Annotated in this window: 36 protein-coding genes and 2 tRNA genes (1 of these 38 only partly in view); 17 read left to right on the top strand and 21 right to left on the bottom strand. The window is 39.5% G+C overall.

The features are described from left to right. Window positions 1-154: 154 nt before the first annotated feature. Window positions 155-895: a hypothetical protein gene (locus IL356_RS08745; RefSeq protein WP_121849835.1), complete on the top strand. Its 741-nt coding sequence runs from the start codon at window positions 155-157 to the stop codon at window positions 893-895. 195 nt (window positions 896-1,090) lie between these two features. Here the strand turns inward: IL356_RS08745 and IL356_RS08740 are convergent, their stop codons facing one another. Genes IL356_RS08740 through IL356_RS08725 form a run of 4 tightly spaced genes read right to left on the bottom strand, consistent with a single transcriptional unit; the run spans window position 1,091 to window position 10,201 of the window. Then, on the bottom strand, window positions 1,091-3,031 hold the full coding sequence (locus tag IL356_RS08740) for an ATP-binding protein (RefSeq protein WP_121849837.1): 1,941 nt from the start codon (window positions 3,029-3,031) through the stop codon (window positions 1,091-1,093). After that, entirely contained in the window at window positions 3,028-6,663 is a 3,636-nt protein-coding gene (locus tag IL356_RS08735) for an Eco57I restriction-modification methylase domain-containing protein (RefSeq protein ID WP_121849838.1), read from the bottom strand. The genes IL356_RS08740 and IL356_RS08735 overlap by 4 nt, the downstream gene beginning before the upstream one ends. 2 nt (window positions 6,664-6,665) lie before the next feature. Beyond that, window positions 6,666-9,926 carry a helicase-related protein gene (locus IL356_RS08730; protein WP_121849839.1) on the bottom strand — a complete coding sequence of 1,087 codons (3,261 nt, stop codon included), beginning with the start codon at window positions 9,924-9,926 and terminating at the stop codon, window positions 6,666-6,668. Further along, window positions 9,923-10,201: a helix-turn-helix domain-containing protein gene (locus IL356_RS08725; protein WP_121849840.1), complete on the bottom strand. Its 279-nt coding sequence runs from the start codon at window positions 10,199-10,201 to the stop codon at window positions 9,923-9,925. Before IL356_RS08725 ends, IL356_RS08730 begins: the two co-directional genes overlap by 4 nt. Window positions 10,202-10,698: 497 nt before the next feature. On the opposite strand from IL356_RS08725, the gene IL356_RS08720 reads away from it, so the two are divergent. Then, window positions 10,699-13,848 (top strand): T9SS type B sorting domain-containing protein, encoded by a 3,150-nt coding sequence (locus IL356_RS08720; protein ID WP_121849841.1) that lies wholly within the window; start codon window positions 10,699-10,701, stop codon window positions 13,846-13,848. A 746-nt stretch (window positions 13,849-14,594) separates the two neighbouring features. Here IL356_RS08720 and IL356_RS08715 read toward each other — a convergent pair. Next, on the bottom strand, window positions 14,595-15,602 hold the full coding sequence (locus IL356_RS08715; RefSeq protein ID WP_225621419.1) for a carbohydrate-binding family 9-like protein: 1,008 nt from the start codon (window positions 15,600-15,602) through the stop codon (window positions 14,595-14,597). Between the two features lie 259 nt (window positions 15,603-15,861). Here IL356_RS08715 and IL356_RS08710 point away from each other — a divergent pair, with 259 nt between their 5' ends. Together IL356_RS08710 and IL356_RS08705 are read left to right on the top strand one after the other, a co-directional pair. Then, the gene (locus IL356_RS08710; RefSeq protein WP_121849843.1) at window positions 15,862-16,419 is read left to right on the top strand and encodes a YeeE/YedE family protein; all 558 of its coding nucleotides are present in this window, start codon (window positions 15,862-15,864) and stop codon (window positions 16,417-16,419) included. A gap of 1 nt (window position 16,420) precedes the next feature. Continuing rightward, a complete protein-coding gene (locus IL356_RS08705; RefSeq protein WP_121849844.1) occupies window positions 16,421-16,834 on the top strand; it encodes a DUF6691 family protein in 414 nt (137 codons plus the stop codon). Between the two features lie 27 nt (window positions 16,835-16,861). On the opposite strand, the gene IL356_RS08700 is transcribed toward IL356_RS08705, so the two are convergent. The 5 genes from IL356_RS08700 to IL356_RS08680 are packed head-to-tail and all read right to left on the bottom strand — an operon-like array spanning window position 16,862 to window position 20,507. Next, a complete protein-coding gene (locus IL356_RS08700; protein WP_121850770.1) occupies window positions 16,862-17,137 on the bottom strand; it encodes an ATP-dependent Clp protease adaptor ClpS in 276 nt (91 codons plus the stop codon). 30 nt (window positions 17,138-17,167) lie between these two features. Further along, a complete protein-coding gene (gene prmA, locus IL356_RS08695; RefSeq protein WP_121849845.1) occupies window positions 17,168-18,004 on the bottom strand; it encodes a 50S ribosomal protein L11 methyltransferase in 837 nt (278 codons plus the stop codon). 58 nt (window positions 18,005-18,062) lie between these two features. After that, window positions 18,063-18,812, bottom strand: a complete 750-nt coding sequence (tpiA, locus tag IL356_RS08690) for a triose-phosphate isomerase (RefSeq protein WP_121849846.1) — start codon at window positions 18,810-18,812, stop codon at window positions 18,063-18,065. 48 nt (window positions 18,813-18,860) lie between these two features. Next, window positions 18,861-19,958, bottom strand: a complete 1,098-nt coding sequence (locus IL356_RS08685) for a BT_3928 family protein (protein ID WP_121849847.1) — start codon at window positions 19,956-19,958, stop codon at window positions 18,861-18,863. 3 nt (window positions 19,959-19,961) lie between these two features. Further along, window positions 19,962-20,507 (bottom strand): DUF1599 domain-containing protein, encoded by a 546-nt coding sequence (locus IL356_RS08680; RefSeq protein WP_121849848.1) that lies wholly within the window; start codon window positions 20,505-20,507, stop codon window positions 19,962-19,964. Between the two features lie 106 nt (window positions 20,508-20,613). Here IL356_RS08680 and folP point away from each other — a divergent pair, with 106 nt between their 5' ends. Together folP and cdaA are read left to right on the top strand one after the other, a co-directional pair. Next, complete coding sequence (gene folP, locus IL356_RS08675) at window positions 20,614-21,450, top strand: dihydropteroate synthase (RefSeq protein WP_121849849.1); 837 nt, start codon at window positions 20,614-20,616, stop codon at window positions 21,448-21,450. 20 nt (window positions 21,451-21,470) lie between these two features. After that, the gene (gene cdaA, locus IL356_RS08670; protein ID WP_121849850.1) at window positions 21,471-22,259 is read left to right on the top strand and encodes a diadenylate cyclase CdaA; all 789 of its coding nucleotides are present in this window, start codon (window positions 21,471-21,473) and stop codon (window positions 22,257-22,259) included. Here the strand turns inward: cdaA and IL356_RS08665 are convergent. Both IL356_RS08665 and truA read right to left on the bottom strand, forming a co-directional pair. After that, the gene (locus IL356_RS08665; protein WP_121849851.1) at window positions 22,256-24,022 is read right to left on the bottom strand and encodes an ABC transporter ATP-binding protein; all 1,767 of its coding nucleotides are present in this window, start codon (window positions 24,020-24,022) and stop codon (window positions 22,256-22,258) included. The two genes, cdaA and IL356_RS08665, sit on opposite strands and share 4 nt — an antisense overlap. Continuing rightward, window positions 24,023-24,766, bottom strand: coding sequence for a tRNA pseudouridine(38-40) synthase TruA (gene truA / locus IL356_RS08660; RefSeq protein WP_121849852.1), 744 nt, complete (start codon window positions 24,764-24,766; stop codon window positions 24,023-24,025). A gap of 144 nt (window positions 24,767-24,910) precedes the next feature. On the opposite strand from truA, the gene IL356_RS08655 reads away from it, so the two are divergent. Beyond that, on the top strand, window positions 24,911-25,405 hold the full coding sequence (locus tag IL356_RS08655) for a metallophosphoesterase family protein (RefSeq protein WP_121849853.1): 495 nt from the start codon (window positions 24,911-24,913) through the stop codon (window positions 25,403-25,405). Between the two features lie 6 nt (window positions 25,406-25,411). Here the strand turns inward: IL356_RS08655 and IL356_RS20250 are convergent, their stop codons facing one another. The 3 genes from IL356_RS20250 to IL356_RS08645 form a co-directional block, all read right to left on the bottom strand. Further along, window positions 25,412-25,543: a hypothetical protein gene (locus IL356_RS20250; RefSeq protein ID WP_262688335.1), complete on the bottom strand. Its 132-nt coding sequence runs from the start codon at window positions 25,541-25,543 to the stop codon at window positions 25,412-25,414. 17 nt (window positions 25,544-25,560) lie between these two features. Next, the gene (locus IL356_RS08650; protein ID WP_121850771.1) at window positions 25,561-26,379 is read right to left on the bottom strand and encodes an SDR family oxidoreductase; all 819 of its coding nucleotides are present in this window, start codon (window positions 26,377-26,379) and stop codon (window positions 25,561-25,563) included. A 188-nt stretch (window positions 26,380-26,567) separates the two neighbouring features. Beyond that, window positions 26,568-26,978, bottom strand: a complete 411-nt coding sequence (locus IL356_RS08645; RefSeq protein ID WP_121849854.1) for a DUF4293 domain-containing protein — start codon at window positions 26,976-26,978, stop codon at window positions 26,568-26,570. Window positions 26,979-27,172: 194 nt separating this feature from the next. Between IL356_RS08645 and rho the strand changes: the two genes are divergently transcribed. From rho to IL356_RS08615, 6 genes are all read left to right on the top strand, one after another. Further along, window positions 27,173-28,789, top strand: a complete 1,617-nt coding sequence (gene rho / locus IL356_RS08640) for a transcription termination factor Rho (RefSeq protein WP_121849855.1) — start codon at window positions 27,173-27,175, stop codon at window positions 28,787-28,789. Window positions 28,790-29,019: 230 nt separating this feature from the next. Continuing rightward, window positions 29,020-29,769: a hypothetical protein gene (locus IL356_RS08635; protein ID WP_121849856.1), complete on the top strand. Its 750-nt coding sequence runs from the start codon at window positions 29,020-29,022 to the stop codon at window positions 29,767-29,769. A gap of 813 nt (window positions 29,770-30,582) precedes the next feature. After that, window positions 30,583-31,266, top strand: a complete 684-nt coding sequence (locus tag IL356_RS08630; RefSeq protein ID WP_121849858.1) for a hypothetical protein — start codon at window positions 30,583-30,585, stop codon at window positions 31,264-31,266. A 269-nt stretch (window positions 31,267-31,535) separates the two neighbouring features. Beyond that, entirely contained in the window at window positions 31,536-32,336 is an 801-nt protein-coding gene (gene proC, locus IL356_RS08625) for a pyrroline-5-carboxylate reductase (RefSeq protein WP_121849859.1), read from the top strand. A 5-nt stretch (window positions 32,337-32,341) separates the two neighbouring features. Then, window positions 32,342-33,112 carry a glutamate 5-kinase gene (gene proB, locus IL356_RS08620; protein ID WP_121849860.1) on the top strand — a complete coding sequence of 257 codons (771 nt, stop codon included), beginning with the start codon at window positions 32,342-32,344 and terminating at the stop codon, window positions 33,110-33,112. Between the two features lie 27 nt (window positions 33,113-33,139). Further along, window positions 33,140-34,339, top strand: a complete 1,200-nt coding sequence (locus IL356_RS08615; protein WP_121849861.1) for a glutamate-5-semialdehyde dehydrogenase — start codon at window positions 33,140-33,142, stop codon at window positions 34,337-34,339. 69 nt (window positions 34,340-34,408) lie between these two features. Here IL356_RS08615 and rpsT read toward each other — a convergent pair whose 3' ends face one another. The 4 genes from rpsT to proS form a co-directional block, all read right to left on the bottom strand. Next, the gene (gene rpsT / locus IL356_RS08610) at window positions 34,409-34,660 is read right to left on the bottom strand and encodes a 30S ribosomal protein S20 (RefSeq protein ID WP_121849862.1); all 252 of its coding nucleotides are present in this window, start codon (window positions 34,658-34,660) and stop codon (window positions 34,409-34,411) included. Between the two features lie 60 nt (window positions 34,661-34,720). Further along, window positions 34,721-34,792 (bottom strand) — tRNA-Glu (locus tag IL356_RS08605). Window positions 34,793-34,857: 65 nt separating this feature from the next. Further along, window positions 34,858-34,929 (bottom strand) — tRNA-Glu (locus IL356_RS08600). 70 nt (window positions 34,930-34,999) lie between these two features. Next, the gene (proS, locus tag IL356_RS08595) at window positions 35,000-36,475 is read right to left on the bottom strand and encodes a proline--tRNA ligase (RefSeq protein ID WP_121849863.1); all 1,476 of its coding nucleotides are present in this window, start codon (window positions 36,473-36,475) and stop codon (window positions 35,000-35,002) included. A 135-nt stretch (window positions 36,476-36,610) separates the two neighbouring features. Here proS and IL356_RS08590 point away from each other — a divergent pair, with 135 nt between their 5' ends. After that, entirely contained in the window at window positions 36,611-37,813 is a 1,203-nt protein-coding gene (locus tag IL356_RS08590; RefSeq protein WP_121849864.1) for a hypothetical protein, read from the top strand. 39 nt (window positions 37,814-37,852) lie between these two features. Continuing rightward, window positions 37,853-39,367 carry an OmpP1/FadL family transporter gene (locus IL356_RS08585; protein ID WP_121849865.1) on the top strand — a complete coding sequence of 505 codons (1,515 nt, stop codon included), beginning with the start codon at window positions 37,853-37,855 and terminating at the stop codon, window positions 39,365-39,367. Window positions 39,368-39,430: 63 nt separating this feature from the next. Here the strand turns inward: IL356_RS08585 and IL356_RS08580 are convergent, their stop codons facing one another. Together IL356_RS08580 and IL356_RS08575 are read right to left on the bottom strand one after the other, a co-directional pair. After that, window positions 39,431-40,852: a T9SS type B sorting domain-containing protein gene (locus IL356_RS08580; protein WP_121849866.1), complete on the bottom strand. Its 1,422-nt coding sequence runs from the start codon at window positions 40,850-40,852 to the stop codon at window positions 39,431-39,433. Between the two features lie 143 nt (window positions 40,853-40,995). Then, on the bottom strand, window positions 40,996-42,747 hold the full coding sequence (locus IL356_RS08575) for a T9SS type B sorting domain-containing protein (protein ID WP_225621418.1): 1,752 nt from the start codon (window positions 42,745-42,747) through the stop codon (window positions 40,996-40,998). A gap of 259 nt (window positions 42,748-43,006) precedes the next feature. Between IL356_RS08575 and folE the strand changes: the two genes are divergently transcribed. Then, window positions 43,007-43,687: a GTP cyclohydrolase I FolE gene (gene folE, locus IL356_RS08570; protein WP_121849868.1), complete on the top strand. Its 681-nt coding sequence runs from the start codon at window positions 43,007-43,009 to the stop codon at window positions 43,685-43,687. Window positions 43,688-43,703: 16 nt separating this feature from the next. Then, a protein-coding gene (cysS, locus tag IL356_RS08565; protein WP_121849869.1) for a cysteine--tRNA ligase crosses the window boundary here: on the top strand, window positions 43,704-43,728 show its start. Its footprint extends 1,460 nt past the window's final position; the window shows 25 of its 1,485 coding nt (coding positions 1-25); the start codon lies at window positions 43,704-43,706; its stop codon lies off the right edge, out of view.

The raw sequence follows: 43,728 nt of genomic DNA, 5'->3' as shown, positions 1-43,728 counted from the left end.
GAAACGATATCATTGGATGTATCTAGCCGAGACCTCTCTGTCCCTTCTATTCTAGCTCTTATTAATAATTGGGAAACTACTATATTTATCAATAATTGATTATTTGCCCCTAAACATACGAGCCGAGCCGTTGTAAAACATTTGAGAGCCACCTATGAATAAAGAAAATACATATGAATTAGGACAAACTTATATTAGGTTTGATTTTAAAGCTAATGAAGAATTCAAGATTGCTCTGGAAAGATATCTACTTCATAAAGGAAAAAAGTATGCAAACGAGTTTTATCATAAAGAATTAGTTTATGAAGAATTTTATTTCATAGTTGAAACTGAAGAAGGCTCATTAAAATCAAGACTTAAGATTTTTGGTAAAATTGCAGTTGGAGCATTAATAGCTTACGGAGGGATAAGAGCTGGAGCAGATTATTTAATTAGAGATAATCGGAGAATAACTAATCTTATTGTTGAAGACATTGCAAACGAACCAAATATAAATCCAAATTCTATAGGAAGAGTTGAAAGGCGATTAGGAGTTCCAGGAAAACTTAAAAGACTTTACGATGATATTCAACATTTGGAAAGTAATCGGGAAAATCTGACCGAACAAGAACAAAGAGACCTAATAAACAGAATTTCTAATAGGTATGACAATTTAATTAATGAGCTAGACCAACCAGTAGTTGAACAGATACAAGATGATTTAGAGCAGAAAGATATTTACCCTCAAATTCGACAATTAAGGGAACAAAATCGACTTCCCATTAATAACGATGATTACCAATTGCCGAGATTGAGAGCAATTCGGGAAGACGAAGATTATGAATTAAGAAATGAGGTTTTATTGATTGGAGAAGATGAAATTGATGGCGAACCAAACTTACCACGACCGAACTAAAAAACGTTTTACAACGGTCTGTATATGGTGTCGTGGCTGCCGTTAGGAAGCCATGCACTATATACCTTGTTGTGTTTTCGTGCTTTATTTTCTTTTTTGTTTTCAGCGTTTGGGCAGCCATACTCTTTGGCAAGTTTTGGGTTGTGGGGCTGCTTTAAGCGACTTGCCAATGTGTATGGATGCGAAGCGTTGGCTTCATAATCCAATTTCAGTTATCTTCTGATCAAAAGTCTTTCCGTCATAGTCAAATTCTCTGGAAATATCCTGCTGAGATGCAATTCCAAATCGGTTACTCATTTCATTATGCACTTCCCTCAGAGTATCAAAGTTCTCTTCTATGTTGGTGATTGTTCCATTGTTATCAATGCTTGACACTTTGCACTTGGAGAATACCGAAATCCTTGGTGGCTTTCCTTCCTCCTCAATTAAAACAACTGATTCCTTCGATTTCATTCTCACCGAAAAGTAACTTCCGTCCGGTTTAGTCAGATTGAAATTCATGTTCTTGTTTGACTTATGAAAAGGTCTGGCTCGATCTTTTTTTTCAAGTATAGCCATTGCTTTCATCAGCTTTTTCAGTTCATCTCTGAATAATGGCGTATCAAGGTCATTGTGGGCCAGAGGATTCAGTAAAGCATCTTTGAAGGTCTTTAAGTCAGCAAGTTCTGAGTAGTCAATACCGTCTTCAATACAAAAGCCTTCCAGATTAAGAAGCATATCATTGAGTTTAGCGTCTATCAAAACGTTTGCATCATCTCTACTCGGGACTTTCCTGTATTTAGGAGGAAGTAGGTTAGTAAGACAGCTTTCAATTTCCTTCCTTAGGTAAATGGCACAGGCCGGGTAATCGTGCTGCTTAAAATAATCTTCTGCGGTTTGTAGGCTTGTCTTGAGAGGCTTAAAATAGGGTTGAGCGCGCTTAGCTAATTCATCCTGATACATTTCTAACACGATCCAGTCTCTCTTTTTTCCTGATGTTTCAATTTTACGTTTTGCAAATTCATAAAATGATCGGTCATGAGTCATCATCAAAAGTTGATAATCTGCACTGTATCGATTAAGCAATAGATTTAAGACTACATCTCGGTTGCTCATGTCCAAACTCAATAACATGTCATCAATGGTCAGAAGTTTGAGTTCAGAGGTGTTTGGGCGATTTGTCCAATCTTCTAAAATGGCAAATCGAATGCTTAAACCAATGCTTGTCCACTTGGCCTCATTCAAAAATGAGTGTGCACGTTTCAAGACATTTCTCCGGCCTTCATATCGCGGTATTTTTAGAATTACTTTTGGGTCTGTCCAATTGAGGTTGTCGGCTGTAACTCCTGCTCTGGCAGGTTCATAATCTAGTTTGATTTCAAAGTTCTGACCGAAATCATTCTCAAGAATTTCATTTGCTCTAGTAACTCTGTCTCTGAGGTAGGATTTAAACTTTCTGTTGAATTTCTTGAGCTTTCGCTCATACGTTTGGTACTTCTTGTAGTCTTTCTTTACTGCTTCTTCTGGATGAAGGCGCATTGTTGGGTTAGGATAAACTTCTGTGTCAGGTTCGTCAAAGTCCTTTACCTTTTTCGGACCCTGTTTTATTTCTTTGTAAACATCTCCAAGACTGTTTACACGGCTGATGCGGTCAATAATGATGTACGGAAAAATTTCATCTTCAAACCAGCCGAACAGATTATTATCCTTGGAATGCTTGACATGGTGCAAGCGGAACAACACCCGATAATTGATGAAATCGCTGGCCATGCCGCTTTCACGGACATCAGAGTTTCCTTGAATAGCAGCTATGGTAGAATCATCACCATTGATTAGATATCCTTTTTGATTTCCAGCCCCGTCATCAAGAACAGCTTTGATATAGGGTTTTTGGGATTGTGCAGTGGTGGCATGAATGTTTACTAGACCTTTTTCATGGCCTTTGGTAAAGTATTCTTTGATTTTATTTTTTCCATCATTGCCTTGTTTAAAAGCACTCTCTAGCAACGTGTAGATTGCCCAATAGATGGTGGATTTACCGCTGCCGTTTTCTCCATAAATGAGCAGGTTCTTTCCTCCAATTTCTAAAAGCGGACTTTTAGGATCATGCTTAGGGAAGAACTTGAAGTTCTGGATATGGAGTTCGTGCAGTCTCATGAGCCGGTTACTTCATTGATTCTTCTGATAATTTCACTGCGGCTTTCCGAAACCAAAATGCGATTACGAATAGGATTATCTTTTTGCTGCAATTCGTAATACACCTTTTGGATGCTGGCTTTCTTCTCTTCAGGATTCATTTCGGAAATGTCTGGGAAAGTCTTTTCGTTGATGAACTGCAAAACATCCAACTTTTTGGATTTCATCTCTTCTTCAAAGTAAAGTTCATAAACCATCATATCGAGTACATTTTCAAGTAGTTCTGTGATGGATTCTTCACTTATATTTTCGAATACTTCACTTACTTCAGAACTGTTTATAAATGTCAAATATTCAGAAAGTGTCTCAACTTTGGTTTCCAATGAGAGATTATTTGGCAATGGGATTGGAAGCAACTCTATATACATTTTATTCCATTGATTAGTCCCTTGTCCTGTGGAAGAAGTTATCTTATCCATGTACCATTGAATTACTCTTGAGTTAAGACAACCTAAGAGATACTTTAAATGCTTACCACTCATAAAATATGATGGATTTGATACGTAGGTTGACTTATTATCATATGCAAAAGCTGGACGATCGGTTATCGCAAGCCAAACAAGTTTTTCATCTTCTAATTGCATTATATATGCGCAATTCCGAAGGTTTGTCCAATGATCACCTTGGTCTGTGCGATCAATTAGAGTTTGATATGTACCATCTGGTTTCTGTACGGCAAGTGGTGAGTCTTTGTCCTTATACTTGAGTAAATGATCGTATATAATGGGATAGTCTCTTTCGACATTTATCCTAGGAATAGCTTCTGTTCCTTTTTGCCTGTTCTCTCTAACTCCATTATGAGGGTAGATAGCATAATTGTCATTAAATTCATAACGCCAACGTCTTATTTCTCTACCTCTAATTAATCGCTTAATAATGTTTTCATTATTCGGATCTTGTTGAATTAACTCTTTCCTTTTCTGCCCATCGATGTAGAAAGCTTCATTAAAGCCAGTTAACATTCCTCTATAAAATTCTACATCCCAGTTTTTCAAAGTAACGCCTGCTTCTTTAATCCTATTTAATATTGAAAAATCCATTGGTTCTAGAATAATCCAACCTTCATCTGAAAGTGAATCCAGCATTATTCTATTCTCAGTGAAATAATCCTGTATGGATTGTTTTATGTTGAAATCACTTTTAACGGCAACAGCTTCCAATTCACCACTAAATTCTTTGTTCTTAGCAAGCAAAATGTTTGCTTCTACTGTCGCAGCAGGAAAGATTTGGGTGTCTTCAAAGTTCAGCAGCTTTACCGGATTAGAAACACTAGAAAAAATATTCCTAAGAGTAGCACCGAAGTTAGTTCTCATCCATGTATTTGAAGTTATGTAACATAGTGTTCCGTCATCTACTAATAGTTCAAACCCCTTTTCATAGAATAAACAATAGATATCACTTGTGCCACTGAAAGTCTTGAAATGAGATTGTGAAAGTCTATCTCTTTCAGTTTTATTCATTTTTTGTAACTGAATGTATGGCGGGTTTCCAATCATTACATCAAAACCACCTCGTTCAAATACATCCATAAAGTAGAGATGCCAAAGGAAGTACGGGCGTTCATCTGTTTCCTGAATCTTGAGCAAATTGGCTTTCGTTTCCTGAATTTTTTCCAAATCAGAAACAAAACCATCGAATTTTTTTCGAGCGTTTTTATTAAGGTTAGCAGGGTTTCCAGCTTCTGCAATAAATCTATTTAGCTGTTGCTCCCGCAGGTGGATATTAAACTGAATATGGTCTTCGACCAATGCATTTATTTGCTGACGGATTTCCTTTTTACGCTCGGCATCTTCAATGGTAAAAAACTCATTAATAAGCGCTTTGATTTTTTTTGAAGTATCACTTTTGGCAAAGGTGATCTTCATTTGGTCTTCTTTTATATTGCCGAACAGGTCACGCTCTGGCTCATAGATTTTTTCACCTTTTGGTAATGCAATTTGACTTAGATCTATTCCTTCGTATTGTTCCAGCAAGCTGTTTCCTTGCATAATCTTGTAGTCAAGGTTGGGAAGCGGATGTGGATTTACTTCTTCCACTACCAATGCGAGCCAAAAACGGAGTTGTGCAATGTCCACCGCACCCTTTTCAATATCCACCCCATAAATGGAATTTTGAATAATGCTCTTTTTGGTAGCGGCAGGGTCAAAAGGCTGGTTGGTTTTCAGATAAGGATAAATAAAACGCTTAGCATCAAAAATCTCTTGCAACATCCCAATCGGGAAGGCTCCAGAACCAATGGCCGGGTCGCAGACCTTAATATCATCCAATAGCTGATTGACTTGGGAAGCGTTGTCTCTTTCGGCCAGAAATGCTGAAACAGTATGTTGTCGAATGAAATCGTCAATGTCCTGTCGTTTGCCAAAATGGTTGTACAAATACTGGATCAGACTTTCCTGACACATGTACTGCACAATTTCCTTTGGTGTGTAGAAAGCCCCTTTCTCACGGTTTTCTTCCAGCAGGTTTTCGAAAATATGTCCGAGCATTTCCGGGTCGATTCCCACTTCATGATCGTCCGGACTATTCTCATCAATGGTGAAATTATATTGCTCAAAAAATTCCAGTAATTCTTCAAAGTAGCTTCTTGGAAAATCTACTTTAAGTGTTGCCTTGTTCTTTTCGGGTTCAAACAATCCACCATTCAGATAAGGTACGTGTGAGCCATTGAGCCTTCCTTCCAAACCATCAATATGAAATTCACCTTTGGGGCGTTTGGTATTGAGTGTTTCAAAGAAAAGTTTGGTCAGACATTGGCTGTGAAAATTTTCTTTGCCGGTGAACTCCTCAAAGAGCAACTGCATGAAGCGTTTCTCTCCGTCCATCCATTCGTTAGATTGAGAAGAGCAGCCCATCCAACCTTTCTTTTGCAAGAAATGTAGGAACACGATCCGACCGAGCAGTTTCTTTACAAAATCTCGAATTGGTTTTTCCTTCTTCTCAGGTTCTTCTTTTTCGGCATCAATCAGTTCATCCCGCCATGGTGATTCAGCAAGGTATTTCCAAAACTTCTCATAATGGATTTTATAGGATTTGAAGAACTCTCGGTTCAGGGCTTCCACCGAAAAGACCTGTTGAAGCTCTTTGATAGTAGCCTTTCCTGCTTCTTTTTTTGGGATAAGTGTTAGTAGTCGTTTAGCTGCTGTGGTACATGCTTCATTTGGCCCCAAGAGATAAGTATATCGCTTAGGTTTAGTCTCGCCTTTAATGAACTCACCCGTTTCCATGTCCAAGGCGGACCATTTGGCAATGAACGAGAAGCGATAATCCTTTTGATTTGGACTGTGGAAGAAGACAATAGCACCGTGGGTAATGTCCTGATCAATGTGTTTGATAGCAATGTCTCGCAATTCCTTTCGGTTACGGGCAATGACCACATTGTCGGTTATTTCTACTTCAAAAATGGCCAAAGACTTTTCATCATCTAAGGTGATTCGCCCGATCTGTTTTCCTTGAACCACTTTTTCGTGTTCTTCAAATAGAGCCTGAGCCTGAGAGAAGTATTGCACCTTTTTAAAAAACATGGGCAAAAGCTCTTTCCAGTAGTCAAAACTGTAGGGCTGTTGCAGTATCCGTTTTAAGTCCTTTTCTCTCATAATTATTTCACAAAGCTTTCTGAAATGATGATTTCAGGATTCAGTGACTTTTTCAATTTTGGTTTTGCTTCTCCATCTTCATCCTGTATGGTTTGCAATGGATAGCTTTTTAGTATTTCTAAAATCTTTTCAAGGATGATAGCCGGCTTCAAAGGAGACTTGTTAACTGCTCGTTTTAATTTGTTGATGTCCCGCTGCAATCGCTGAAAGCGGCCTTGTCTAATAGCTTCTTTTGCTTTTATGATTAAGCCTCTTTCTTCTTCATTGGTAAATGGTAAATCCAACATAGCATCCAAATAAGCAATCGCACGCTTTTCATTCGGTCCCTGTGTTACATCAACCTTCTTGTCTCTTGCTTTTTCTGCTTCAATCAAGTCTGTGAATAAAGAAATGCCCGTTTGAACCTGATCGTGGTGTTGTTCATGAAGTTTTATTCCTTTCTCAACAGGTTCTGCCTCAAATATTTTTACAGTCTCTAGAAAGGTCAATTCCTCCGTTTCACCTTTATCATTCACTTTTACAAATGCATCTCGCTTTTGATCTTTGATATAGCAGATCGTTGATTTATCCAATTCATCATCCTTTCTCCCAACACGTGCTCTGAGTGGCATATTCTTGATCTTTTTGAACAGGCCAGGTGTTTCTTCTTTGATGTCTCGAATCATCATGAGATAAGCTAACTTTTCGTCTTTCTCTTCCTCTACGGCTTGGTCAAATAATCCGAAGGTTTCCGTTTCTTCATCAGGTGAATAAATCTGGCTGTCCTCTCCCAAAGCCGCATGAAAAGCTTGAAGTTTCATTATGGCTCGCTTCTCCAACTCTATGTCATTGTTCACTTTGGCCGTTGGGTAGAAGTTGAAAACGTAAACCTGCTTAGCCGTTGAGCCAATTCTGTTTACTCGACCAATTCGCTGCATCAGTCGAGTGGAATTCCAAGGGGTATCGTAGTTCACAATCACATTGGAACGGTGAAGGTTAACGCCCTCTGCCAATACTTCGGTTGTTAGAATGATATCATATTTGTTCTCCTGTTCTGTTTTTGGAAGGTTGGCATCAAAGTTTTTCCGAACTGTGGGCATTCGGTCTTTTCTCGACTTGCTATCCACTGAGATGATTCGCTGTGGAGTGTGTTTCGGCAATTCATCCATCAGGTATTGCGTGGTTTCCTTGCTTTCTGAGAACACTACCAATTTAGATTCAGGATTTATCTTTTTCTCCAGCAAACGAGTTTTCAAATACTCAATGAAGACATCTAACTTAGGGTCTTCCGTCACTTTCTGCCATTCAGCATTCAGTTGTTTTAATAGGTCATAATCCTGCTTCAAACCTGGAAGGAAATCATATTCGAAATCATCCGGTTCGCAAATGTCAATGGTTGGGTCTTCAATAGATTTTTCAATGATAAGTTCAAGAAGTTCTTCTTCTTTACCTTCATTGATCATATCTGACACAGGCAGATTTGGAGCAATGTAAATCTTACCATTTTCAAACATGGTAATCATGGCTTCTGTTGCACGGAAGAAACGAAACAGTGATTGTTTGAAGGCATAGAAGCTGCTGTCTATCCTTTTCACAAGCATGGTCTTCATGATCTTGGCCAATTGCTCCGAAATCATGTCGGCTTGCTTGTATTTCTCTTTCTTATGTGGTTTTAAGAAACGGATGGCTTGATACCGGAAATACTTTAGTCCTTGTGTTTTATGACTTAAAACATAGATAGTATGGTCGTACAAATCCTCTAAATGTGGTTCAAGTTCATAAAGTATTTTCTCTGGCTGCCGAACTGCTGGGAAATTGATACCCTGCTTCTTCAAGTCTTCTGAATACAGTTCATGAGCCATTAAATCGGTTCTTGTTCTGCGAACTGTGAGTGGCTCAATGATCTTCGTCCGGATTCTCTCGTAGATACGCTTTACACCTGTCTTGACTTGCTCAACATCAGGTTCATCTTTCAGCTTTTTGTAAGCATCTATCTGATTCCTGAAAAAGTGTTGCAAGTTGCCAATTTCAAGTGTTGAATTCTTGCTGTCCTGAAACAGATAAACAAGGTTGGCGATATCCTCTGGTTTGTTATTGAGTGGGGTGGCGGAAATTAGAATTACTCTTTTTGGAACGCCTGATCCATCTGGCAAAACTCGCTTCGTGGTTGTTTTACAGATTTTTTGCAACTCATTATACATTGTTGCAGTATCCGAACGGAATTTGTGAGCTTCATCTACAATGATTAGATCATAGCGTTCTAGACTTGTCAGCTTATGCAGACTTCCATTGGTAATAATCTTAACATTGTCCAGATTGAACTTTTCAATGGTTTCTGACCAGTTTTCTTTCAAAGCAGGTGGAACAATAATCAATGTTCTGGAACGATGTTCAGGAAAGCCGTTTGAGTAGAAGTACTTTTTGGCAATCAGGGTAGCAACAATGGTTTTACCCAGTCCAACCACATCAGCTAAGAAAAAGCCATTATGCTTTACCATCTTGGCATAGCCATCATTTACAGCATCTACCTGATAGGAGAGACGTTTGAATCCTCTTGGTAAGTCCGAGATAGAATTCGGATCAAACTCAATGCTCTTACCGAAATACTCAATTAAGAATTTGAGATAGATTTCATAAGGAGTGTAGTCATCATTTAGATAAGTATCCTTTTGAAGCTTCTCAATATAGTCTGTGTCAATTGGAACTGATTCCTCCCATAATTTCTCGAACGTCTCAGTAGCAAAATCAATGTCTGAGTTGTCTCTCAATTCTACATTAAATTCAAAGTTCTTTCCAAGGCCGGCATCAGTGAGATTGCTTGATCCTGTAATGACAGAACCATAGCCGTGATCATGTTTAATCTTTTCCCTGAAAATGTAAATCTTGGCGTGAATATTCTGCTTTGGGTGAACTTTGATTTTGACTTTTCCAGAAACAATATCCTTAATGAGCTGAAGCATTCCTTCTTCAACCTTTTTGTCATATTCAGCTTCTTGGATGTTTTTCTTTACTTCTTTAAAAAACTCTTCTTGAGCCTTTTCTGCGTTTGGGTCAAAGAGTAGCCCTTGTTGATTGGCTTCAAAAACAAGATGGTCAATGTTGATACCGACAAGAATTCTGATTTCAGCTGCTTTTTCAACAAATTCTCTAATCTGAAAATATCCTGAAGCACGGAAATACCCTACAAGCGCATCAAAGAAGTGGATATTCTTATGCTTGAATACACCCTCTAGTTTGTTGAGAAGCGTGTTCTTTTCTTCGTTGGTGAAAAACTTTGTACTCATAGGCTTTTCAGTGTTTCATTCAGTCCATCTTTTATATGCTTTAATTCTGAGAATTGCGACATAATGGAATGAACTATGAATTTCACTTCAACTTCTTTCAAGTCTCTTTCGAGAACCTTTGAGAATATTGGTAACATATCCTTTGTTGCTTCCCTTTCGTTGCGCTCAATCTTGCTCAGAATTGAAGTGTCAATGTCCAGTTCGGCAGCAACTTTTCTAAGTGGTAATCCAATATTTTCTCGTTGTTCCCGCAGGTATTCTCCAAATGAATCCATCTTGAATAATTCGTTTAGACGATTTCGTCAAAAGTAGAGATTATTCCTGTATTTTCCTTTCAGCGGGGAGGGAAAATTTTAGCTCTTTTGTTCTTTCTGATTTATGACTATAATTTAATCAGAATCAAACTTAAGACGGCTATAGCCCATCGCCGGCCAAGGCTTGAGAAATTTTCTACATTAGGGTTTATTAATCAATTCTGGAGGGTCTGTGCTTTGAAGCGTCGGGCCATAGCCAAGGCCTTTGGTAACAAGCTCCAAAAGTTTTGAAAGCGATAGGAACTAAAAGTGTTTGTATAACGCTTTTTCTTGCCCCTAATCAAAAAAGTTTAGCTGGTTAGCAAACAATGAGTATTTTAAAATCGTTATATCCCTAAACAACCTACTGACCAGTGCTCAAGAACCTACTTCTAGTCTCATTTGTTTTGTTATGCAATGTGATTTCTGCGCAAATTACATTAACACACAATATTGGTAACACCCCAATAAAAACAGACATGACTTCGTGCCAATATGAAGAGGCATGGGCAAGGGCTTTTACACTTTCTGATTTTGGCATAACCACAGCAGATCAGTTTTTAATCAATTCGGCTCAGGTAGCCATTAGCAATTCATATGATGGCGCCAGACTGGTGTTTAATTTTTACAGTCTTACCTCCGAGGCGCCCACCCAAAACCCACAACGAATTAGTTATGGAAATCTGGTATTGGCACCTGAAATTGGGGATACACCTGAAATCGTTCAGGTAAATTTTGATTCCCCGGTAGTCATACCTGCAGGCGTTGAACGAATTTTGGTAGAGGTCACGCAAATGGACGACATTTATAACGATGACTACAAAGAGGTTTTAATTGCGGGCACTGAATTTGACAATGACACCTCTTGGTTTAAAGGATGCAGGGAACATTATACGCATATTAGCACCGAAGACTTAAATCCAGCCGTTCCTGATGCCAATTTTTTTATAAATGTCACTGGAGAAATCCAAAACATTGCCCAAAGCGGTGCATCAGTAACTCTATCCCATAATTTATGTGACGATATCATAGAAACTCGAATACACTCGTGCTCCTCCTCTTATATTTATTGGGCAAGAGACTTTTATTTGGATGATTTTGGAATCTCTGACGATGAAGAATTTGTAATTAACTCTGGGCAAGTTGGTATTAATAAAGTAGGATGGCTTCCCGAAATAAGCTTCAATATTTATGAGATTGATGACAATTTTCCAGATTCATTTTCTGAAGCAGATTTAATAGGCAGTAGTCAATATCAACAACTTTCACCGAATATAGATAGGAATTCTCGAATTATAAATGTAGCCTTTGATACTCCTATCGTCGTCCCGGCTGAAGTCAATCGTATTCTTGTTGAAGTACATAAAGGAATTGTATATGGGGATGGCTTGGCATTTATTGCAGGTTCTAGCCAAGATACAGGTGTTTCATGGCAAAGAGGATGTACTAGAACCTCATCCGAACACGATTTCGGCTTTGACGAATACGTAGACACCCAAGATTTTGGAAGGCCTGATGCCAATTTTTACATCAATGTCACAGGAGACGTACATCACGTCACCAATAATTTTTCAATGAACATATCCAATGTCTGTTCAGAATTTTTAAAGGAATTCAGCGTGGCACCGGCTGGAAATATTGCTTCGGTAGTATGGGATTTTGGAGACCCTGCATCGGGGGGTGACAATAGTTCCAATGATTTATCACCCTTTCATGATTTTTCTTCTGACGGCAATTACACAATTACAGCCACGGTAACGGGTAATGATGGTACTGTTGAAGTATTGACGGAAACCATAGAGGCCAAAGAACCTCCAAATGCGTATGGCATAGATAACCTTTATGCTTGTGAAGACATCTTCGGCACTGGAGTTTCATCTTCGTTCGATGTTTCGCAGACTGTCGCACAAGTCTTGGGCGGCCAAAACAATATGAAACTTACCTTTATTGATGGGAGTGGGAATGAATATGAAACCTTACCCAATCCATTTACCAATACGATAAGGGATAGGGAAACCATAGTGGTCAGGGTAGCTCACGGCAATAATCTATGTTGTTATTCCGAAACGACATTTGACCTGATTGTACATCCGATTCCCGACCTTTCTTCAGTTACCGACCTCTTTGTTTGCAGCAATGGAACGGACGGATTTTCAACCTTCGATTTGGAACAGGTACAAAATATTATCTTGGCCGATTATACTTCAGCTTCCGTCTCATTTTATCGCGCCGATGGCAGTCCTATCGGGAACCCTTTAAATGCTGTGGAGAACCTTGTTGCCAATGAAGAGGTTATTACGGTACAGGTGGTGGAAAGTGTCAACAACTGCAATAACGAAGCTTCATTTCGATTAATGGTCAATCCACTTCCAATGGCGTATGAACCCGAAGTTTTGATTGGTTGTGATGATAATGGTGATGGCATTTCAGAATATTTTGACACTTCCAATGTGGAAACTCAGGTTACTGGGGGACAAATTGGTCTATCAGTATCCTACTTTGATGGAGATGGCAATGTATTGCCCAGCCCTTTACCCAATCCGTATACCAATTCGATCACCAATGACGAAACCATTACCGTAAGGGTAACCAACGAGGAGACCTACTGCCATGAAGAGACCCAGCTATTGCTGCGCACGTCTTCGCAGCCCCAATTGAATAGTCCGCAACCCGTCTACGCCTGTGATTTGGGAAATGGTTTCGCCCGATTTGACCTATCCCATGTTGAAGCTGAAATCTTGGGAAGTCAGACAGGGTTGGTCACACATTTTTTTCAAGAGGATGGCGTGGCATTGCCAAACCCGCTGCCCAGTTATTACGAAAATACCATAGCATGGAACCAAACCTTATTGGTACGTGTAGAAAATGAACTGAACAATTCATGCTATTCGGAAACAAGCGTTGACCTGGTGGTTACTGAACTGCCATCAACAGCCTTGTTAGAGGAAACATATTTTATATGTGGTTTGGAACCCTCATTGCGCATTCAAATAGAAACTGATTTTGAATATTACCAATGGACCCAACCGGAAGGCACTGTAATCTCCAACGCTTTTGAAACGATACTTACGAGCGAAGGAATGTATACCCTTACGATTGGTCAAACTACCAACGGTCTGTACTGCGAAAACCACTATGAATTTGAACTCGTTCGGTCTGAACTACCGACCATTATTGAAATAAAACGGCGAGAATTGTCGACCGATAATTTTATTAAAATTATAGCCTCTGGTGATGGGGATTTTGAATATTCGATAGATGGCGTGGTATTTCAAGACAGTAATTATTTCCCCAACATCCTTGGGGGCAACTACACGGTTATGGTCCGCGACAAAAAGGGCTGTGGAGAAGATAGCCAGCAAGTTACCCTTATCGATTATCCAAAGTTTTTTACCCCAAACAATGATGGTTTCAACGAATATTGGCAAATATTTGGCATAGAAGCGTTTCCAGACGCTCAAGTCTATATTTTTGACAGGTATGGAAAACTATTGGCCCAATTACGACCTGAAGACAAAGGTTGGGATGGTTTTTTCAATGGTAGGGAAATGATTTCTAACGATTATTGGTTCCGGGCCAATCTAGGAGAAGGCACCATTTTTTCGGGCCACTTTACTTTAAAAAGATAAAAGCCAGTTCTCACTTCATAAAAAATTGAATATCATCCAAATATTGACGACCCAAATTTGGAACCAGTGTTTTTGATAGAAATCCTCGATGAAATTAATAGTGAAATGGACAAATATTTTCAATTTGAAAATTTATGTTCAAATGAAAGTTTTAGGGTAATGTAAGACTATATCCTTTCCTTGAATGACGACTATATTAAAATCCAATTATATTCGAAATATTTCAAGCCTAAACCCTTTAGAAATTTTATTGACCGCTCTCATCATAGAAAGGATTGGTTTGATTTTAAGGAAACGGTGTACTATGAAATTCTAAAAGGCCAGACGTAATTAAAAAAATAAGGCCTGTGCATAAAAAAGTTTCTCATTGATTAGGTCAGAAATTTAAATCGACTTTAAATTGGTTTTTTTTAGTGGTTTTAGAATTTTAATATTCTCCTTACTGTTCGATTGTTTCTTAAAATTCATTACATTACCATATTGAAAGTCAATTTGATTTATTGTATATTAAATAGACCGTCAACAAATCGGTCAACAGATTTTGACAATAAGGCTGCGTCTCACAATATTCGTTGATTGAGGAAACAGGTTTGAATCCTGCCGAGGTCACTTTAAAAAACCCTGCATTGTAATGCAGGGTTTTTTATTTTTTTTAAGGTGTTTTACGACAATGCTGCTCACTAAACACGAATCAATTCAACTATTGTTTGCTCATCCTACCGAGGGCATAAATTCTTTCTCAATAGCTATTCGGAGCTGATAAACTTTCCGTCTTCTTTGATCAAAAGCAACTTTTTGCTAAATGGGCTTACCAAAGAAAGGTTCCATCCCGATGGGTGCGTATCAAATTTCACCTCTATAGACTCACCTTCCAGTTTTATCTTTAAACCTTCCATTTTTTTCCAAGTCGTTTTCGGATTTTCTTTTGATTTTAAGATCTTGCGATAAATCGAATACAATTGCCATTTGATTCTTTCATCCAAGGGCATGTCAAAGACTTCTTTTGAACCTAAACCTCGTTTTGAAAAATACACATAACCCCAATGCTCAGGTTCATGCATATTTATCACCCATTGAGGTGACCAAACCCAATTATACTCTGGTAGAAACTTACCTTGTTCATCTCTCTTTCTCGAATACTTTTCATCATTTAGGTCATAATCCCAATTGACCCTAGAAAAATTAATTCGCCAAAAATCACCTTTTGGAACCTTTCCTCCACGCGATACTTCCGTAATCACCGCCCAAGGCATGGCTATCTCAACACTCCAGCTGTCATCTATATCAGAAGCATTGTTCAATGTTCCGTTAATCGATACAGCCGTTTTTATGCCTTGAATATCCCAACTATCAATTATTTTACCATGGTTACGATAGGGCTTTGTCAAGAATAAATCCCAAACGGTATTCAAGGCGTTCATCTCAAACTCATAATAATTATGAGTATCCCCATCGGGGTCTATAAATATTTCAAAATCATTGTTGTAGAAAATAACGGTATCTCGTTGTTTGAGAGTGGCCCAGATATGAGGTTCTTCCATTTCTGCATAGAAATATAGATACTCCTCATCATAAACCATTTTCATGCGCGTTTTGTATTTTGGTTTGATCATACCTTCTATATCGATAAAATCATCGCTCCACAAGGCTTTATCCCACGTGGTTTCATTCGCAAGGCCATCAACAACAATTTCATCGGCCCTTTCATAGGCTACATAAACCTTCGGCCCTTCTTGGGCTTCTAGTCTAATCAACAAAAAGAATATAGATATTAGAATTAGCCTTGACAATTTAGGCAATGAAAGTAAGTAATACTGGAGCATTCGATTGATAGTTTGGTAAGCGGCAAAAGTATGTATTAAAGAGAACTCATTTGAAACTGAAAATCCATTTTTATGAAATCGGCAAAAGTTTATGTAGTTTCAGTAAGCTTTACCAATATCTCGATTACATTGTAACAATTATTACCTAGCCGTATTTGCGTTACCATAACTTTGCACCAAATTAAAACCTATGGACTTCATCTTAGACCCTTGGCCTTGGTTCGTTACAGGCCCTTTGATTGCACTAGTCATGCTGTTACTCATCTTTTTTGGAAAAACCTTTGGGATGTCAAGCAACCTGAGGACATTCTGCAGTATTGGAGGCGCGGGAAAGTATTCAGACTTCTTTAGGTTCGATTGGAAAGCGCAACGCTGGAACCTAACTGTGGTATTGGGCGCCATTATAGGCGGCTTTCTAGCAACAAGCGTATTATCGAACAGCGCGGCTATTGATCTGAACCCCGAAACCGTTACAGATTTACAAGAATTGGGTTTCGAAAATGCAGGAAAAAGTCTTTTGCCACCGGAAATCTATGCTTGGGAATATGCCCTAAGCCTTAAAGGTCTCGCTATTCTAATAATTGCCGGGTTTTTAGTGGGTTTCGGCACCCGTTATGCAGGTGGCTGTACCTCTGGACACGCCATTACGGGCCTTAGCAATTTACAGTTACCCTCTCTCATTGCCGTAATCGGATTTTTTATTGGAGGATTGATTATGACCCACTTTTTGTTACCCTTAATTTTTTAAAATGAAATTTTTCAAATTTTTATTGGTCGGAATCTTTTTTGGAATTGTTCTCGTTAAATCGGAAGCCGTGTCGTGGTACCGAATTTTTGAAATGTTCAAATTTCAATCATTTCACATGTACGGAATCATTGGTTCTGCAGTCACCTTGGGTATTGTATTCGTCTTTTTGATCAAAAAACTCAAGGTCAAAAGTATTGAAGGAAAGGAAATTAATTTACCACCAAAAGAGAAGAGCGTCACCCGGTACTTATTTGGGGGCACCATTTTTGGACTTGGCTGGGCATTGGCAGGTGCCTGCCCTGGACCCATGTACATATTAGTCGGCACAGGGGTTTTTAGTATGCTCATCGTTATAGCTGCTGCTATTTTAGGAACCTTCGCATACGGTGTGCTACGCAACAAACTACCGCATTAAACGGTCAATCTATTAGCCGATTTTTTTTTAGACGATTTCGGCATTAAGGCCCGCCTGTAGCAATTTACTGCATCGGGGCTTTAAATCGTTGTACTCACCAGTTTTGACAGTACATTTTCCGTTATAATGAACAATAATAGAGCATTGCTCGGCCTGTTCCGGTGTGTGCTCGCACACATCGATCAAGGTTTCGATTACATGATCGAAAGTATTCACATCATCATTAAAAAGAATAATTTCGTTCTGCTTTACAACTGCCTCCTCTAAAAGTAATTCTTCAGAATATTTCTCTTTCAAACCCATACTCATCGATTTTAATTAATGAGACTCTTTCTAAAATACGTATTTTACTGCTACCCAATTATTTCTTGAAAGATTTTTTTCAAATTTTAATCCACAGCTAGTACATTTTTCAGATATCGCAAAAATATCGTCTTCATAGAACCCACTCACAAAAAGAGTGCCATTAGCCATTAAATTGGAAGCATACGTAGGTATGTCAGCCAAAAGAATATTTCTATTGATATTGGCCAGAATTACATCATACTTTTTTGACCCTAACAAACTAACATCTCCTTCAAAAACCTGCACCTGATCGACACCGTTACGCTCTACATTTTCGAGGGCATTGTGGTAACACCAATTGTCAATATCTATGGCATCTACGCTTCTGGCACCTTTCATGGCTGCCAAAATGGCCAGAACGCCAGTGCCGCTGCCCATATCTAGAACCGTCTTACCTTCAAAGTTATGGTCAAGTATAAATTGGAGCATCATATGGGTAGTTTCATGATGCCCCGTGCCAAAACTCATCTTAGGCTCAATGATTATATCAAAAGGCACATCGGGTTTTTCATGAAAAGGTGCTCGAACCATACATTGTTCGGCTACCTGTATAGGGGTAAAGTTCTTTTCCCAAGTGGCGTTCCAGTTTTCTTGTTCTATTTCCTTCTTTTCAAAAGAAATATCAAAATCGGCATTCTTAAGAATTTCTATGGAGTCCATTATTGCTTCTTCAAACTCTTCCTTTTGAATATAGGCCAGTACACCTGTTTCATTTTCCACAAAACTTTCAAAACCTGCTTCCCCCAATTCGGCAATTAGAATATCTGTCGCTGGTTGTAACGGTGAAACGCTAAAACTATATTCTATGTAAATGGTATTCTCCATAAAAATCAAAGAGGAGTGCAGAACACTCCCCTATTTAATTAATTCTTTCAACAAATTTTTAGATAGCCTCAATTATGGCCACAAAATCATCGGCTTTTAAAGAAGCTCCACCAATAAGTCCACCGTCAACATCGGGCTTACCAAATATCTCTTTTGCATTGGCCGGTTTTACGCTACCACCGTATAAAATAGATACATCGTTTGCCACTGAAGTGTCATAAGCCTCGGTAATGGTTTTTCGAATGAAAGCATGCATTTCTTGTGCTTGTTCAGGAGATGCGGTTTCGCCGGTACCAATGGCCCAGACCGGCTCATAGGCCAAAATAATCTTGCTCCAAGAAGAGGCGTCTAAAGAAAACAATGCGTTTTTTAATTGGCTTTCCACTACGTTGAAATGATTTTCAGACTTACGGTCTTCAAGCTCTTCCCCAAAACAGAACATTACCCTCATATTTTTATCAAGTGCGGCAGCGACTTTTTTAGCCAATATCTCATCGGTTTCATTAAAATAGGCTCTTCTCTCAGAATGACCTAAAATCACAGTATCAACACCAATATTTAAAAGCATATCGGCCGAAATTTCTCCGGTATACGCGCCGTTTTCCGCAAAGTGCATATTTTGAGCTATCACCTTAACAACTGATGATTCTAAACTACGTACCGCACCAGCCAAATTTACAAAGGTAGGTGCTACCATTACCTCAGCGTTCGTATCTGGCAGTTTGGCTGCCAACTCGCTCAATAACGCCTCGGTTTCTTCGGCATTCTTGTTCATTTTCCAGTTTCCGGCAACTATTTTACTTCTCATTTTCTTTATTCTTTGTTTAGGTAATTAGTTAATCTTTTAAATAATATGTCAGTCGAATTTCAAATCGTTCAAATCGTTGTAATGCACTTTTTGAACGATGGTTCCTTTGTGCAAAACCAAAACACCAGGGTTTGACCTGACGATGGTTTTTAAGGTTGTCTCATCAGTGAAATAAAATTCAAAAGCTAGTTTATACTGATCGATAAGGGCCTGGGTCTGCTCTTCATTGGATGCCGACATGCCGATTACCTTATAACCTGTATCTAAAGCCTTATCGGTTATTGATTTTACTTCAGGATAAATAGCTTCGTTTGTCTTTCTCAAGTCATAAGCTATAACCATCACAAGTTTCGGTTCTTGCAAAAGACCCGAAGAAAAGTCCTCACCCCCTTGTTCTATGGTAAAATCGTGTATCGGCGGCTCATAACCCTTCTGCACTTCGGTTGTCTCCACATCGACGAACTCACCATCTACCTGTGGATAATCACCTTGAGTAACTATAATCTTATCTTCACCATTCACTTTGAATCGCCAAGCGTAATCGTATATTGGTTTGGGCGCATCTTCTGGAACTGTCATACCCTCCTCTATGTTAGCACCTATTTTATACGGTCTAAAGTCGATGACAGGTAAATGGTTGAGAACATAGTTACAATAAACGATACAAACCAGAACCGAAAAAACAATTACAATTCTTCTTATCTTGATATCAAAGAGAGGCGTAATATATTTTTGTCCTATGAACAAAAGCACTATCAATACAAGTAGAATAATATCTTTTGTGAAAGATTCCCACGGGGTCAATTTGATGGCGTCTCCAAAACAACCGCAGTCGGTGACTTTATTGTAGTATGCCGAGTAGAAGGTCAAAAATGTGAAACCCACTATCATCAACAAAAGACTCCATACGGTAAATTTCACCCTAAAACCGACCAATAGCATAACGCCTAACAACACTTCAAAAATTACCACGAAAATTGAAATCGCCAAAGCGTAAGGTTCAAAAACAGGAAGGTCAAGAACACCTTGACTAAAGTATTCTTCGAGCTTAAATGAAAAACCTACCGGGTCGTTCAGCTTGATAAACCCACTTATGATAAAGAGTATCCCAACAAAAATTCGACTTATGGCTACCAGATATCTCATGAACTACTCCCCTTTTTCGTTTAAATGAATCATAGCGAAAACAGCATAATTGACCATGTCTTGATAATTGGCATCGATACCCTCGCTCACGATGGTCTTTCCTTTGTTATCCTCTATTTGCTTTACCCGAAGTAATTTTTGCAGAATAAGATCGGTCAAAGAACTAATGCGCATGTCACGCCAAGCCTCACCGTAGTCATGGTTCTTATTTTCCATGAGGGCCTTGGTAGCGGCCGAATGCTTATCATACAACTCTAAAGACTCCTTCAATTGCATATCAGGCTGGGCAGCTACCCCCTTTTCAAGTTGTACAAGGGCCATCAATGAATAGTTGATGATGCCGATAAACTCTGAGCGTTCTCCTTCGTTTACCTTTCGCACCTCATTTTCTTGCAACCCTCTTATGCGCTGAGCCTTGATAAATATCTGGTCCGTTAAGGAAGGTAGCCTTAAAATCCTCCACGCACTACCGTAATCCTTCATTTTCTTTTCAAATAGATTACGACAAGTTTTTATCACCTCATCGTACTGCTGGGAAGTTTCAGGCATGGATATCGTTTCTAATTTGCGTAAATTTCACACAAAATTTTGAATTGCTCAAAGTTCGTGTTTTAAACTTGGTTATTCAAATGTTACCGCTTGAACTTTACGTAAAATGACCATCAATTGCAAAGGCCAACTCATTGACCTCAAATCGCCCAAAGTAATGGGCATTCTGAATATTACACCCGATTCTTTCTATGGCGGAAGCCGGTTTTCAGATTCTAAATCAGTATTGAAACGAACCGAGGCAATGCTTGCTGAAGGAGCCACCTTTATCGATATTGGCGCATATAGTTCACGCCCCGGGGCCGCCCATGTAAGCGAAGTAGAAGAACTTGGCCGCATTGTACCGATTATCGAACTATTGATAAAAGAGTTTCCCTTAATTCAAATTTCTATTGATACTTTCAGAAGCAAGGTGGCTGCCGAGTGCATTCAGAACGGCGCCTCGTTGATCAACGATATCTCGGCAGGTCTACTTGATGAACAGATGCTCTCCACCGTGGCAAAACTAAAAGTACCTTACATCATGATGCACATGAAAGGAGACCCGAAAAACATGCAATCAAAAACCGAATATCAAAATCTCATTAACGACATACGCAAGTACTTTTCTGAGCGCCTAAGACTAGCAAAAGACCTCGGCATTGTTGATATCGTCATAGACCCAGGGTTCGGTTTTGCCAAAACCTTAGAGCAGAACTATGAACTACTTTCAAACCTCGAGCTGTTCAGGAATATCGAGCACCCGCTATTGGTCGGCGTTAGCCGAAAGTCGATGATTTACAAATTGCTTGACAAACAACCAGAAGAAGCTCTTAATGGCACTACAGCGCTCAACATGGCCGCGCTTCTTAAAGGCGCTAATATTTTAAGGGTTCACGACGTTAAAGAAGCAGTTGGATGTGTTAAACTTGCAGAACAGTTAAAGAGCGAATTTATTTCCTAATTTTACAAAAACCATCCGACTTGGATTTTCTTAATTTCCTGGAATTCAATATCACCGACCTACTAGACATTTTTTTGGTAGCGGTATTGCTTTACTATGTTTATAAACTGGTAAGGGGATCGGCGGCCATCAATATTTTCATCGGTATTGTTATTGTATGGGGATTTTGGAAGCTAACCGAACTATTGGGCATGGAAATGATCAGCAGTTTGGTCGGCGCCTTTATGCAAGTGGGACTGATTGCCCTCATTATAGTTTTTCAGCAGGAAATTCGAAAGTTTCTTTTGATGATAGGGTCGACCAATTTCTCAAATAGAAAAAAGTTTCTAAAGCATTTTAAATTCTTGAGGGAAGATGCCATCAATTCGACTACCGATGTTGATGCCATTGTTGCCGCTTGTAGAAAAATGAAGACCACGAAGACCGGAGCGCTTATTATACTTGAAAGAAATACGTCTTTAGATTTCATCAAAGGCTCTGGAGATAAAATGCACGCCGAAATCAACAAACCCATTATCGAGAGTATTTTCTACAAGAATAGTCCGTTACACGATGGCGCCGCTGTGATTGAAGATAATTACATTGTTGCCACCAGAGTTATCTTACCGGTATCGAACAAAAGAAACATTCCCCTACGTTTTGGTCTTCGCCACCGCGCAGCCGTAGGCATTACTGAAAAAACGGATGCTTTGGCCTTGGTCGTCAGTGAAGAGACCGGTAATATATCTTATATCAAAAATGGTGAGTTTACCGACTATGCAGACCTTGATGAGCTGGCCACGATGATTAAGGAAGATTTGCGCGATTAGGCCACTTCTTCTTCCATGAATTGCGCTTCGTAAAGTTTACTGTAATAGCCCTTTCTTTTCAACAATTGCTTGTGGGTACCGGTCTCAACGATTTGACCTGCATCCATCACAATAATCTTATCGGCCTTTTTAATAGTCGCCAAACGGTGGGCTATTATTATAGAGGTTCGCCCTTCAGTTATTCTTTCTGTTGCACGCTGAATAAGCTGTTCTGAATAGGTATCTACGGATGAGGTAGCCTCATCTAATACCAGAATACTTGGGTTGCTTACATAGGCCCTCAAAAAGGCAATCAATTGTCGCTGGCCACTTGAAAGCATCGTACCTCTCTCCTTTACATTGTATTGATACCCGCCCGGAAGACTTGAAATAAATTCATCGACCCCAATTTCATCGGCCGCCGCCTTGATAGTATCAAGAGTTATTGAAGAGTTTTTTAATGAAATATTGTTCTCTATCGTGTCGGCAAATAAAAATACATCTTGCAAAACGACCGCTATCTGAGCCCTAAGTGAACTTAGCTTAAAATCTTTGATATCGATATCATCTACCAAAATACTACCTGAATTGATTTCATAAAATCGATTGAGGAGATTAATTATTGTTGATTTTCCTGCTCCGGTTGCCCCAACAATAGCAATCGTTTCACCAGCCTGCACCTCAAAGGTAACACCGTGTAAAACCTCTTCATTTTCAACATAACCGAAACGCACATCTGAAAATTTGAGGTTGCCCCGAACATCTCCCTTTTCAATAGTACCAACATCTTGAATGTTACTTTGGGTATCTAAAATCTTGAATACCCTATTCGCCGCTACCATACCCATCTGTAAGGTGTTGAATTTATCGGCGATTTGCCTTAATGGCCTAAAAAGAATTTCTATATACAGTATAAAAGCAAAAAGGGTACCTGCGATATCTACACTAATATTGGCCACATTTTGAAGCCCACCGTACCAGACCACCAAACCTATGGCTACCGATGATACGATTTCAGCAATCGGAAAGAATATAGAGTTATACCAAACCGTTTTCAACCATGCATTTTGATGCTTCTCGTTGATACCTCTAAAGTTTTCGCTCTCTATGCGTTCTCGGGTAAATAATTGCACGATTTTCATTCCTGTAATACGCTCTTGCACGAATGAATTTAAGTTTGAAACCTCTGCCCTTACATCGATAAAAGCGACCTTCATCGCCTTCTGAAACAAACGAGTGGCATAAAGAATAACCGGCATGATTACAAAAACGATCAAGGCCAATTTCCAGTTCAAATATAACATCATGGCAGCTGCAGCCAACATTTTCAACAAATCGGCAACTATCATAAAAAAACCCTGACTAAAAATTTCACCGATGCGCTGCATATCTTGAACGGCCCTTGTAACCAAAACACCTAAAGATGAGCTATCGAAATATTTCATTCGAAAACCTAGCATATGTTTAAATAGGTCGATGCGCACATCTTTAATGACCATCTCACCCAGCCAGTTTGCATAATAGTTGAAGAGAAGCTGACTGATAACCTGAGCCAGCAGAACCCCTAACATAATGACGCTGAGATTGAGAAGCATCTCTGCGTTAGGTACCATAATGGCATTATCAATAATCTTTTGTACCAAATAGGGAATGATTACCGAAAAAACGGATAAGAGAATAGCAGCCAGCGCTACGCCATAAAATGTCAACCTATAAGGGCGCGTATGGGCCATTAAGCGTCTGAAAAGTCGAAGATCAAATGCTTTTCCAGAATCTTTATCCATTTACTTGTAAATCTTATCGGGATATAAAACAGAGGTCAAATATAACCCTTTTGCCGGTACAGACGGTCCGGCCTTACTTCTGTCTTTACTATTTATGACCGATTTAACATCGGCTTTCGTCCATTTACCTTTACCAACCTCCAGAAGTGTGCCCACCACAGCTCTCACCATATTTCTTAAAAAACGATCGGCTGTAATGGTAAAAACAAGTTGATCATCTTTGCGTTCCCACACCGCCTTCTCAAGATGGCAGATGTAAGTCTTAACATCGGTATTCGATTTTGAGAAACATTCAAAATCTTGATAATCCAACAACATAGCTGCCGCTTCGTTCATAGCTTCGACATCCGGTTGATTTTTTAAATAGTAGGCCGCATCAATATAAAAAGGGTTTTTGTTTTCTACCACCCAATATTCATAGGTTCTAGAAACCGCATCGAATCTGGCGTGGGCTTCATCATTCACCTGAAGAATATGATGTACCGCTATATCGTCAGGTAAAAATGAATTCAATCTATGAAGTGCATTGGGTATATCCTCGATAGGTTCCCCATCAAAATGGGCAAACATTTGCTTGGCATGCACACCTGCATCGGTTCGACCCGCCCCTACAAGATCAATCGATTTTCTAAAAAAGGTAGAAAAGGTGTCTTCTAAAACTTGTTGTACGCTTATAGCGTTCGGTTGCTTTTGCCAACCGTGGTAATTCTTTCCGAAGTATGAAAACTCAACAAAATATCTCAACCTTAAACCTTAGTTTTGTGCAGCACCAAAGATACTTTTCTTTTCAAAAAGCGCACAAATTTTGAAGAGGCGTGTCACTCATCTTATAAATTCAATCAACCCTGACTGAAGGTTTGCCATTAAAGGTCATTACCATTTTTTATCATGAAGAAAATTCTGCTTCTTTCGGACACCCACTCACATATCGATGAAACCATAATAAAATATGTCCGTCAAGCGGATGAAGTATGGCATGCCGGCGACATAGGCACTCTTGAGGTCACAGATAGCATCAAAAAGTTAAAACCTTTAAGAGCGGTATATGGAAATATCGATGACCATGTCATTCAAAAAGAGTTTCCCTTAAACCAGCGTTTCCATTGTGAAAAGGTCGATGTATTTATGACGCATATTGGTGGATATCCTCCAAAATACAACGTGAGAACAAGAGACATTATTAAAGAAAACCCTCCAAAACTATTTATTTGTGGGCATTCTCACATTCTTAAGGTAATGACGGACCAAAAGCTCAACGTTCTTCATATGAACCCCGGTGCTTGCGGCAAACATGGTTTTCATCAGGTACGAACGGTGTTAAGATTCAAAATCGACAATGAAGACATTAAAGATTTAGAAGTAATCGAACTTGGCAAAAGGTAATAACCTTTAATTGATAACGTAGCCCAAAAGCCAGTAAAGCAGTATAAAAACCACAATGAATCCAATGCATCCGCATTTTCCACCTCCCAGTTTTTTTGCGCCCCAGCCGGCCAATATCGCTCGTAATATATTCTTCATAATTATTTGGTTTTTGTTTATCCGTTAACTGTAAATCCTGGGTAGCAAGTCATTCCCCCATCAACAAAAATGGTCGTTCCGTTGATATATTCCGATTCATCGGAAGCCAGCCAGGAGGCAACGCTACCGATGTCTTCAGGCACTCCGATTCTTTTATAGGGTATAAGGCCTAACATACCTTCCCTACCCTCTTTGGTGCTCCAAACATCTTTATTGATTTCCGTCTTTATTGCCCCGGGAGCGATGTTGTTGCAGCGAATTTTTTTCGGTCCGTACTCTTGACAAATACTTTGCATCAGCATGATGAGAGCGCCCTTACTCGCCGCATAATTGGAATGCCCTGCCCAAGGTATAATTTCATGTACAGAACTCATATGTATGATTTTACCCAATGATTTTGAGACCTCTTTTCGCATGCCCCTTTTCAAGAATTCGCGAATTGATTCACGTGCGCACAAAAATTGACCTGTAAGATTGACATCGATCACTTTTTGCCAAGCCTCTAAGGGCATTTCGTGAAGTGCATGGTCTATTTGAATACCTGCATTGGCCACGCAAACATCGACTGTGCCGAAATGAGAAATAGTCTTGGCGAACATATCTTGAACCTCATTTTCTTTGCTCACGTCGCATTTAAAAGTGATGGCCTTGCCACAAGTACTGTTCTTTTCGATCCAATCGGCGACTTCTTCAGCCTCTTCTTTACCACTATGGTAATTGACAACAATATTTGCACCTTCGGTGCCCAAAGCCTTGGCAACCGCCTCACCAATACCGGAACTTGCCCCGGTAACTATACAGGTTTGGTTTTCAAGCCTCTTATTCGGTTTTTGCATAGCATTACTATTTACTATAAATGTAATACAAATGGCACATCTACCGAACCCTCTATTTCTTAGAATCAACATTGAAAGCAATCGAATCAAAAAATGGCTGAAGCAATAAAAAAATCCAAACTATAGAAATGCAAAAAACCCGGGAACTACCCCGGGTTTAACGCACTAATACTACTAAGATGTTAGGTTTAACGCAAACGATCCACAGATTTTACAAGATCCTCATCCTTCTTGATAGCCCTGTTGGCCAGGACCAAAAAAACGATAGAAATTACAGGAATCAACATCCCAATACCCTTCTCAGAAACCTCGGTTTCTCCAGATAAGTTTAGTGATCGGTAAACGAAAAATCCTAGTAAAAAAAGATTAATCAACAGGTTCAACCTGTTGAGCACAAATTGATTTTTTCTATTCTTGAAAAGCAAAATGGCAACAAGCGCCAATATTGCAGATATATAAAAAGCCCCGGAAATCAATATTTCATTCTGGGCATAAATCTCGTTACCATTGGCATCTGACCATAAGTTTACCCAAAAAGGCACTATGGCGACGATTAGCACAACTATAAATAAATAAACGGTCTGTATTCTTTGAATCATTGCCTAAAAAGCATAATCAGGCGCAAAAATAAGGGTCTTTTTAGAAAAAAGCGATGATGTATTGAAAATAATTTGTAATATTGTCGCGTTATTAGTTATAGCACTTACCCAAAGGAACATCTGTTCCTAGTAATACCCAGATAACAATACACTTCTTATCAATTTACGGAGACTTATAATTTATACCTTACTTAATGTTTGAGATTTCAGAATTAAAAGCGAAAAAGCTGCCTGAACTTCAGGAAATTGCCAAAGGGCTCAATGTACCCAAATTTAAGACATTAAAGAAGTTGGATTTGGTATACCAAATACTTGACTTTCAAGCATCAAACCCTAAAGTAGTTCAAGAGGTAACCGCCACTCAAGCCGAAGAAAAACCTAAAACCCGTACTCCAAGAAAAAGGGTTAGCCAAGTAAACAAAAAAACTGAGGCCAAAGATTCTTCAGCACCTGCACCAGCAAAAAACGACTCGGAGACCAAAGAAAAAGAACCCGAGGTTAAAAAACCAAGGCCACGTGCACAGAACAATACTTCAAATACTGGCAAAAAAGACCAAAAGAGCAATCAGGGTCATAAAAACCAGAACAATAATAACAATCAAAATAATAAGGGGCACAGGCACCAAAAGAACAATCACGACAAAAGCAATTTTGATAAGGATTTAAAGAACCGCTACAAAGAACCTGAATATGAGTTCGATAGCATTATCGAAAGTGAAGGCGTTCTTGATATCATGCAAGATGGTTACGGGTTCTTACGTTCATCCGATTACAACTACTTGTCGTCACCTGACGATATTTATGTTTCTCAATCACAGATTCGATTATTCGGACTTAAAACCGGTGATACCGTTTTAGGAAATGTAAGGCCTCCGAAGGAAGGTGAAAAATACTTTCCACTTATCAAGGTCAATAAAATCAACGGAATAGACCCTCAAGTGGTTAGAGACCGAGTATCGTTCGAACACTTGACTCCTTTGTTTCCTCAAGAAAAATTCAATCTTGCCGATAAACAAAGTAATATTTCTACTCGAATAATAGATTTATTCTCACCTATCGGTAAAGGGCAGAGAGGTATGATCGTATCGCAGCCGAAAACCGGTAAAACAATGCTGTTGAAGGCAGTTGCTAATGCTATTGCGGCTAATCATCCAGAAGTTTATCAAATTATTTTATTGATAGATGAAAGACCTGAAGAGGTTACCGATATGCAACGTAATGTTCGTGGTGAAGTTGTTGCCTCTACGTTCGACAAAGAAGCATCTGAACACGTAAGGGTGGCCAACATTGTTTTAGAAAAAGCTAAAAGGCTTGTTGAGTGCGGCCACGATGTTGTTATTTTATTGGATTCGATAACCCGTCTGGCCAGAGCTTACAACACAGTCCAACCCGCTTCTGGAAAGGTTTTAAGTGGTGGTGTAGATGCCAATGCCCTGCACAAGCCCAAACGTTTCTTTGGGGCGGCCAGAAATATTGAAGGTGGTGGATCGCTTTCGATAATTGCCACTGCTCTAACGGAAACTGGGTCTAAAATGGACGAAGTTATCTTTGAAGAATTTAAAGGTACTGGTAATATGGAGCTTCAATTGGATCGTAAGATTTCAAACAGAAGAATATTCCCAGCCATCGACCTTACTTCTTCAAGTACCAGACGTGACGACCTTTTATTGGATGAAAATACCATTCAGAGAATGTGGATTCTTAGAAAATACCTAGCTGACATGAACCCTGTAGAAGCTATGGAATTCATTGAACAAAGAATAAAGCAGACCAAAAACAACGAAGAGTTCTTACTCACGATGAACCAGTAAAATTGGTTTAAAACCATATTGTAAATCCCGGAAACGAAAATCGTTTCCGGGATTTTTTATTTCTAAAAACTTGAAGAATAAAGAATTCTATTTTGAACTCATTGGCTACAGCTCAACGAAATTCTTCAAAAAGCCATTGCATATCGGTATTTTCAAATATCTTTATAGGGCAAAAATTACAACCCCCGAATTTTGCGTGTTAAACAAGTTGAACTCTAACCACTTATGACATGAAAAATTCAAAATTATCACTTTCCCTTATCTCGTACAGTTTAATTGCCTTTACATTACTTAGTTGTGTTACGGAAAACAAGACTGAGGCCGATTGTCCAGATTGTCCATGTACTGTAGCCGATGATAATTACAACAATGGAATAATTTTACCGGAACAAGCCAGGAAATTATATCTTAATTATGAAAAAAGACGAGTATCTCTAATTCAAGATTACGAAGACGAGATTGATAAAAGAAACTCAGACAAGGAGCAGAAAGTACCAAAAACCGATAATCAAAAAAGTAACAATGCCAATGACAAAGACCCCAATGGCGCTAGATTTGATGTTGCCCGGTATGTATACTATGATTATGAGGATTTAAAAAAATATATGGCGTATATAGAAAACGAGGCCAAATTAGCTGGGGAAGAACTCTCTACTTTAAGATTTTATTTTGCCAATTACCCTGACCAAGATAAATTTCCTGATGGAAAGGAAGTTGTGCATCGTCGCCAAAACTCCATAATGATGTCTCCTACTGTTAAGAGAAATGATAAGGATTATATTTTCTATACAGACGATGCAGGAGAGGGTAAAAGAAGAATTGTACTTTTAAAAAATGATTTTCAACCTGAAGGCAACAAAAATCAAGATACCGATTCTAAATCGGAAGCCTCTTTAGCACCTAGTTTCTCTTCCGCACCCATCTATGCCCCTAAAAGCACCACCAAGAACGAAGGAAATTCTGCACCACCACCATATTAAGGGTATTTAGGTTCCAGAAACATGTACCATGTTGGTAGAAGTATTAGAGAAGTTATTTATAGTAATGTACTTGTTAACATTTTTGGCTTCGCTATATAGATATCCCAGATATTTCGAAACAAGACTGAAGTATCTTCCAATTGTGTTCTTCTATACTTTGCTAAATGAAATTTTAGGCTATTTTACCTTTCACAACCCGAAGTACGGATTTTTTAGCAGTGATTCAATTTCGTACTACAACATGATAATCTATAACATTTATAATATTGTCTTTTTTATATATTTCTTTTACATCTATTGGTACTACGTTGAAAATAAGAAGAATAAAATTATCATTATTTACGCCTCAATATTATTCATATTGGTGTCCTTCATCAACCCATTTTTCCAAAATTTTATTATAACCGCTCAAATAGGGACTTATGTCGTAGGAGGAATTGTGTTATTATTATGCATAATAACTTATTTCAATCAATGTTATAAAGAAGAAATTTTCTTTTGGAAGGACAATTTGTTGATCTGGATAAGTCTGGGTTTACTGATATTTTATACAGGATATTTACCCATCAAAGTATCTAGGTTTATACATTCAGTTTATCAGACCAATGAAGCATATCACGTAAGAATTGTACACTATAGCTTAATTTCAGTGATGTACCTCCTTTTTATTGTTGGTTTTTTAAGAATGAAAAAGCGAATGGTCAAATAACAACTTCCCTACTTTAACATTTATTCTTATTTTTAAATATCAAATAATTGAAATGTTTCCCCCGTCTTTGAGATGGTCGGCCTCGGTTTAATACAACCAACCCTATGCTGAGACTGCTCTTGGAATATTTATTCCTGACCCTTTATGGGCTGACCTTATTAGCCTCTATTCTAAGATATAGAAGGTATTTCGACACCAGGCTAAGGTATTTGCCCATTATATTTTGCTACACCCTTCTCAATGAAATTTTGGGTTACCTGACTGCCTACTTTCCGCAATTCGGTTTTTTCTCAAACGAGGCTATTGCTTGGTACAACTTGGTCATCTATAACATTTACAATATTATTTTTTTCTTATACTTCTTCCTCATTTACCGGCACTACCTTGAATCACAAAAAGCCAAAAGGTTCATTTTATGGGCTGTTTATCTATTTTCAATCGTGGCCGTATTAAACCCATTCTTTCAAAGCTTCTTGATTTCTTCCCAAACTGGCACTTACATTGTGGGAGGATTAGTTTTGATATTTTGTACATCTTCTTATTTAATTTCTTGGTACAAACTTGAAGAAAGACACCCTAACAAGAATAAACTCCTTTATTGGATCAGTTTGGGTATGCTGATCTTCTATATTGGCTACCTACCGATTAAAACTGCCAGATTTATCTTTTCGATAACCGGAAGCCAAGAAGCGCCAACAATAAGAATTTTTCACTATTGTCTTATTATTATCATGTACTCCCTTATTATAGTTGGGTTTGCTCGATTGAAGAAACGATTGATTCGATAAAGAAAAAAGCTGTGAATACTATATTGCAACACTGACAGTATTTCATGCCTTTATTGCATTGCTTTCTGTCCTGGCATCAGAACCATGACTTGATGAGATTAGCTCACCCCCCCCAATTATTACCTTTATCATTGACCTAAGAGCATTTCCATAAGAAAAATCTATACCAAACCCCTTTAAAGAGGTAAACTCTATAGGACCTTTTGTCATTCCGCATGGTTATTGCAATTTAAATGGCGAACAAAAAAATTCGAACTTAAAAAAAACAAATGAAAGTACTTGTTATTGGAGCAGGAAACATGGGATTGACCTATGCTGAAGCCATGTCAAAATCAAAACAGCTCAAGAAAAGAAACGTTATGATTCTTGACAACTCTCCAGAGAAAATCCTCTCCTTAAAAAAGATTTCTCATTTCGATGTCTTTGAAAACCTCGAAGACTGTTTACCACAGGCAGATTTAATTTTTGTTGCTGTAAAACCATATCACAGCGACGACCTTTTTGCTAAAATGAGACCTTTAATCAATAAAGGGCAAATAGTTATCTCAATCATGGCAGGGGTCACAATACAGACAATGCAAGAATCATTAGGAATTGAAAAGGTGGTTAGAGCAATGCCTAACCTACCGGCTCAAGTCGGTAAAGGCGTCACCTCCTTCATTCCTTCAAAACAAGTCAGTAGAATTGAACTTCTAACCGTAGAAGATTTACTCGATACCACAGGAAAGTCAATCCAGGTAAGTTCTGAGAATTATATTGATGCAAGTACTGGAATATCGGGCAGCGGGCCGGCATATGTATTTTATTTTATGCAGAGTATGATGGAGGCCGCTTTAAAAATGGGTTTCTCGGCCAATGACTCCAAGGTTTTGGTAAGCCAAACCTTTGATGGTGCGGTAGAGCTTTTCAATCAGTCTGATCTTTCACCCACTTCTTGGATGAACAAGGTGGCATCTAAAGGAGGTACAACACGGGCCGCTTTAGATTCAATGGAAGACAATAATGTAAATGAACTAATTAAAGAAGCTGCTTACGCCGCCTTTGACAGAGCAGTAGAATTAGGAAAATAAGAAACATGTACAAACAAAGAGTAGTAATCAAAGTAGGTACAAACGTAATGACCAATAAAGACAATAGAATAGTAAGGCCTATTCTAAAAAAATTGGTCAAGCAAATAGCAGAACTCTATGAGAACGATATTATGTGTGTTCTCGTTTCTTCAGGTTCGGTCATCGCCGGGATGGAGGTATTAGGAGAAAGCCATATCAAGGATAAAACAATGCGTAGGCAAGTTTATTCTTCAATTGGCCAGCCTAGAATGATGCGTTTGTATTACAATATTTTTCGTGACTACGGTATGAAATGTGCACAGGTTTTGGCCACCAAGCGTGACTTTAATCCTGGGGTACACCGTGAAAACATGATCAATTGTTACGAAGGTCTTCTCTCTGAAGGCGTAGTACCAATTGCAAATGAAGACGACGCCGTTTCCGTAACCAAATCTATGTTTTCAGACAATGATGAGCTAGCTAGTTTGGTCGCTGAACTTATTCAAGCCGACAAGTTCATTATACTAACCGATATCGACGGTTTATACACCGGACACCCAGACGATGAGGGTACCGAGGTGATTGCCAAGGTCGGCGTTGACGAAAATGTAGAAAAATACGTGAAAACAGTAAAAAAAGGAGAAGCTGAAGGTCGCGGTGGCATGGGCTCAAAATTAAGTGTAGCCAAGCAAACCGCCGCTAAAAATATACCGACCTACATCGCCAACGGTAAGAGAGAAAATGTAATTCTTGATATCGTAAACGGTAAAGAAGTAGGTACTCAAGTGATGGCCTAAGAGGCTTTTGAAATTTAAATATAGAATATGAAACTTTTAAATACAGATATAAAGAACAAGGTTTTAAACTCTATGATTTCGATTATTGACGGAGATAGAGAGAAAATCTTAAAAGCAAACTCGAAAGATTGCGAGCTCTTCGATAAAAAAGATAGGGCTATGTATGACCGATTGGTCGTTAACGACAAAAAAATCGACGGAATGATTAATTCCGTTCGAGAAATTATGGAGCAAGAGGACCCCGTAGGAAAGACCAAGTCTGAAAGGAACCTCGAAAACGGATTGACCATTAAAAACAAAACGGCACCGTTTGGCACCATCATGATTATATATGAGTCAAGACCTGATGTTACGATTGAAGCTGCTGTATTGGCATTCAAGGCCAACAATAAAATTCTTTTAAAGGGCGGAAAAGAAGCTTACCACAGTAATAAGGCTCTGGAAGCATGTTGGCATAAAGCGCTGCAAGAAAATGGCTTGGATACCTCTTGGATTCAATTGCTACATATGAACAGGACCGAAACGCAAGAATTCCTGAAAAATCCGCCGGAAAAACTGGACCTAATTGTTCCTAGAGGTGGTGAGAAATTAATCGCATTTGTAAAAGAACATGCCAAATGCGCTGTTTTGGTCAGCGGTCGTGGCAACAATTTTCTGTATGTCGCGAAAGATGCCGATTGGGAAAAGAGCATCAAAGTAATTCTTAATGCAAAAACGCATAAAATATCGGCCTGTAATGCATTGGATAAGATTCTGATTGATTCCGCCGTTCCAGATTACGAGGAGAAACTTAAAGAACTTGATAGCATACTTACTGAAAAAGGCGTATCGATTTTGGTTGATGAACAGACAGGAAGTATTTTATCAGATGAGTCGGTTATCAAAGACGAATCTATCTGGCATGAAGAATTTTTGGCCATGAAATGCTGTATCGGTACGGTACAAGGCTTAGATGAAGCTATCGAGAAAATCAACAAATTTTCCGGCGGCCATTCTTCTACCGTTATGACCAACGACCCTGATAAGGCGATTAAATTTATGGAACAAGTAGACTCAGCAGCAGTCTATCACAATGCTTCTACCAGGTTTACTGATGGTGGCGCTATGGGTGTAGGTGCCGAATTGGCGATTAGCACCGATAAGTTGCACCATAGAGGGCCGCTAGGTCTAGAGCAGTTGGTTACCAACAAATACTATGTATTCGGTGATGGTCAAATTAGAAACTAACAAAGGTTAATTTCATAAAAAAGCCCCGATAGATATCTATCGGGGCTTTTTTTACAATAATAAGTTTAATTACAATGCAGCAACATGCTTGGCCAATTTACTTTTTAAGTTAGCCGCTTTATTACTGTGGATGATGTTGCGCTTAGCCAATCTATCGATCATACTAACTACACTTGGCAAAAGTGCCTCAGCATCCTTCTTGTTCTCTTCACCACGTAACTTCTTAATAGCATTACGGGCAGTTTTGTGCTGATAACGGTTACGAAGACGCACCGCTTCATTTCTTCTAATTCTCTTTAACGCTGACTTGTGATTTGCCATCTTACTTTACTAGTTATAAGTTTTCAATTTTCAACTTCACCAATCCTCTGCAAGGTTTTGTAGCCCGTAGGGGAATCGAACCCCTGTTACCAGGATGAAAACCTGGCGTCCTAACCCCTAGACGAACGGGCCAAATGATTAATCCTGAAAGAAATAAGCCTTTTCAGAATAAAAATCAACATTCTATAAACACTTCGTAGCCCGTAGGGGAATCGAACCCCTGTTACCAGGATGAAAACCTGGCGTCCTAACCCCTAGACGAACGGGCCATTGCTTTATGCAATTGCGGATGCAAAAATACAATTATTTTTTACTATCGCAACAACTGATGATATTTTTTTAATAAGCTTTTGCAAAGAGTACTCTTTTAGAAGATGGTTTACCTGAAACCAGACATGTACCTTCCTCATTTTTAGCGGCTATGGGTATACACCTAATAGTTGCTTTTGTCTCTTCTTTTATCTTATTTTCTGTCTCTATCGTGCCATCCCAATGAGCTGAAACAAATCCGCCTTTCTCCTCTAACACCTTCTTAAACTCATCATACGAATTTACCTCGGTAATATTGTCATAAGTAAAGTCATGAGCCTTTTGATAAAGGTTCTTCTGAATATCATCGAGAAGAAACTTAATTTTCTGAACTATTTCATTTTCTGAAACAGTCTCTTTCGTCAAGGTATCTCTACGGGCAACCTCAAAAGTACCGTTCGCCAAATCACGCTGACCTACCGCCAAACGCACAGGCACACCTTTCAGTTCATATTCATTGAATTTGAAACCGGGCTTATGGGTATCTCTATCATCAAACTTAACCGAAATACCTTTCCCTCTCAACTCTTTTAACAAAGGACCTATTTTTTCAGCAATGGCCTCCAACTGCTCCATCCCTTTATAAATAGGAACGATCACTACTTGAATAGGGGCCAATTTTGGAGGTAAAACCAAACCATTATCATCACTGTGGGTCATGATCAAAGCGCCCATCAACCGAGTTGAAACTCCCCATGAAGTCGCCCAAACGTGCTCTTGCTTTCCTTCCTTGCTTGCGAATTTAACATCAAATGCCTTTGCAAAATTCTGACCAAGAAAATGTGAGGTACCTGCTTGCAATGCCTTACCATCTTGCATCATAGCCTCAATACAATAAGTTTCTAGAGCACCGGCAAAACGCTCACTTTCCGTCTTCAACCCCTTGATTACGGGCATGGCCATATGACCTTCGGCAAATTCGGCATAAACGTTCATCATTTGTTCCGCCTCCTCAATAGCCTCTTTTTCGGTAGCATGCGCCGTATGGCCTTCTTGCCAGAGAAACTCGGCAGTTCTTAAGAACAACCTGGTTCGCATTTCCCAACGTACTACATTGGCCCATTGATTGATCAATAATGGCAAGTCTCGGTAAGACTGAATCCACCTTCGGTAAGTGTCCCAAATGATGGTTTCAGAAGTGGGTCTCACAATCAGTTCCTCCTCCAAGCGCGCATCTGGATCAACAACTATACCCGAACCGTCTTCGGCATTCTTCAGCCTATAATGGGTGACCACAGCACACTCTTTGGCAAACCCTTCAACGTGATCGGCTTCTTTACTTAAATATGACTTGGGTATGAAAAGTGGAAAATATGCATTTTCGTGTCCCGTATCCTTGAACATCTTATCCAATCCCGCTTGCATTTTCTCCCAAATGGCAAAGCCGTAAGGTTTGATTACCATACAACCACGAACCCCTGAATTTTCAGCTAAATCAGCGTTCACTACCAATTCGTTATACCACTTGGAATAGTCCTCGTTCCGCTTGGTCAATTTATTACCCATCCTTGAAAGTTTGGCACAAATCTTGTGACTATGTTAGTAAAATAATTGGGTAAAACTAGTTATTTTTACTATGTTCAACAATAAAAAATTGCGACCATGATATCTTCTCTACCCATCCTAAAATATAGAACTTTTATGCTCTTGAGCATAATTGGTTCACTAGCTGTATCTTGCGGCTCTTATCAATCGGCATCTTACTATGACAATGATGGTATTTATGCCAATGGCAACGAGGTTAGTGTTGAAAGGCCTACTCGTGCGCCACAAAAAAACAACACCGAAAGAAGCAGCACTTATTCCAATTACTTTGGCCAGCAGGCAGAGCTTCTAGATGGTGAGATATTTACCGATGTTGATTCTTACTCAAGTACGGTAGAGAACGATAGCATTCAGGAAAGTCAATTGACCGATTATTACGATAATGCCAACGATTATTCGGGTTATGCGGCATGGGGCGATAACACTACCGATGTATATGTCAATTTTCACGACTACAACTACGGTTGGGCCGGCTGGGGATGGGGCTCTCCTTGGTTATGGAACAACTGGGGCTGGGGTGGAGGCTTCTACAATGGTTGGGGCTACGGCTACCGTCCATTTTGGGGTTATCGATACAGCCCATGGGGCTGGGGTGGTTTCGGCTATGCCGGCTACTACCCATACGGCGGTTTTGGTTGGGGATGGGGCGGTTACGCCACTTGGTGCCCTCCTTACGGTTATTACAATGGATATAACAACTACGGTTACGGAAGAAGAGATTATGTTTATAACAGCTCTAGAAGGGGCTATAACACCAATGCTATTTCTGGAGGTGCTTCTAGGGTAGCTTACAACACAGCTGGAGCAAACAACCGTAACAGGGTTTCATCTGGCTATAGTTCAGCAACAAGAAGTGGCGTAAGCAGAACCGCCACAACCAATAGAAATTCTAGAACTTATCGAAGTGATGGCAACACATATTCCTCAAGAAGAGTAGTCGGTGTTGACCAAAACAGATCATACAGAACGAGTCGCAGCACTAGAACGGCACCATCTTACAACAGCTCTTCTAGAAACGGACAAACCTATAGAAGTTCAACACGTAACTCTCAAACCTATAGAAGTGCTTCACCAAGAACAAGCACCTCAAGCAGAAGTTCCAACAATGGCAACACCTATAGAAGTTCTTCAAGAAGCAACCAAAGCTACCGAAGCACTACGCCAAGGTCTAGCACATATTCTTCGGGAAGAAGCTCAGGAAGCAGTTACAGTTCTGGCAGAAGCTCAGGAGGAGCAGTTCGTTCTTCGGGCGGCGGAGCTTCGAGATCAAGTTCACCCGGTAGCAGCAGAAGAAACTAATCCTTCAATCATTAAACCTATTTTTTCAAAAATTAAGGAATGAAAAGAATTTTAACTTTCATAGGGCTATTGTCATGCTTTATTTCAAACGCACAGACCATAGATGACGTTCTTAGATACAGTCAAGAAAACCTTCAAGGTACAGCCCGATTTCAAGCAATGGGCGGAGCCTTTGGTGCTTTAGGTGGCGATATGTCATCAATCAACATTAACCCGGCGGGCAGCGCTGTATTCAACAACAGCCTATTTACTATTTCTGGAACGTACTACGATACCAATACCGAATCAGAATATAGAGGTTCCTTTTTGCAATCTGACAACAATACGTTAGATATGAACCAATTAGGAGGGGCATTTGTCTGGAAATCTACAGACCCCGATTCTTCTTGGAAAAAAGTCTCTTTAGCTATCAATTATGATATCGTTCAAAATTTTGACGATTTCAGTATTTCAGGTGGCCTCGGAACAGAAGGAATAGATAACTACTTTTTAAATTATGCCGATGGCATTCAACTACAGAACCTAAGAATTAGGGACGGTGAAACGGTTAGCGATGCCTATCTGGATATTGGAGCGACCAATGGATTAGGATTTGGTGGCCAGCAAGCTTTTTTAGGTTTTCAGACCGGCATTATAGAGCCCACCGTAGACGAAGTTGAAAACACCGAATATTTTGCGAATGAGAACTATACGGAGGTTAACCAAGACTATCGGGAGACAACAGGAGGTTACAATAGCAAAGTGATAGTAAATGCAGGAACACAGTTCGAAGACTTTCTTTATCTCGGAGCTGCCATGAATTTCCACACCGTACTTTTTGATAAGTATAGCAGATATAGTGAAGACTTCTTTAATGTAGATGATGAACTGAGAACCGTAAGATTTGACAATCGTTTAAGAACCGAGGGCTCCGGATTTTCTTTTAGCCTAGGGGCTATTGGCAAATTAAACCAATTTGTTCGAATCGGAGGAAGCTATCAATCTCCTACATGGTACAGGCTGAGCGATTCGTTTACTCAAGGCATTAGCTCTAACTACCCTAACCAAGACCCTAATTTCTACTTCTTTGGTATGAGGGATATTAGCATTTTTGATTATCAAATCAAGACCCCTTCAAAATTAACGGGAAGTTTAGCCTTAGTATTTGGGCAAAACGGTTTGCTTAGTTTTGATTACTCATATCAAGATATGTCGAATGCGGAGCTTAGGCCTACGAGCGATTCAGCCTTTGCCAGCGAAAACGAGTATATGTCGCAAGCACTTGGCGGCGTTTCTTCATTAAGGGTCGGTGGCGAATATCGCATTCAAAGGGTTAGCCTGCGAGCCGGTTACAGATACCAACAGAGTCCGTATGCAGATGGCAACATAGTAGGTGACCTACAAGGTATTTCCGGAGGAATTGGATTAAATTTTGGAGGAAGCCGTCTTGACCTTGCCGTGAATCGCAGTGAACAAGATGTATTGCAATATTTCTTTTCGACCGGTATTAATACTCCCGCAGTTTTGAATAGAATCAATACGAATGTAACACTAGGATACACCTTAAATTTTTAGGCTAGAATTACGCGAACAGAACCATAAGACCAAAAAGCCCCGCTTTACGGGGCTTTTTTATATCTATCTTTTTAATGTGAAATTAGCTCTCGTACTTTTTGCTACCACGACCCCTTCTTCATCTTCCTCATATTCAAACCTGAACCAATAATCAGAGGATGGTAACGGCTTGCCATTGTATGTTCCGTCCCATTCTGTATTTGAATTCAACTGAGCCAATAACTTTCCGTATCGATCAAAAACAAATACCACGGGATTGTTCAATGTTTCGATTCCCTTGATATTCCAAGTATCGTTAGCACCATCATTATTAGGAGTGAAAAATTTAGGATAACCCACCACCAAAAACTCGATTGGTTCTGTAGTTCCACATCCATTTTTATCATTGATGACCAATGTATTGATACCGGGAGGCACATCATTAAAAACGGAATCATCTTGAAATTCCCCTCCATTAACGGCATATTCATAATCTCCATCGCCATCAACAAAAATTTCAATATTGTTTCTATCGGGGTCTAAAGTTAAATTAGAATTGAGAAGCTCTACCCTATCCAAAACAGGCGTACCATAAAAAGTTATCAGAATATCATCTAAATAATGTGCACCTTCACTGGTCGTAATATCAACGAAGTAACGACCTGAATTTGGGCTAGAAACGGTAAGGTGAGTCGCCGTGGGACCGGAACCCATTGGTTGATCAATTGTACCATCATCATCAAAATCGACCGACCAAGCGACATTGGCTATATCGGGGCCAGCAGGCGAATTTAATGCCACCAATTCAATATCGGGGTCGCCTTCGCAAGCGTTTATATCCAATCCTAAAAACTCATCACGAAGAGTACAATCTAGAGCCGTGTTCTGGTCCGCTTCTACCGAATTTCCAGTAAAAGTCAATATAAATTCTTCAGGGTCATTATTGGTGTTATTGCTAAAGTTGTTAATCAAGATATAATAGACCTCACCCGGCAATACATCAAGCCACTCGTCATAAGTATTCAGGTTTTGAGTTGTGGAAGGTACACCTGCCTGGCCATCTTCGGGGTTAACCCCAATACCGGTATACCGAGTTCCATTGACCTCGTAATTACAGCGAATAGGCTGCGCCTGGCCACTGCTAATTTCCCCACAGGCAACATCGGGACCATAAACCGCAAAATCCCATTCAGCAGTTATAGTGGTTTCTCCTGGTAAGGGAAGCGCCTCAATATCAAAACCCACCTGCCCTCCTGTACCGGCCCGAAATACATACCAAGAAGTGTTGTTTTCTATGTTGGCGTTACTGACGCTCCCTTTTTCGAGACAACCTGTTTCGGTAATCACTTCCGGATCAAAATCGTCAATATCACCACCGCCGTCAGCCCTCCCCATTATCGGTGCGTCGGCACATACAGGAATGGCCGAACGACAATCAGGGGAATTTTGCGCTTGGGATTGAAGACCAAAAAGCAATACTAAGCTAAGGGCTAGAAGAAATCGCATACAGTTGGAAGCTAAGATTGAACCTGTAGGTATAACTTCGCTCAGCTTGATTTAGTATGTTTCGACCTAATAATTAGACCGTTAATCGACAAAAGACCCAGTTACAAACTCTCAAAGGGATTACTAAAGACCGGAACTACATACTAGCGTTTCAAAGAAAAATGACTATTGATGTATTTGGCCTCAACTACGTTGCCCTCTAAATTGGTATAGGTGAGCTTGAACCAGTAGTCTGTTTCAGGCATGGGCTTTCCATTTAAGAGTCCATCCCAACCTGCACTGTTTTCGTTCAACTGTGTAAGTAGCTTTCCAAACCTATCAAAAATATGAACCACAGGAGATTCTAAAGTTTCGATTCCCTCAATATGCCAATAATCATTTGAACCATCCGAATTAGGTGTAAAGAATCTTGGGAAACCAACCACAATAATATCTTCGCTAACCATACCACAACCGTTTGGGTCATTCACATTGATTGTATGCCTGCCAGGTAAGACTTCATAAAATGTATTAGCTTCTTGAAAGGGGCTATCATCAATTTGAAATTGTAAACTGCGATTGTCTTCGGTTAAGACAGTTACTGTATTATTATTTCTCAAATCATGAACCAATACATCGTTTATTACAGGAGGTCTCGAAACATATACTCTTATAGTTGCTGAATTTTCACAGCTAAAACCAGCTTGATTATTGTAAATATTTAAGGTGAAATCCCCTGCTTCATTCACCACTATAGCAGGAGTTGTTTCCCCAGTACTCCACCGATAGGCATAATTTGGGTCTGGATTATTTTCACCTATAGTGATGCCGTTGGCGTTTTCGCAGATGTAAGCTTCAGTTTCAAAATCTATTTCCGGTGTTTCTAGATTGATTATTTGAAAGCTCTGCGAGGCATCAAAACATCTTGGATTGTCCAAAGAACTGACGCGAACAAAAATGGTCTGGATACCTTGAGTAACCTCAAGCTGTTTTGGCAGAGCATTGATTCCATTAGCTGCGTCGGCTGGCGTTTCGTGATAATTTACCAAGAAATCGTTTGGATCTTGAACGCCCAAAGCTTCCATATCCTTTACAGATAAATCATAAAAATCAGTCCCTTCGCAAAAAGCATCGTCCGCTACAGGATTGGTGGTCGGCGTGGGCGAGAAAGCGACCTGTACATCACTATAAAGGTTTCCTGTAGGCCTTACTACCTCTACACGATACATACCCGATACGCTCACCGCTAGATTGGTGCCGTTTTCCCCTACCAAAGCATTATAACCACTACCATTATCGACAAACCAATTGTAGGCCGTCGCATTCGATGTGGTGGCATCAAGGTTCACAATAGTTCCTTGACAACTTGCAATTGGTGGCCCCAACAGATTATCTATGATGGAACAATCCAACGCATCATATGGGTTCGTGACAAATATCTGTCCCGAAAACTGAATAGAAAAACCCGAATTATTATTGCTGAAATTGTTGATGAATAAATAATAATCTTCTCCCGGCTCTACCTCCAGCCAAGTTTCATATTGCACATTCAAGTCATCGCCCGTAGGATCCTCACCAACACCGATAAAGGCATTGCCATCTTGATTATCGAAAAAATTGCATCGAATGGGCTCTCCTAAAGCCCCACAATCATTGGTTCGATACAGGGCAAAATCCCAATCTTCACCGGTATCGATACCAATATTGAAACCTAATTGCCCCGAAGCACCTGTTCTGAAGCGATACCATGCAGAGTTTGATTCAATCGTACCTTCAAGTGCTCTTTCTAAACAGCCACTCGTTTCCGCAGCATTAAAATCGTCGTTTCCCAGGCCATTGGTACCACCGTTGACCGGGGTATCATTACATATAGGTATTGCATTGGCACAATCAGGTGAAACCTGTGCCTTGGCCATTTGAAAGCCAATTAGAAGAAAAAGTAAGCCTAGTTGAAAGCGATTCATAAAGTAGATTCAACTATGTATCGATAAAAATACCATCGATTGTAGGTTAACACCAATTTATGTTGTGTACATCGGCTTTAGAGACGTAAAGTGCTATATAATGTATATCTTTGCAGTTCGTTTTGGTCAGGTGGTGATAGGGTTTCTATAATTTGCGACTAAAGGAAAAAATAGAAGCTTACCGAGCTTGAACACAGAAACAAATTAGCAGATGAAAATTGACAGTACTTTGGAAAAGCAATTTGAAGAGATGGGAAACGACCACGTTTCTGCCGCCGAGGACACCCCTATGCGAAAAGATGCCTTCGTTCTGAGCGATGAAGAGAAAATTGAACGCATTCAAGCAAATATTAGAGAGGTGATGTTGACCCTAGGCCTAGATTTAGATGATGACAGTTTAAAAGGCACCCCAAATAGAGTGGCAAAAATGTATGTAAAAGAGATTTTTGGAGGCCTGCATCCCGATAGAAAACCAAAATCTTCCACCTTCAGCAATAAGTACAAATATGGCGAGATGCTTGTTGAAAAGAACATCACCTTGTACTCTACTTGCGAGCACCATTTGCTACCGATTGTGGGCAAGGCCCATATAGCCTATATTTCAAGTGGTAATGTGGTTGGGCTTTCAAAAATGAACCGTATTGTCGATTATTTTGCCAAACGCCCTCAAGTTCAAGAAAGATTGAACATTCAGATTGTTAGGGAATTACAGAAGGTATTGGAAACAGAAGATGTCGCATGCGTTATTGACGCCAAACACCTTTGTGTTAATTCAAGGGGTATTAGAGACATCGATAGCAGTACCGTAACCGCGGAGTATGGAGGCAAGTTTAAAGACGAGTCGGTACGAAGAGAATTTTTAGACTACATCAACCTAGACACCAACTTTTAACAGTATCTAGCCGCACATGCCACTTTACGAAAACCAAGAGC

The organism is Euzebyella marina (genome assembly GCF_014855515.1).
Classification (GTDB): Bacteria; Bacteroidota; Bacteroidia; order Flavobacteriales; family Flavobacteriaceae; genus Euzebyella; species Euzebyella marina.
This window is presented reverse-complemented; position numbering and strand designations above follow the sequence as displayed.

What these genes read in the sequence shown, in the direction of transcription:
- IL356_RS08745 (WP_121849835.1), top strand. Translation starts at nt 155, where the DNA reads ATGAATAAAGAAAATACATATGAATTAGGACAAACTTATATTAGGTTT.
- IL356_RS08740 (WP_121849837.1), bottom strand. Translation starts at nt 3,031, where the DNA reads ATGAGACTGCACGAACTCCATATCCAGAACTTCAAGTTCTTCCCTAAG.
- IL356_RS08735 (WP_121849838.1), bottom strand. Translation starts at nt 6,663, where the DNA reads ATGAGAGAAAAGGACTTAAAACGGATACTGCAACAGCCCTACAGTTTT.
- IL356_RS08730 (WP_121849839.1), bottom strand. Translation starts at nt 9,926, where the DNA reads ATGAGTACAAAGTTTTTCACCAACGAAGAAAAGAACACGCTTCTCAAC.
- IL356_RS08725 (WP_121849840.1), bottom strand. Translation starts at nt 10,201, where the DNA reads ATGGATTCATTTGGAGAATACCTGCGGGAACAACGAGAAAATATTGGA.
- IL356_RS08720 (WP_121849841.1), top strand. Translation starts at nt 10,699, where the DNA reads ATGACTTCGTGCCAATATGAAGAGGCATGGGCAAGGGCTTTTACACTT.
- IL356_RS08710 (WP_121849843.1), top strand. Translation starts at nt 15,862, where the DNA reads ATGGACTTCATCTTAGACCCTTGGCCTTGGTTCGTTACAGGCCCTTTG.
- IL356_RS08705 (WP_121849844.1), top strand. Translation starts at nt 16,421, where the DNA reads ATGAAATTTTTCAAATTTTTATTGGTCGGAATCTTTTTTGGAATTGTT.
- IL356_RS08700 (WP_121850770.1), bottom strand. Translation starts at nt 17,137, where the DNA reads ATGGGTTTGAAAGAGAAATATTCTGAAGAATTACTTTTAGAGGAGGCA.
- prmA (WP_121849845.1), bottom strand. Translation starts at nt 18,004, where the DNA reads ATGGAGAATACCATTTACATAGAATATAGTTTTAGCGTTTCACCGTTA.
- tpiA (WP_121849846.1), bottom strand. Translation starts at nt 18,812, where the DNA reads ATGAGAAGTAAAATAGTTGCCGGAAACTGGAAAATGAACAAGAATGCC.
- IL356_RS08685 (WP_121849847.1), bottom strand. Translation starts at nt 19,958, where the DNA reads ATGAGATATCTGGTAGCCATAAGTCGAATTTTTGTTGGGATACTCTTT.
- IL356_RS08680 (WP_121849848.1), bottom strand. Translation starts at nt 20,507, where the DNA reads ATGCCTGAAACTTCCCAGCAGTACGATGAGGTGATAAAAACTTGTCGT.
- folP (WP_121849849.1), top strand. Translation starts at nt 20,614, where the DNA reads ATGACCATCAATTGCAAAGGCCAACTCATTGACCTCAAATCGCCCAAA.
- IL356_RS08665 (WP_121849851.1), bottom strand. Translation starts at nt 24,022, where the DNA reads ATGGATAAAGATTCTGGAAAAGCATTTGATCTTCGACTTTTCAGACGC.
- IL356_RS08655 (WP_121849853.1), top strand. Translation starts at nt 24,911, where the DNA reads ATGAAGAAAATTCTGCTTCTTTCGGACACCCACTCACATATCGATGAA.
- IL356_RS20250 (WP_262688335.1), bottom strand. Translation starts at nt 25,543, where the DNA reads ATGAAGAATATATTACGAGCGATATTGGCCGGCTGGGGCGCAAAAAAA.
- IL356_RS08650 (WP_121850771.1), bottom strand. Translation starts at nt 26,379, where the DNA reads ATGCAAAAACCGAATAAGAGGCTTGAAAACCAAACCTGTATAGTTACC.
- IL356_RS08645 (WP_121849854.1), bottom strand. Translation starts at nt 26,978, where the DNA reads ATGATTCAAAGAATACAGACCGTTTATTTATTTATAGTTGTGCTAATC.
- rho (WP_121849855.1), top strand. Translation starts at nt 27,173, where the DNA reads ATGTTTGAGATTTCAGAATTAAAAGCGAAAAAGCTGCCTGAACTTCAG.
- IL356_RS08635 (WP_121849856.1), top strand. Translation starts at nt 29,020, where the DNA reads ATGAAAAATTCAAAATTATCACTTTCCCTTATCTCGTACAGTTTAATT.
- IL356_RS08630 (WP_121849858.1), top strand. Translation starts at nt 30,583, where the DNA reads ATGCTGAGACTGCTCTTGGAATATTTATTCCTGACCCTTTATGGGCTG.
- proC (WP_121849859.1), top strand. Translation starts at nt 31,536, where the DNA reads ATGAAAGTACTTGTTATTGGAGCAGGAAACATGGGATTGACCTATGCT.
- proB (WP_121849860.1), top strand. Translation starts at nt 32,342, where the DNA reads ATGTACAAACAAAGAGTAGTAATCAAAGTAGGTACAAACGTAATGACC.
- IL356_RS08615 (WP_121849861.1), top strand. Translation starts at nt 33,140, where the DNA reads ATGAAACTTTTAAATACAGATATAAAGAACAAGGTTTTAAACTCTATG.
- rpsT (WP_121849862.1), bottom strand. Translation starts at nt 34,660, where the DNA reads ATGGCAAATCACAAGTCAGCGTTAAAGAGAATTAGAAGAAATGAAGCG.
- proS (WP_121849863.1), bottom strand. Translation starts at nt 36,475, where the DNA reads ATGGGTAATAAATTGACCAAGCGGAACGAGGACTATTCCAAGTGGTAT.
- IL356_RS08590 (WP_121849864.1), top strand. Translation starts at nt 36,611, where the DNA reads ATGCTCTTGAGCATAATTGGTTCACTAGCTGTATCTTGCGGCTCTTAT.
- IL356_RS08585 (WP_121849865.1), top strand. Translation starts at nt 37,853, where the DNA reads ATGAAAAGAATTTTAACTTTCATAGGGCTATTGTCATGCTTTATTTCA.
- IL356_RS08580 (WP_121849866.1), bottom strand. Translation starts at nt 40,852, where the DNA reads ATGCGATTTCTTCTAGCCCTTAGCTTAGTATTGCTTTTTGGTCTTCAA.
- IL356_RS08575 (WP_225621418.1), bottom strand. Translation starts at nt 42,747, where the DNA reads ATGGCCAAGGCACAGGTTTCACCTGATTGTGCCAATGCAATACCTATA.
- folE (WP_121849868.1), top strand. Translation starts at nt 43,007, where the DNA reads ATGAAAATTGACAGTACTTTGGAAAAGCAATTTGAAGAGATGGGAAAC.